The sequence below is a fragment of the Pseudanabaena sp. SR411 genome, from assembly GCF_002251945.1.
In the GTDB taxonomy this organism is placed as follows: domain Bacteria; phylum Cyanobacteriota; class Cyanobacteriia; order Pseudanabaenales; family Pseudanabaenaceae; genus Pseudanabaena.
This window is the reverse complement of record NZ_NDHW01000099.1, coordinates 1-41405: the sequence shown is the minus strand read 5'-3', so window position 1 is coordinate 41405 and position 41405 is coordinate 1. Positions and strand designations below refer to the sequence as shown.

Genomic DNA, 41405 nt, shown 5'->3' with positions numbered 1-41405 from the left:
CCTAATACCTAATCCTAAATATTCTCCTTTTCATTCTCTTGGATTTGCTCAGTTCTCCATTCTCTGGGTTGCTTCTTCCTGCTCTTTTTCTGATTTTCTTAATCAACTTAGTCTAGACTCCAGTAAATTACTTAGGGAGAGGAGATGTCTAGATCCCCCCCAGCCCCCCTTGTAAAGGGGGGAGAATTATCTTCTTCCCCCTTTACAAGGGGGATTGAGGGGGATCTTTGGCAACTTTTGCTTTAGGGTCTTTGCATTTTTCGCGCCCTCCTGAGATCGCCACGTGAAGGTACTTTGACTGAAGCATCTTGGTCGCTTGATGGGGCAATTATTTCCGCAATACTACTAACTGTTGGGGCTTGATAAAGGCTATGGGCGGCAACCTGAGCATTCAGTTCTTTGTTTAAACGGGCAATCAATTGCACACCTAATAGTGAGTCACCTCCTAATTCAAAGAAATTGTCATTGATACCGACCTTATCAATCCTTAATAGCTGTTGCCAAATTGCAGCGATCGCTTTTTCGGTGTCGTTACTAGGCGCGACATAGATACTATTTAGCCGAGGTCTTGGGTAGAGTTGGCTGGTGGTAGGGGATTCATTAGTTAAATCTGAAGATTTAGGATCGGTAAAGGCGGAAGTTTGTTCCCAGAGACTTTCTAGGGACTGCGGGGTAACGATCGCCTGTGATAGCGTGCTGTTTAAAATGCGGGTTAGAGCCTCTAAACCTTCCGATGGAGCGATCGCATATTTGAGACTTTCTTGTTGCAGGGCTTGGAATTTTGCTGATGCTTGGGTGTTTTTTGTATTCACAGCCATACCGACATCTCGCCAAGCATTCCAGTTAATGCTGGTGACAAATTTGGTTTTCTTTAAGCTATGAGCATAGGTATAGGCATCTAGAAAAGCATTTGCCGCACAGTAATCGACCTGACCAAAGGCTCCTAATACTGCGGTTAAGGATGAATAGAGAACAAAAAAGTCAAGGGGTTGATCTTGGAAAATTTGCTCTAACACCAAAGTTCCTTGAATTTTTGGAGCCATCACCTTGGCAGCTTCCGCACTAGATTTTTGTTGGATCACTCTACCTCCAGCCACTCCTGCCGTATGGAAGACTCCCTGAATTTGTCCCCATTGCTGTTCGGCTTTGGCGATCGCTACTTGCATCTGTGACAAGTTAGTAACGTCAGCAGCGATCGCCAGTACCTCAGCCCCAATGGCTTCTAGCTCTTGCAGGTTCAGGATCTGTTGACTAGTGCGATCGTTGATGGCGTGGGTGTCTAGCCAACTTGTCCATTGCGATCGCTCAGGGACTGCACTCCTACCAATAAGCAATAATTTTGCTTGAAATGTCTTGGCTAAATGCTCGGCAAGAACTAACCCTAGTCCACCTAGTCCACCTGTAATCAAATAAATGCCACCTTGTTTAAGCCTTGGAGGATCTTGCTGTTGTGCTAATTGAACTGGCTCATAGGTAGGCAACCATCGGCGATTGCCACGATATGCCACAATCGGATCTTTGATGGGTTCTGCCAATTCAGAGAGGATTTGATCGATCCAGCGATTATGGCTCTGTTCGTTATTGACTGGCAAGACGATATCAATACTCTGACATTGAATTTGGGGATATTCCTTGGGAATCACCTTACAAGTGCCCAATACTGTCGCCTTTGCGGGTTGTAAAGATTCATCCTCAGTGACCGCTTGGATCTGATTGGAAATTACCGATATTTGTAAACCTTCCTCCCAAGTATATTTACCAAGGGCTTGAGCAAGATACAGCAGGCTGTAAAAACCTCTGCTTAAAGTGTCGTCGATAGAAGGATTTTCCTTAACAGCAGTGACATTCCAGAAATGGAGAATTCGGCTAGGTTTGCGATCGCTCTTCATTAAATCATCGAGCAAGGCTCCATAGGCGCTAGCAGAGTTAGGGTTGATGCTATAGGAATTAGTTTCTAAACAAGTAAATTCTGTCGCTCCAGCCGCCACGGTGATCAGATTTGGCTGGGTCTGGCGTAGTTTTTGCAGCAGTAGATCCGACCAAGGGCTTGGATCGAGAAAAACTAGCCAGAAGTCTTTTTCGAGTTTTTGGGGTTTTGCAGGATTGGCGATCGCGCTTTTCCAAACTGGTGCATAGAACCATGCGTCAAGGTTTAATCTTTGGTCAGCAAGAGAATTAGTAAAAGTAGTAATGGTGGCTTTTGCTGGTGGAGAAATCCAGAATCTTTGACGCTCAAAGGGATAGGTGGGTAAGGGCAAGCGATGTCGCCATTGATGACTATAGAAAACTGACCAATCAATGGAGATGCCGCCTAGCCATAATTGACCTAAAGTATTTAACAGATGCGTGAAGTCAGAGGATTGCTCCTGTGGATGGCGCACAGAATTGAGAACCATTTGCGCGGATGGCTTCTGGCTATGGCGACGCACTAAGGTACTTAAAGTCTTCCCTGCCCCAACTTCTAATAAAATCTGTGCGGGATTATTAAATAGTTGCTGGATGCCATCACTAAAGCGCACAGTTTGGCGAATATGCTTAACCCAATAGCTAGAATCGAGCGCTTCGGCAGGAGTAATCCAATTCCCAGAGACATTGGAAATATAGGGGATTTGAGGTGGATGTAGATGAACCTTGGCGAGATGGCTTTGAAATTCAGCAAGCATTGGCTCCATCATCGCCGAATGGAAAGCATGGGAAGTATGCAGACGACGGCAATCTATGCCCCTTGTAGTTAATTCTTGCTCTAAGCGATTGATTGCTGCAAATGTCCCTGATACTACACTAAGATTAGGCGCATTGAGAGCAGCGATCGCTACATCTGGTTCGGCATTTTGTGCAATTAGTGGTTGAATTTCCGCTTCACTTAAAGAAACCGCTAGCATCGCTCCCGCAGGTAATTGCTGCATTAAGCGTCCACGCATGGCAACTAAGTTGAGAGCCTCTTCGAGAGTAAATACTCCCGCCAAACAAGCCGCCACATACTCACCAATGCTATGCCCAATCATGGCGATCGGTTTAATGCCCCAAACTAGCCATAGTTGTGCCAGAGAATAGGCGATCGCAAATATGGCAGGTTGGGCGATCGCTGTTTGCTGTAATCTGTCTTGCATTTCTGAGGTCTGCGCTTGCGGCGGATACAAGATTTTCCGTAAATCTAAGCCTAGCAATGGGTTTAGGAGTTCACAACAGCGATCAAGATGTTCGCGAAAAACAGGGGCATTTTCATAAAGCTCCCGTGCCATACCTACATATTGCGAACCCTGCCCCGAAAACATAAATACCACGGAGGCTTGGCGATCGCTCTTGATGTGGCTGGAGTTTGCGAGAGAAGGCGGATCAGTTAGACTGGCGATCGCTTCATCGACGTTGCGACATACCAACATCCGCCGATGCTCGAAATGATGTCGCCCAAGGCTGAGGGTATAGGCTACATCCGCTAGGTTAAGATTACGATTCTGTTGGAGGTGGATGGCGAGATTTTGGGCGATCGCATTTAACGCTGTCTCTGTTTTCGCTGATATGAGCAATAATTTATCGCCATGATCGGAATCATGGCGATCAGAATTTTTAATTACAGGTGATTCTTCTAAAACCACATGGGCATTTGTGCCACCAATTCCAAAGGAACTTACCCCTGCTCTCAAGGGATGATTACCAGAGCGTTGCCAATCCCTAAGAGTTGTATTCACATAAAAGGGACTATTGGCAAAATCAATATCAGGATTGGGTTGCTCAAAATGGAGGGTGGCAGGAATTTGACGGTGGTGAAGAGATAGAACTGTTTTGATTAATCCTGTTACCCCTGAAGCCGCATCCACATGACCAAAATTTGACTTTACCGAACCGATCGCGCAAAATCTTTTCTTGGCAGTTTGTTCTTGAAAGGCTTGGGTCAAGGCTCGAATTTCAATGGGATCGCCTAAATTTGTCCCCGTACCATGAGCTTCGATATAGGAAATCGTCTCTGGATTGATCCCTGCGATCGCCTGAGCCTCAGCAATCACTTCCGCTTGTCCAGATACACTAGGGGCGGTATATCCGACCTTTAAAGAGCCATCATTATTGATTGCCGAGCCTTTGATCACCGCATAGATATAGTCGCGATCGGCAACGGCTTCTTCTAAACGCTTTAACGCCACAATCCCTACAGCATTACCAAAAATCGTGCCATCGGCTTTAGCATCAAAAGGACGACAATATCCATCGGATGAAAAGATATCTCCCGATTGATAGGCATAGCCAACCTGCTGTGGCGTACGGATACTGACTCCTCCTGCTAAAGCAATATCACACTGATAGCTCAAGAGATCGCGACAGGCTAAATGGATCGATACTAATGAAGTAGAACAAGCAGTACTAATATTAAGGCTTGATCCATTCAAATTTAATTGATAAGAAACTCGCGTTGCCAAGAAATCGCGACTATTACCGATTCCTGCGCCCCAGCCACCTTCTGCAAATAGATTGGGATTCAGGCTGAGATTATATAGCAGGTAAGTACTCCAATTTGCCCCTGCATATACACCGATTTTCTCTTTACTACTATTTGTCGAGTAGCCAGCATTCTCTAGCGCTTGCCAAGCACATTCTAGAAATAATCGCTGTTGGGGGTCGATCAATTCGGCTTCCTTTGGGCTATAGCCAAAAAACTGAGCATCAAACTGATCGATATCCGCTAACACCGCACCAGCCTTGACATAGTTGGGCTGATTAAAAATTTCTGGACTCACTCCTTCAGCGATCAACTCTTCTTCGGAGAAAAAAGTAATTCCATCTACGCCATTACGGAGATTTTGCCAAAACTGAGCAATATCCTTGGCTTTAGGGAATCTCCCTGCCATACCAATGATTGCAATTCCTGTTAAATGATCTTGACTCATCTGCTCATCCATAATGTTATCCATTATCTCTACTCCTGCGCTGGCTTAGACGTTGATTAGCTTCCTGCTCCATTGCTACACGTTGTTTGCTAGCGCGATCGCTAATATTTTTTAGTGGTGTTTTTTCGGGCTTCGTTGAGCTAGAGCTAGCTTGATTAGCTTCGGCTTGACTCAGATAAGTCGAGAGGGAACTAATCGTTGGATATTCAAACAAATCAACGGTCGGAATCGAACGAGAGAGCGCAGTTTGCAATTTTTGCTTGGCTTGAATGAGGAGAAATGAATCTCCTCCGAGACTAAAGAAATTATCATGAATACCAATCTGTTTAATACCTAGTAATTCTTCCCAAATAGTGGAAATTATTTGCTCAACTTGAGTATTAGGCATGGCGTAAGCGGTTGACAGATTTGGTCGAGCATAGAGAACTTTATCACCAGTCTCTTCGGCAGGTTTACTAGCAGAGTCTCTTAGCTTCCAAGCATTAGGCTGTATCCATTGCTCATAGCGTCTGGGCAGATCGGCGACGGCGATCGCAATTTGCGGCGTAAAAGACATCGCTAGGGCTTGCTCGAAGGCTTGTGTGCCTTCTGTCGCGGTCATCGAAAATTCTAATAGACTAGAACCTTTGCTAGATTCTGCATTTTTCGCTTCTTCAATGTTCCAAGTATCCCAGTTTAAACTTTTCCACTTTGGGTCATTTTGGGCAATTACAAAACTATCCATAAACAGATTGGCGGCGGCGTAGGCAGTCATTCCTAAACCTCCCAAAATTGCTGCTAAAGATGACATTAAAATCCAAAAGTCAAGATGGCGATTCCCTTCAGGGTGCGTTCCGCCGCCTAATAGCTCCTCTAAAACCAGCAGTCCACAAACTTTAGGTTGAAATTGTTGTTCGCAGTCTAGAGTTTCTATCGCCGATATCTGCGAAAACTTAGCACTCTGCAAAGCTCCAGCCCCATGAATTACGCCATTGATATTTCCAAGCTTTGATTCTGCTTGAATTAAGGCAGCTTGCATTTGCGACTTGTCGGTAATATCAACACTCATCACCAACACTTCTGACCCTAAGTTCTCTAACTGGCGTAATTTTTCGATTTTTTGGCTAATCGGATCTTCCTGAGCATGGGTAGTCAACCAGAGATCCCATTCTGGGCGTTCAGGAAAAGGCGATCGCCCAATTAAAATCAATTTTGCTTGGAAATTCCGCGCTAGATACTCCGCTAAGACTAGCCCAATTCTGCCTAAGCCGCCTGTGATTAGATAAACACCTTTTTGCCTTATGGGAACTGCTTGCTGAGCTTGGCTAATGGGAATCGGCTCATAGGATTGCGTCCAGCGATGGTAGTTACGATAGGCAACGATCGCGTCATGGTTTGTGCTGGTGATTTCTTGTAACAGTTGAGATAAGAAGCGATCGCTTTGATAAGATGCAGATTCTGTCACCGTGATATCGATATTGCGGCATCGGATATGGGGATATTCTTGGGGAATCGTTTTACAAGGGGCTAACAAAGTCGCTCTAGCTGGACAGATAGTTTCATTGCCTAATACAGAATGCAGATTATTAGAGACAACAGTTATTTCTATAGGATCGAGTATTTGGCATTTATCTAGAGCTTGAGCAATGGAGATTAAGCTATAAAAACCGAGAGATTGTGCTTGTGCAAATTCTGCATTTATAGGGTGATCCCATACATTCCAGAGATGCAAAATTTTAGTCGGTTGCTTACCGATCGCTTGCAAAGTATTGAGCAATGTCCCATAGTCTTGAGGATGTTGGGGATTAAGCACATAGCTATTTTCAGTCACTTTACCAAACTGATTACCAATATTTACGGTAATAATTTCGACGTGATCGCTTTGTTGTAATAGAGCCGCCAATTTTGTAGACAGCCCTAAACTATCAGCAAATATCAACCAACAGGGCTTTGATAGATTGTGCGAATCAGCTTCTGTTCTCATCTCCTCTAGGGCTGGAAATACCGTTTGCTTCCAGAGGGAAATATAGAACCACTGAGTCTGATCGGGATTCTTAGTTAAACTCTGACGAAGATTTTGAATTGGATTGTCTTGGGGTAATACTTTAGCGCCATCAATCCAAAAGCGTTGACGCTCAAAGGGATAGGTAGGCAAGGCAACTCGATAGCGTTCTTCATCCCCATAGAAGTTTTCCCAATCAATAGTTGTCCCCGCTAGCCAAAGCTGCCCAAGGGTCTTAATTACAAAACCAGCATCGGATTGATGATCCTTAAGATGGGGTAAAGATGTCAGAACTAGATGCTCATTTTTGCGCTCAGGGTGACGCATCGCCAAACTACTGAGGGTATTTCCTGCTCCCACCTCTAGGAAAATTGCATGGGGATCTTCCAAAAGTTGCTGCATTCCCTCACTAAACCGCACAGCTTGCCGTAAATGTTGTCCCCAGTAGCTAGCCGAAGTTGCTTCTAGGTCAGTAATCCACTTGCCCGTAACATTCGATAAATAGGGGATTTTGGGAGCCTGTAGACGCACTTGAGCAAAGGCAGTCACTAAGGGACTAACCACAGGTTCCATCATCGCTGAATGGAAAGCATGGGAAGTATGCAGAGGACGATGCTCAATTTCTCGTTCAGTCAGAATCGCGATTAGGGATGCGATCGCCTCCGTTGTTCCCGAAACCACACAATTCGTAGGGCTATTGATCGCCGCCAATGAAATATCCGCATTGAGGAATGATTTGATTTCCTGTGGCGATCGCGATATGGCTACCATTGCGCCTGTGGGCTGTTGCTGCATTAACCGACCACGCTGGGCGACAAGGGTTAGCGCCTCATCTAGCGAAAATACCCCTGCTAAGCAAGCCGCCATATATTCACCAATGCTATGCCCGATCATGGCGTGAGGCTTAATACCCCAATGCATCCATAACTGCGCGATCGCATAGGCAATCGTAAATATGGCTGGCTGGGCGATCGCTGTTTGTTTGAGTTGCTGCTCCGCGATCGCCAGATTTGCCTCAGATGGATATAAAATATCCCGCAAGTCAAGTCCTAAGGGTTTATAGAGATAGGAAGCGCAATAATCAATATGCTGTCGAAACACAGCCTCTTCTTGATAAAGCTCCTTGCCCATATTCACATATTGAGAACCCTGCCCCGAAAACATAAATACAATCGGGCGATCCTGCGAATCTTGAAATTGAGTTAAAGTCGGCGATGTTTCTGGTGCGGCTAAATCCCTTGCCGCCGATGCCGCAGACTGGCAAACTAACATTTTTCTATAACCGAAGGTTCTCCTACCGACTTGGAGCGTAAAGGCAACATCAGCCAGATCTAAACTAGGACAATCTTGAAGATGTTTAACTAAATTTTGGGTCGCCCGATCTAGAGCCGCTAGCGACTTCGCAGAAAGTAATAAAAGTTGATGTGATCGCGAACTTCGCTCCGTCTGATCAATCTTCTCAATCCGATCAATTTGCGGAGATTCTTCTACAATCACATGGGCATTAGTACCACCCACACCTAGCGAACTAACTCCCGCCCGACGAGGCATTCCCTGGGGGGTGATCCAATCTTTTAGCGAAGTATTCACATAAAAAGGCGTATTGGGAAAATCAATTTTAGGGTTGGGAGTTTTGACATGGAGTGTAGGTGGAATCTTGCGGTGTTTCAAAGCTAATACGGTCTTAATTAAACTAGCGACACCTGCTGCTGCATCCAAATGCCCAATATTACTTTTTAATGACCCGATCGCACAGAATCCGCGCTTCTGGGTATAACTCCTAAAAGCTTGAGTAAGCGCCATAATCTCCACAGGATCGCCAATATTTGTCCCCGTCCCATGCGCCTCAACATAGGTAATCGTCTCAGGATTGATATCCGCGATCGCCAGAGCCTCGGCGATCGCCTCCGACTGACCATCCACACTAGGAGCCGCAAAACTTACCTTCAAAGAGCCATCATTATTAATCGCTGAGCCTTTAATCACCGCTTCTATATGATCATGATCGGCGATCGCATCCTCTAAACGCTTAAGAACAACAATTCCGACACCACTACCAAAAATAGTACCTTGAGCATCGGCATCAAACGCCCGACAATGTCCATCAGGAGAAGTAATGCCTCCCTCTCCATAGAGATAACCGATGTGATGGGGTATCCTCACTGACACCCCACCCGCCAAAGCCATGTCACACTCATCATTCAGCAAACTCTGACAGGCTAAGTGAATAGCTACCATGGAAGTAGAACAAAAGGTTTGAATATATAAGCTGGGACCCTTAAGATTTAACTTATAGGAAGTTCCCGTCGCTAAAAAACCTCGACATCCACCATCGGTAATCTGTGCCTTTCCAATTTGAGCAAGATGATTAATTAAATAGGTATTCTCCGAAGAGCCAGCATAAACACCAATCAAGCCCGCATAGCGCTCAGGATCATATCCCGCGATCTCTAGAGACTCCCATGCACATTCTAAAAACAAGCGATTTTGCGGATCCATATATTCCGCTTCCCTTGGATTAATGCCAAAAAAATTAGCATCAAACAAATCAAAATCATCTAAGGTAGAAGCAGCTTTAACGTAGTTAGGATCGCTAAAGAGATTGGATGCTACTCCTGTCAATAAAAGCTCTTGTTCGCTAACTTGACTAATAGACTCCACACCATTTTGCAGATTTTCCCAAAACTCAGCTACTGAATTTGCTTTGGGAAATCGACCATTTATGGCAATAATCGCAATATCTAACCCAGTTGATGGGATTGGTTGATTTGGCATAGAGCTTTTTACAATCTCTTTACAAGAAAATATTGCAGAATTATTTCTCTAGCTACTTCAAGTTGAATTGTCTGCTGAATACAACTAAACGATCTACAAATTTTTAACAACAATAGCATCATAGCGTAGCATTATTAATCCATACTGCCATTAATCAAAAGTAGGTTTCATCGGTAAATCTCCGCCAAATTGCGGATTGATTACGAGAAACTTTATTGTTCCATTTGGCAATAAAGAGCATTAGGGCTTAATGCAAGCGATCGCCTATATCATAGATTCAGAAACCTTTTTGCGAACATCTACACAAGTAAATTTTTATACATGATGCGCCCACATGTGAAGATTTTTATCAATTTTTACAATAATCTAGCGATCGCAACTATGCCCTTAGAAAAACTATTAAATATTCTTTACCAACTTACGCACAACAACATCAAGTAGAGGTTGCGGATTCTCCTTAAATGTCATATGTCCACCAGACAGCATTACCGCTTCAAACTCTCCAGTTGTATATTGCCGCCATTGCTCCAGAAAATCTTGATTAACTAAAGGATCATCATATCCACCCATCGCTAAAATTGGGCAATTTACAGAGAATTCATTGAATACTTGATAGGTTTCGTTAATAGTAAAGTCAGCCCTAACAATAGGCAAAAACAATGACATTAATTCTGGATCATCCAAAATTAGATTAGAAGTCCCTCCAATAAGTCGTAATTCCTCAATCAAAGCTGAATCTGCCTGTAAATGTAAAATTTTATCAAGTGGAATATGTGGAGCGCGACGACCAGAAACTATTAAATATTCGGGAGATGGTAAGTGGTTTTGGTAAAGTTGGCGTACAAACTCAAAGGCAATCAAAGCCCCGACACTATGACCAAATACAGCAAATGGCACATTTTTAACATACGGCAAAAGGCTTATTAGTAATTCAGATATTAATAGTGCCATATTACTAAAAGCAACTTCTTTAAATCGTGTTTCTCGCCCTGGCAATTGAACAGCACTTATCGCTAGACCAGATGGCAAATATTTTGACCAGCTATTAAAGATAGAGGCTCCACAACCTCCCGGAGGAAAACAAATTAAATTTAACGATGTTGAATGACTTAACTTTGGTTGTAGTATCCAAGGATTATTAATTTTTAGATCAGACATAGACAAATATTAGATTTTCTAATTTAGAATTGTAAACTATCATAACTAGCTAGTTTCACTACGTCTAAAAACTAGTACTCTTGATAATTTTAGCGATCGCCTATAGTATTAGCCTAAAATTTCTATTCAATAAACTTCAACCATACAAGGATCTGTCATTTTTTAGCCATTTTACTTATTCCCTAAATTTACTATGCTAGCTAACAACCTAAGCATTCTATCTAGAGATTACAAAGATCTAGAATCTAAGGGTTATGTGGTAATCCCTGCTTTTTTGTCATCAGAAGAATTAGAAGTATTCAGGAAGGATATCTCTACCCAAGACTGCCAAGGACTACCCAAAAATCAGAACTATCGACTAGGGGCAATATCACAGCAAACCTTAGACAAATTTGCCCAAAAGTTTAATGAGGTTAGTAATAGTGTTAGAGAGCAAACCAATATCCAAGCAGATTTGCTAGTAGGTGGTGCTTACTTTTCTACCGAGGGCAATCAATCCTTTGGCTGGCATCAAGATCATGAGAGTTATTACCTTACTCAAAATCATTATCACTATCTAAATCTATACATGCCGATTATTAAGCCCGATGTCAGCAAATCAAACTTGTGCATTGTTCCTTTTGATCGTTTACAGGTAAGAAGTCCAGAAATCTATAAACGGATTTTGAACAGAGGTGCGACCCGTTATCAAGTAGAAAAGCACAAAACCACAATTTACAATGATAACGATGGCGGTAAATTAGGAATACTAGATTACAGTATTGAAGATATAGCGGAAATCCCTTACCTGAATGCTGGAGATCTACTTTTAATTAGAGGAGATGTAATCCACAGGACGCAAGATGCCGAGACATTACGCACTGCTCTTTCTATCCGCATAACTAGTAGTGAGGATAAAATTGTTAAAGCTAAGCTAGTTCGAGGAGGACTGAGCAAATTCACCATGATGTTGAATAATATAGCCAATTATCAAGTTATATTCGCTTACCTTGATCATCATAGACTTAGGCAATTTAATATCAATGGGAAGGATGCTGACCAGTTTATTGAGTTTAGCAAGACATTCCCTAAGGAACAATGGATGACCAAAAGCCAGTTTTTTAGATATCTCATTTTGCAAAAAATTAAAGCTGGATTAGTTTTGAATGCGGGTTTTATAGCTTTGTATTATCTTGCCTCAAAGTTAAAAGCACGGCTATTGAAACTTTTTTAAGTTTTATAAAAAAATGTCACTATAGGAATTCTTGAAAATATGAGCTTTAATCCATTCCCTGTAATATCCAACAAGACTTTTGGCTTCAATGATGTCTCTGATGTCTTCAATGAAGTCTTCAAAGCTAATGATAAATTATTTAAAAGATCCTTTAAAAAACGCAGCTATTCAGATAAACGAGAAGTGAAAGTCCGCCTAGATCTTGATTTAGCTCCTACAAACATTTCAGTTCTTGACCAACCTAAGGTTAAAAGGAATAATCAGTTTGATACTGATACTTTTGCCAATGATACTTCTACCACTGATGCTACTGATATAGTTCTGTCTCCTCAGACCATATTTGCTGCTCCAACAGCAATTTCTAGTCCTGTAGTTGATACCACAGTTTTTCCTACACAAAACCAGTCTAATCTAGGCACTCCTTTTAGCTCTTCTATTTCTCAGGCTAGTAATTCTTTTAGTAAGCTGTATATTTTTGGAGATAGCCTCTCCGATCAAGGCAATATTTTTAATATTACAAAGTTTGCCAATAGTCTGGAGCCACAAATTCCCATCGTTCCTAATTCTCCTTATTTTGAAGGTCGATTTAGTAATGGACCTGTTTGGACTGATTATCTCTCCGCAGGTTTAGGATTGCCGATACAGATATCTACGAAACTGAGTGTACTTTCTCCTTCTATACCGCTTTCTTCGCCATTCGCCTTGGTTAATAGTGAGTTAAGTGTCAGTCCATTTTTTAATGGTGCTACTACCACTCAAAGCGTTAACTTTGCCTTTGGCGGCGCTCAGACTGGCGTTAACAGTGGGCTAGCAGGTACAGTTAGCAGCTTAATTCCTGGTGTATTACAACAAGTAGCATGGTTTATCAACGATCACATTAGTGTTGGAAAGACTGCTGACTCTAACGCTCTATATGTTGTTTTTGCAGGGGGTAATGATTATTTAGATCCTAGTAATGCCTTACAGCCAAATCAATCTGTTAGTAATATTGCATTATCGATCGCAGCGCTCTACAGTCAAGGAGCGCGTAACTTCCTAATACCCAATTTACCTGATTTAGGAATTACGCCACGGGCCTTAAAAGGTGGAGCCGAAGTTGAGACCAGACTCAGTAATTTAACGATCGCCCATAATACATTACTTAATGAGGCGATCGCAGGGCTGGAGAATCTACTACCCCAGAGCAATTTAATTCCTTTAGACTTCTATGGTTTACTTAACAATATCGCAGCAAATCCCAGTCAGTTAGGGCTTACCAATATCACTGAACCCAGCTTTGATGCTACAACAGGTACTATAGTTGGCGATCCTAATACCCATCTTTTCTGGGATGAAATCCATCCCACAGCCATCGGTCATCTTGGGTTAGGTATTAGTGCACTTGTTTCCGTTCTCACTTCCACTCCGCAAGTCAATAATCTTAGTGCGGCTGACCCGATCTTGGTTTCTTTGGGCAATCAATCCAATTTTGCTCAAAATACCTTATTACCCGATATTTTGGCATCGACATTCAATCCAACATCTACTCTTATAGAAGTCTCTTATTAAACTTAAAGACCGCAACGGACAGAGCAAAGTGTTGCATTAAAACCTAATAAAGCAACATATATTGCCTTATTTAGGGCTATCTAAAAATTTTAAAAGTTTCCTCCTGCTCAAATTTAGGTATCTAGCATGTTCGATTTTCAAGGAAAGCAACCATCTACAAGTCTGCCTATAGACCAACTGAGAACTTGTTTAGGAGCAGTTGAAACAGCCTTAATGCTTGAGCCTGCGATTAGATCAGCAATTGTGAGGTTAAAACAAGATCAACTGGTAGCCTATGTGGTGACAGCCTTACAGTTATTCGATATTAAAGAAATTCATAGATATTTACAAAATGTAATACCTTTAGAATGGATTCCCCATGTTTTTATTCCTCTAGTAACCTTGCCATTTAATCCATTGGGAGAACTAGACGAATTAGCATTAGCAAATATTCCTGTAGTTGATCATCACCTTGCTACTCAATGGGAAGCCCTGATCAGTCAACAACCTGACATAGAAAAAGTAGCTGTAGTTGTGAGCGATCGCCCTACCCAAAACTTTCCTCTCCATCTATCAGATCTTTTACCGAACTGGGTTGGCTCTCGAAGTGTTCATGCACCAAATCGAATTGAGCCGATTTCTGATCGGTCTAATGATGGGATAGAGATTAAAAGCGATCGCTTAGCAATTAGTCATGGTGGACTACTTCAATTAGCTCCAGACAATCCTTTAAATCTAGCGGAAGCCCTGAAGCAAGCTGCTAGCAAATCTCCTGATAAGGGGATAACGTATATTACTGATGATGGAACTGAATCTCAACAGACCTATGGGGAATTACTGGCAAAGGCTCAATCGGTAATGGCAGGATTAAGTCAATTAGGCTTACAGCCTCAAGATAAGGTTCTCTTTCAATTAAAAGATAATTCTGATTTCTTAGCTGCTTTTTGGGGCTGTATTTTCGGAGGATTTGTTCCAGTTCCTCTATCCGTTGCAAATAGCTATCAAGAATTAAATAACAATGTTAAAAAACTGCACTATACATGGGAACTTCTCGATCACCCAATTATTTTAACAGATCGGCATTTAGTGGCTGATATCCATTCAGTAACTAGTATCTTAAATATGCGTAATGTCCAAATTGCTGAGATTGAGAATCTTCTCCTAGTGACACCATATTTAGAATATCATCATAGCCAACCAGATGATTTAGCAATTCTCCTGTTAACTTCTGGAAGTACTGGTAATCCTAAAGCAGTTATGCAAACGCATCAAAGTATTTTGAAGCGATCATTTGCCACCATCCAGATGAATCAATTTACTAGTCAGGACATTTCTCTGAATTGGATGCCTCTCGATCACGTTGGTGGAATTGTTATGTTCCATATCCGCGATGTTTGTTTAGCTTGTCAGCAAATTCATATAGTAACAGAATTTATACTAAGTGAGCCTTTGCGCTGGTTGGACTTGATTGATCGCTTTCGTGCAACTATTACATGGGCTCCTAACTTTGCCTATGGCTTGGTGAATAAGAGTCTTGATGGGAATCAATCCAAGTTATGGGATTTATCGTCAATGAGATTTATTTTAAATGCAGGTGAGGCTGTTGTACCCAAAGTAGCTAGGCTTTTTTTGGAGCAACTGCAAGTCTATAGACTCCCAACAACTGCGATGCACCCAGCATGGGGAATGTCAGAAACTTGTTCTGCTGTAACTTACTCAAAACGTTTTAGTTTAGATTTGACTAGTGATCATGATTCTTTTGCTGAGGTAGGCGTAGCTATTCCCGAATTTTCCATGAGAATTGTTGATTCAAAAGGAAATCTTGTAAATGAAGGAACTATTGGAGCTTTGCAAGTACAAGGATTGATGGTTACCAGTGGGTATTATCGGAACTCTACAGCCAATCAAGAAGCTTTTACGACAGATAATTGGTTTAACACTGGCGATTTAGGAATATTGCGTAAAGGTCGCTTAACTATTACAGGTCGCCAAAAAGATGTGATTATCATTAATGGTATTAACTACTATAGCCATGAAATAGAAAGATTTGTCGAAGAAATAAAAGGAATCGCTACTTCTTACACAGCCGCAGTAGGTGTTAGAGATGGTGGAGATACTGATCGCTTAGTGATTTTCTTTAGTCCGATCGCTAAAGATGAGACCGCTATTATCAAGCTGATGCAATCAATTCGTGAACGGATATTACAATCTTCAGGTATTTACCCAGATTATGTAATCCCTGTTGAATCAGCAACAATTCCCAAAACTGCGATTGGCAAAATTCAGCGATCGCTACTCAAAAAACAATTTGAGGATGGTGAATTTAAGCGCGTCATTAAGAAATTTGACATCCTTGAGGCGAATAGTAATACCATCCCTGACTGGTTCTTTCGTAAAGTTTGGCATCGCCAAGAGCTTAGACCTTACGCCATCCCCAAAATCAGTCGGACATTGTTGATTTTCTTAGATCTTCTGGGTCTCGGTGAGTCCATCGCTCAAATTCTCACCTCTGAAGGTCAAACCTGCATCAAGGTCGAGATTGGCAGTGAGTTTACAAAATTTAGCTCTCAGCATTATGCGATCGCGCCTAATAATGCTAGCCACTATTGCCAACTACTAGATAGCTTAGCCAAAGATAATTTAGCCCTGACAGACATTCTCCACCTGTGGAGCTATGGCGAAGCGAGATACGAGATATCTAGCCTAGAAGAATTGGAACAAGCTCAAGAATATGGATTATATAGTTTGCTGTTCTTAGTGCAAGCACTTGTACAAGAGACTAATCAAGCCCCAATTAAACTACAAGTCGTTTCTAGTCATGCTCAAGCAGTAATAGATAATGAGGCGATCGCCTATGCAAAGACCCCATTACTTGGTATTACCAAAGCAATTCCTGCTGAAATACCTTGGCTCAATTGCCAGCACATTGACCTGTCTCATTCGGGCGAAAGCCTATCAAACCATACCGCCTTTATTCTTCAAGAATTTTCGACATTATCCAAAGAACTAGAGATTAGTTACCGAGATGGGCAACGGTTTGTGAGTAGGTTAGCCAGAGTTGATTTTTCACAATCGCCAAAGCAAGAAATTCCTTTTAAACAGGGTGGAACTTATTTACTAACAGGCGGATTAGGTGGTATTGGCTTAGAAATCGCAAAATATCTGCGAAGAGAATATCAAGCCCGTTTACTTATAGTGGGAAGAACGCCTTTACCCCCTAGAAACCTTTGGGCAGAACACATACAACAATCAAGCCATATCTCTAATAAAATCCTTGCTTATCAGACCCTTGAACAAATTGATAATCGAAGCGATCGCCATAGCAAGATTATTTATCAAGCAGCCGATATCACCGATTTCGAGATGCTTCAATCTACAATTGCTCAAGCCCAAAAGCAGTGGCAATCTAATCTGGATGGAATCATTCATTTAGCAGGGCTTTATCATGAAGCGGCTTTAGTTGATGAGACTCCAGACACGATCGCCAAAATCTTAAGCCCTAAAATGGCTGGTACTTGGGTATTAAACCAGCTATTAAAAGATAATCCCAACAGTATTTTTATTAGTTTCTCTTCCATCATTGGCTACTTTAGTGGATCGATGCTCGGAGCCTATGCCGCTGCCAATGCTTTTCTAGAGGGATTTAACAACCACCAGAGACATCACCAGCACTCTAGTTACTGTTTTGCTTGGAGTATGTGGGATGAGGTGGGGATGAGCCAAGGATATGCAATGAAGGAACTCATTCGCACTAAAGGTCGATATACTTTGACTCCACTACAGGGAATTCAATCTTTTATTAGTTGTCTACATCATAGGCAATTTCAAGCCATGATTGGTTTAGAACCAACTAACTCATTCATCCGTAAATATTTACAGGAAGAGCCTTATAACCTATACGGATTAACTGCTTTTTTAGAAAGCCCAATTGAAATCGCTAATCAAGAATTTCCATCTATGCTTAGCGATCGCCTAAATTCTCTGGCTATAGTTGATGCCTTTAATACTTCTAGTAAATGTAGGTTTGTACAGGTTGATCAGATACCACTGACCAGTACAGGAGAAATTGACCGTCAAAAATTACTTGATCAAGATAAATTATTTAATCGTGACCAAGCCGAAAGGATTTTGCCACGCAATGCAGCCGAGCGGCAAATTGCTAAAATCTGGCAGGATATTCTCAAAGTATCGCAACTTAGTATTAATGATAATTTCTTTGAGCTGGGAGGACAGTCTCTATTGGCTACTCAAGTAACTTCACGGATTCGAGAGGTATTTCGACTAGATTTGGAGTTATCTGTTTTTTTTAAAGCGCCAACTATAGCAGGAGTTATCAACTCTCTAACTAGCCAAGCTCCTGCACCAAACTATATTCACAAAGTTGCAGAACTGCGCGAAAAGATCAGCACAATGTCACCTACAGAAATTCAAGCTAGGTTGTATAAGAATAAGAGTCCCATAAATTAAGCGATCACTTTGCTGTATTTAGGATCATCAAAACATTTATAGATGTATGAAAAGCACAAATTTTTGGGAAATGTCTGACTCAAATCTCGATGAGGAAAAACTTTTAGATCTCTTACTGGCCGAGGAAGGAATCACAATGTCTTCTGCGGAAACTATTTCTCTGAGAACACAAGACATTAACAGCCAAGAAAAAAATCCGATCCTGTCATTTGCACAGCAAAGAATGTGGTTCTTTTATCAAATTGAGCCTGACAACCCTTTCTATAACAATTCCATCGCTTTGAGTTTTAGTGGGTTCCTTGATATCACTAATTTGGAACTTAGTCTGAAAGCTTTAGTACAAAGACACGAAACTCTACGCACAAATTTTAATGTAGTCGCTGGACAACCTGTGCAGGTAATTGCACAGACCCAAGCTATTAATTTATCCTTAGTTGATTTACAAGACTTGGCAGCAGATCGCCAGTCCATAGAAGTTAAGCAATTAATTAAAGCTGAAGCTCAAATTCCTTTCAAACTTAGCACTGACACTTTATGGCGTACTAAATTATTAAAGCTCGACAAAGAATCTCATATTTTAATTATTACAATCCATCACATTATTTCTGATGGCTGGTCGATGGGTGTATTAGTTAATGACTTAACCAGCTTTTACCAAGCATTTTGTAATCAAACTGCTCCTGCATTACCTACCTTAACAGTGCAATATGCCGATTTTGCCGGATGGCAGCATCAATGGTTACAAGGCGATCGCTTAGCAGCACAGCTAGATTATTGGAAGCAGCAACTAGATGGGGCTTTGCCGATATTGGAATTGCCTAGCGATCGCCCTCGTCCATCGACCCAGACCTATCGTGGAGCAGTGGCAACATTTCAATGCGATCGCCCCTTGACGCAACAATTAGAAAAATTAAGTCAGCGATCGGGTGTAACCCTATTTATGACATTGCTTACTGCTTTTGCTGTTCTCTTACACCGCTACAGTGGACAGCAGGATCTAGTAATTGGCTCGCCAATCGCTAATCGTAACCGTGTCGAGATCGAGAACTTGATTGGTTTTTTTGCCAACACATTACCCTTGAGAATTAAAGTTGACAATAATCCCACCTTTGAACATTTACTCACTCAAGTTCAAGCAATCACATTAGACGCATATTCCCATCAAGATTTACCCTTCGATCTCCTCGTTGAGGAGTTAAAGACTGAACGACACTTGAGCCATAATCCCATTGTGCAAGTAATGTTTGCTTTGCAAAACTCTCCACTTCCATCAATTAAATTGCCCAATCTAGAAATATCCCAAATCGTTAGTTTTGACAGTGGATCGGTGCGCTTCGATCTGGAAATGCATCTATGGGAATCTCCAGATGGGCTGAGAGGAGATGTAGTTTATAGCACTGATCTATTTAATGCTAGTACAATTCAAGGGCTGATCGGACATTTCAAAACTTTGCTAGGAGGAATAGTAAGTAATCCCCAACAACGAGTGGCAGAATTACCAATTCTCACGACAGCCGAGAGACAAAAAATCTTAATCGAATGGCAACAGACACAGACAGAATATCCTAGAGACAAAACTATTGCTCAATTGTTTGAGATGCAGGTAGAGAAGAATCCTGAAGCGATCGCAGTTATCTATGAAGACCAACAAATCTCCTACAAAGAACTCAACCAAAAGGCAAATCAACTCGCTCACCACTTACATAAACTAGGAGTAGAACCAAACACTTTTGTCGGGATCTGCATAGACCGCTCAATAGAAATGATTATAGGTTTAGTTGCCATCCTTAAAGCAGGCGGAGCTTACGTACCCATTGATGCCAACTATCCACCAGAGCGTATAGATTATATGCTTGCAGACGCGCAAGTAAAATATCTACTAACTCAGCAAAGCTTAGGCAGTAAATTTTCGGATAGTCAAACACAAGTGATTTACTTGGATCGTCAATGGGAAGCGATCACGCAAGGGTCTAAAGATAACCCATTTAGCCAGACCAAAGCTGAGAATACTGCCTATGTGATCTATACATCAGGCTCTACTGGAGAACCTAAAGGCGTTGTTGTGCCAAACCTTGCAGTAAATAGACTAGTTCTCAATACAGACTATATCCAACTAAGTTCGAGCGATTGCATTGCCCAAGCTTCAAATGTTTCTTTTGATGCAGCTACCTTTGAGATTTGGGGAGCGTTGCTTAACGGAGCAAAACTAATTGGTATTAATAAAGAAGTTATACTTTCTCCTCAAAAATTAGCCAATCACATTAAACAACATCAGATTACGACTTTATTTTTGACGACAGCATTATTTAATCAGATTGCCAAGCAGGTTCCAGATGCTTTCAGTCTTCTGCGTAACCTCTTGTTTGGGGGTGAGGCATCTGATCCAAAAGTAGTAAGGGAAGTACTTGCACAAGGCTGTCCTACTCGCTTGCTTCATGTTTATGGACCTACAGAAAATACAACATTTTCCTCTTGGTACTTAGTAGAGTCTGTTGACGAAGGCACAACTACTATTCCTATAGGTAGATCTATTGCCAATTCGCAAATGTATATTTTAGATCCTCATATACAAGCAGTTCCTGTGGGTATTTTAGGAGAAATCTATGTTGCAGGTGCTGGTCTTGCCAGTGGCTATCTTAACCGTCCAGAATTAACGACTGAAAAATTTATTAATCATAGTTTTACTGAATCACAAAGTATAAGACTCTATAAAACTGGTGACTTAGGCAAATATTTACCTGATGGCAATATTGAGATTTTAGGGAGAAGTGATTTTCAAGTAAAGATAAGAGGATTTAGGATCGAATTAGGAGAGATAGAAACAGCCTTAAGACTGCAAGAGGATGTAAGAGAGACAATAGTTATAGCTTTGGATGCTGAGAGAGGTAGCAAACAATTAGTTGCCTATGTTGTTCCGAAGACAGAATCATTGACAAGTAAATATCTTCGGAACTTTTTGAAAGAGAAATTGCCTGATTACATGGTTCCTGCTTTCTTTGTGTTCTTGGATAATTTACCACTAACTCCTAATGGCAAAGTCGATCGCCGTGCCTTACCTACTCCTCAAGCCGATACTGGTGCTGATATTTTAGGAGAAAATTGGGAATCTGCTGTACCCACTAATGCTGACGAAACTTTAATTGCGAATATTTGGATGCAAGTCCTTGGGTTAGAAAGAGTTGGTATCCACGATAATTTCTTTGATATTGGTGGCAATTCTCTCTTAGTGATCCAAGTACATGATCAATTACAACAAATGTTGAATAGGGATATTTCGATAGTTGACCTATTCAGGTATACGACGATTAAAGCTCTTGCCGAATATCTTGCCATCGATAGGGCTAATCACGATCGCGATCAAAAATTGACTGATCAATCTCGCGATCGCATGATTAACCGCACAGATAAACAAAAACAGGCTCTAAAGCTACAACAACAGCGTCAGCAGCAATCAAAGGAGAAAAGGTAATGGATAATCTGGAAAAAGATTTAGAAGCTTATTTAGAGCCTTATGGTGATGGGGTTGAGCCAATCGCGATCATCGGAATGTCAGGGAAGTTCCCTAAAGCCAAGAATATTGACCAGTTCTGGCAAAACTTGCGGGATGGAGTGGAATCTATCTCTTTTTTTAACGAACAAGATTTGCTTTCTGTTGATCCAAATCTATTAGCCAATCCTGATTATGTAAAAGCTTTTGGGGCGCTAGCCGACATTGAGTGGTTTGATGCAAATTTCTTTGGGTTTAATGCGCGTGAAGCTGAAGTAATGGACCCTCAGCATCGGCTTTTTTTGGAGACTGCTTGGGAAGCGATCGAAAGTGCTGGGTACAATCCTGAAATATATAATGGTCAAATAGGTGTTTACTCTGGAGCTAGTCTCAATAGCTATTGGTTAAACAATCTTGCACTCAATCAAGAATTACCCCAATTAGTGAGTGATTACCAAATACTCTTAGGAAATGATAAAGACTTTGTGTCAACGAGGGTTTCTTATAAGCTCAATCTCAAAGGTCCAAGCATTAATGTTAGTACGGCTTGTTCGACTTCCTTAGTCACGGTACAAATGGCTTGTCAGAGTTTACTAAATTATCAATGTGATATGGCTTTAGCGGGTGGGGTGGCAATTCGGACTCCCCAAAAACAAGGCTATTTATATCAAGAGGGAATGATTCTTTCTCCTGATGGACATTGCCGTACCTTTGATGCTCAGGCGAAAGGAACTGTCGGTGGTAGTGGTGTTGGTATTGTAGTTCTCAAACGATTGAGTGATGCGATCGCGGATCGAGACTTTATCTATGCACTGATTCGTGGTGCAGCAATTAATAATGATGGAGCCGCGAAAATTGGTTATACAGCTCCTAGTATTGATGGGCAAGCAGCAGTAATTACCGAGGCTCAATCCTTAGCTGGCATAGATCCTGCCACGATTAGCTATATAGAAGCGCATGGCACTGGTACGGAATTGGGTGATCCGATCGAAATTGCGGCTCTCAATCAAGCTTTTCGCGCTAATAATGAACAATCTCAGGGACAACCAAAGCAAGGAAATTTTTGTGCGATCGGATCTTTAAAAACCAATGTCGGACATTTAGATACTGCCGCAGGGGTCGCAGGATTAATCAAAACCGTCCTAGCACTACATCATCAACAGATCCCCCCTAGTTTGCACTTTGAGAAACCCAATCCCAAGATTGATTTTGGTAATAGTCCTTTCTTTGTAAACACAACTTTGCGGGATTGGGAAAGTAATCATAGTCCAAGAAGGGCTGGAGTTAGTTCCTTTGGGATAGGAGGCACTAATGCGCATGTAGTTTTAGAAGAAGCACCTCAAATACCTGAACTAGAACTATCTAGTGAGTCGCGCCGCTTTCAACTATTACTCATATCAGCTAAGACAAGTACGGCTCTAGATACAGCAACCGTAAATTTAGCTCACCATTTACAGACATATCCACAGCAACAACTTGCGGATATTGCCTATACTCTACAGGTGGGACGACAAAGCTTTCAATATCGACGGATGTTAGTTTGTGAGAATACCATAGAGGCGATCGCTAACTTACAAGATTCTCTCAAGCTATTAAGTCAAAGTACAGAATCCACAAACACACCTATTGTATTCATGTTTTCGGGACAGGGAACGCAATATGTCAATATGGGTAAGGATTTGTATGAGAACGAAGCAGTTTTTCGCGAATATCTCGATCACTGTTGTGAGATCCTCATCCCCATCTTAGGAACCGATCTCAGGCAAATTATTTACCCTAAAGCCGATCGCTTAGAGTCATCAACTCATCAACTGCAACAGACCGCGATCGCCCAACCAGCAATTTTTGCGATCGCCTATGCACTAGCACAGCAATGGATTTCATGGGGAATCAAACCTAAAGCGATGATCGGACATAGCATTGGGGAGTATGTCGCAGCTTGTCTATCAGGTGTGATGACCTTAGAAGAAGCACTTGCCCTAGTAGCAATACGCGGAAAATTGATGCAGCAACTTCCCGCAGGTGCGATGTTAGCTATCCCTTTAACAGAGCAAGAGATAGAGCCTTTGCTAGGTTCAGATTTATCCATCGCCGCCATCAATAGCAGTAATCTTTGCGTTGTGTCAGGCACAATCGAAGCGATCGAGCGGTTAGAACAAAAATTGAGATCCCAAGAAGTAGATTGTCGTCGCTTACATACCTCACATGCTTTCCATTCAATCATGATGGAACCCATGCTGGCGGAGTTTCGATCTCATATCGCCAAAGTGCGCTTAAATCCCCCTCAAATTCCCTATATATCTAATGTGTCTGGGAACTGGATCACCGCTAGAGAAGCCACCGATCCCGATTACTGGGTGAGACATATCCGCCAGCCCGTTAATTTTGCAGCAGGTCTGCAAATCCTATTCAAAGAACCACAACAGGTTTTATTAGAAATTGGTGCAGGTAGAACCTTAAGTACCCTCGCAAAAAGACATTCAGATAAAAAGTTAGAACAAGTCATCCTCACATCATTGCGGCATCCCCAAGAGAAGCAGTCAGATTTAGCCTTTCTGCTTTCGGCTTTAGGTCAACTATGGATGTCTGGGGTTAGTATTGACTGGAATGCTTTTTATGAAAGAGAAAAGCGCCGCCGTTTGCCATTACCAACCTATCCCTTTGAGCGTCAATATTATTGGATTGAGCCATCAAATTCTCAGATTACTCAGCAATTACCCAATGCTAAAGTCTCTCACAAAAAAGATTTGGCCGATTGGTTTTATATCCCCTCATGGAAGCGATCGCCGATTACTGTTTATTCAGCAACTAAGAGCTTAGCTAATAAGCATTGTTTGATCTTTGGCGATCGCAAGGGATTCACTACCAAATTAGTTACGCATTTACAGACGCTATACCAAAATGTAATATGCGTGGAAGCAGGAGGGGAATTTAGTAAGGTCGATGATTTTAACTATGTTTTAAATCCACATGATTCTAAAGATTACGATCTTTTGATTACGGATCTACTTGATTTGCATACTATGTCCTATGACATTCTCCATTTATGGATGCTTGATCATAGTGACAGGGATAACTATCTAGGCGATCGCTCAAATAATTTGGAGCAGGTTGAACAATGCCAGATCAAAGGATTTTATAGTCTTATCTTTTTGGCACAAGCCATTGGCAAGCGAAATCTAAATCATCAATTACGCTTGTTTACTATTTCTAATAATATGCAGAATGTTGCTGATGAAGAGCAACAATGCCCAGAAAAAGCAACGATTTTAGGAGCCTTAAAAGTTATTCCCAAAGAGTATCCTCAAATTGCTTGTCGCAGCATTGATATTTTATTACCTCCACCAGAAACTAGACAAGAACAGAAGCTAATTGCTCAATTAGTTGAGGAACTAGTTGATATATCTAGCGACAAATCAAATAATGCTTCTCACCCACAAGTAATCGCCTATCGAGGTAACCATCGCTGGCAGCAAACCTATGAACCAATTCACGTTGAAGCAAATAATTCTGGCAAGTCCAAATTACGCCCCGAAGGAGTTTATCTAATTACAGGTGGACTAGGCGGGATTGGTTTAACATTGGCGGAACATATCAGCAAAGTTGTGAAGCCTAAGTTAATTTTGACTAGTCGTTCAGCATTTCCTAGTCGCGATCGCTGGTCAAGTTGGTTAACAGAACATCCTGAAAGTGATCGCACCAGTCAAACAATTCAAAAACTTCAATCTCTGGAGCAACTAGGTGCAGAAATCTTGGTAGTTCAAGTAGATGTAGCTGACTTAAATAATATGCAAACTTTAGTTGCAGAGGCGATCGCCAAATTTGGAAAAATCGATGGCTTAATCCACTGTGCTGGTGTCCCTAGTGGTAGCATCATGCAGCAAAAAACAAAATCAGAGTTGGCACAGGTCTTATCTCCAAAAGTAGCAGGAACCTTAGTCATCTATCAAATTTTTAGAGAAACAGCGTTAGATTTTGTAGTTCTCTGTTCATCCTTATCAGCAATTGTAGGAGTGTTTGCCCAAGTAGATTACTGTGGGGCAAATACTTATTTAGATGCTTTTGCTCAGGCTACTGCTTTAGAATGGCATAGCCCCGTAATTAGTATTAATTGGGATACATGGCAGGAAGTAGGAATGGCAGTGGATATACAGATGCCACAGGATTTGCAAGATAGCTATCAATCAGCATTGGGCTATGGTATTCTGCCCGAGGAAGGAATGGAAGTGTTTAATCGTCTCCTTGGGACTAATTTATCTCAAGTTTTAGTATCAACGCGCGATTTGTATAGCCGCCTCACCCAACTTTCTCCCTTGGAGAGCGACTCACAAACTTCTACATCTCTACGCTCAGATCTGGCAAAATCTAGCCATGCTCGACCTCATCTGAATACAGCCTATGTCGCTCCCACCAATGAAATAGAAAAAAGTCTAGCAGAAATTTGGCAACAGCTACTAGGCATAGAGTCCGTTGGTATATATGACAACTTTTTTGAGTTAGGAGGACATTCCTTATTAGGAACTCAATTAATATCGCGAATCCGTCAATCTTTACAAATAGAGATGCCCCTCAGCTATTTATTTGCCGAACCAACAGTAGCTAGATTGGCTGATTATGTAAACGATAGTCACTTAAAGTCACAAGGTTTAGTATCAGATTCTCACTTATCTACCAGCGATCGCGAGGAGGGCGAAATATGAGAAGTACCAATGAGCTTTTAGCATATTTACGAGCATTAGATATTCAGCTTTGGGTCGATCAAGGTCGATTGCGGTTTAACGCGCCTCAGGATGTTATGAATCCAGAACTAAAGGCAGAAATTGCCTCCCACAAAGCTGAGATTATTGAATTACTGAGTCGTCTTAGCCCAGCTTCTGCACCAATTCCTCTTGTTTCGCGTCAACAAAATTTGGAGCTATCCTTTACACAAAGAAGACTATGGTTTCTCTATCAGCTCGATCGCGATGTTGCTGCTTATCAATTAAGGTATAACCTAAAACTGACAGGTATTCTGTACATAGACATTCTAGAACGAAGCCTAACAGAAATTGTTAGCCGTCATGAAATCTTACGGACAAACTTTCTAGAGATAGAGGGTAATCCATTTCAAATAATTCATCCACCTCAACCAGTCAAATTGTCAGTAATTGATTTACAAGAATTTGCATCGACAGATCGAGAAACTAAGTTACATCGATTGGCAAATCAAGAGGCTCAAACTCCCTTCAAATTAGAAAAAGATGCTCTCTTACGTGTAACATTACTGCGCTTAGCTCCTCAAGAACACATATTATTAATTACATTCCATCACATCATTGCTGATGCTTGGTCAATTGGCATATTTTTGCGAGAACTATCCTCACTATATAAATCTTTTGTAGAGGCAAAACCTGTCACTCTTCCTAATCTTCCTATTCAATATGCTGATTTTGCTCAATGGCAGAATCAACACTTAACTAAAGATACTTTAGTAGATCAAATAACCTATTGGGAAAAGCAATTAGCAGGTATTCCACCAGTTCTAGAATTACCAACTGATCGACCTCGACCACCTGTACAAACCTTTAATGGAGGTGCAGAATTCTTTGAGATTAGTGCAGGCTTGACCGATCGCTTAAAGAACCTCAGTCAAAGATCTGGGGTGACATTGTTCATGACAATCATCACAGCCTTTTTCATCTTACTGGCTCGATATACTGGCGAAGAAGATATTGTTGTCGGTATCCCGATCGCTAATCGAATGCGTGTGGAATTTGAATCCTTGATGGGATGCTTTGTCAACTCCTTAGTATTGCGATCGCAATTTCATGGTGATCCAACTTTTCTAGAGCTATTGCAACAAATACGTCAAACGTCTCTAAATGCTTATGCTAATCAGGATTTGCCTTTTGAGCAATTAGTAGAAGCTTTACAACCAGAGCGATCACTCAGTCATAGTCCTCTATTTCAGGTCGTGTTTGCTTGGGAAAATGTACAAATCGAGGCTTTAGATTTACCAAATTTGCAGATTGAGGCTTTTAAAACCGATCATTTTGCAGCAAGAGCTGACCTCAATATAGAAATGATGGAAACTGATCAAGGTTTACAGGGACTATTTGAATATAATACTGATTTGTTTGAACGCTCGACAATTGAGCGCATGATTGGGCATTTCCAAAATCTCTTAGAAGCGATTGCCACCAACCCTCAACAAAAAATTAGCCAAATACCTTTACTAAGTGCATCTGAACAGCAACAAATTCTGATTGATTGGAATGATACAGCAGTTAGCTATCCTGAAAATATTTGCTTCCATAAGCTAATTGAATTGCAAATCCAACGTACTCCTGATGCGATCGCTGTTACTTATAAAAACCAAAAACTCACCTATCAAGAACTAAACCAAAAAGCCAATCAACTAGCCCATCACCTCTTAGCCATCGGCATCCAACCAGAGCAGCTAATTGGTATTTGTCTAGAACGCTCTCTCAATATGCTAGTGGGATTACTTGGTATTCTTAAAGCAGGGGCTGCCTATGTGCCAATTGACCCTAGCTATCCTCGCGATCGCATTGAATATATGCTCAGCGATTCTCAAGCTCAGATACTAGTTACTCAAGATAGCCTTATACCCCAAGATTATTCAGGACTAATCATTAGCTTAGATGGAAACAGAAACAAACTAACTCAGGAAGCAATACATAATCCCGATGTTCTTATAAACTCTAATCAATTAGCCTATGTAATTTACACTTCAGGTTCCACTGGTAAACCCAAAGGTGTGCAAGTCTTGCATAAGGGGGTCACAAACTTTTTGCTAAGTATGCAAACAATTCCGATCCTTTCTTCAGATGATGTTTTAGTTGCGGTAACAACGATCTGTTTTGATATTGCGGTGTTGGAGCTTTATCTGCCTCTGTTAGTGGGTGCGAAATTAGCGATCGCTAGTCGTGATGTTGCGCGGGATGCGATGCAGTTACGGCAATTAATTGACTCTGAACAGGCAACTTGTATGCAGGCTACTCCTTCGACTTGGCGAATGCTCTTAGAGGTGGGTTGGCAAGGTGGTAAGAATTTTAAAGTGTTTTGTGGTGGTGAAAATCTGCCATTACCTTTGGCTACATCTCTAGCTAGTCACAATGGTTTTGTCTGGAATCTCTATGGACCTACTGAGGCGACGGTCTGGGCGACGATCTCTCAGGTGAAGTCTGGCGATCGCAGCGTCTCGATTGGTAGACCTTTGGCGAATACTCAGTTGTATGTCCTTGATGAGCAACTGCAACCTGTGCCGATTGGTGTGGCAGGTGAATTGCATATTGGTGGTGTGCAGGTGGCGCGTGGCTATCTCAATCGTCCTGACCTCACTGCTGAAAGGTTTATTCCTGATCCTTTTTGTAAACATCCTGAGGCAAGACTTTATAAAACTGGCGATCGCGTTCGTTATTTGGCTGATGGTGCGATCGAGTATTTGGGGCGTATTGATTTTCAAGTCAAGTTACGGGGCTTTCGTATTGAATTAGGTGAAATTGAATCGGTTCTGCTCCAGCAACCTTATATTCGAGAAGCTGTTGTACTTTTACATGAAGAAAGCTTAGATGATAACTATCTAGTGGCTTACATCGTTCCCGACCAAGTTGATATAGACATTTTAGAACTGCGTCGTGTTTTAAGACAACAGTTGCCAGAATATATGGTTCCAGCGCTTTTTATAGAGTTAGAGTCTCTTCCGTTAACCCCGAATGGAAAAGTAGATCGCCGCTCGCTACCTACTCCGACATCTTTCCAGAGCCAATCCGAGGCTGTTATTGAAGATACTCGCACACCGATTGAAGATCTGCTGGTAAGTATCTGGAGTAATGTTCTAGGAATAAAATCTGTTAGTATTCACGATAATTTCTTTGTAATGGGTGGGCATTCGCTCAAGGTTATGCAAGTTATGGCAAGAGTGCGTGACTCTTTTTCGATTGATTTGCCATTACAGACTTTGTTTAGAGAACCAACGATCGCAGGCTTAAGTAGAGAGATCGAATCAGCTTACCAAAATCAGCAAGGATACCAAATTTCGCCAATTGTTCCTACAGAGCGTTCTACCTATGAGCCAGTTTCTTTTGCCCAACAACGGATGTGGTTTCTACAACAGTTTGAACCCAATAGCGCAACTTATAACATTCCTATTGTCTATCGGATATCTGGCTTACTAGAGATCACCATTCTAGAAGAGAGCTTGATGGCACTATTAAAGCGACATGAAATCTTGAGAACTAGCTTTGTCTCTGTGAATGAACAGATTGTCTGTGCGATCGCGGAAACTATTTCGCTAGCTTTTACAGTAGTCAAGATCGACTCAGAAACCACACCAGAAAGTCTACAGCAGCTAATAGACACAGAAATTCGTCAGCCCTTTAACTTAGCTAAACCTCCACTATTTCGCATCAAAATTTTAGAGCTAACCAATTGCGATCGCGTATTGATCATTAATTTCCATCACATAATTACTGATGGCTGGTCGCTCAATATATTCATGCAAGAATTAGCAGAACTTTATCAAAGTTATCTCCACAACAAACCTATATCACTCAAAGATTTACCAATTCGCTATGTAGATTTTGCAGTTTGGCAAAGGCAATGGTTACAAGGTGAAATGTTGCGATCGCTCACAAACTATTGGCAACAACAGCTAGCAGAACCATTACCAATCCTCAGCTTACCCACAGATCGTCCCCGACCTTTAATCCAAACATTTCGAGGTGTAACTCAACCCATATCTTTATCGGCTGCTTTAACAGCACAAATTAAAAATCTTGCCCAGAGAACAGAAACCACTATTTTTATGATCCTGTTAGCAGCTTTCCAGATTCTGCTAGCTCGGTATTCTGGTCAGACAGATATCATCGTCGGTACGCCGATCGCAGGTCGCCATCAAGTTGAAACTGAGAGCTTAATTGGCTTGCTGGTTAACTCCTTAGCAATTCGCATAGACTTATCAGGCAATCCCGCCGTGGATGAACTATTAGGCAAAGTGAGAGCAGTTACTCTTGCTGCTTATACACATCAAGATTTGCCTCTAGAGCAACTAATCGAAGCTTTGCAAATAAAAAGAGAACTTAGCTATGCACCTCTATTCCAAGCTATGTTTAGTCTTCTCAATACACCATCTCAGACTGCTAAATTCTCCGAAGATCTGGAGCTAATACCTATATGGAGCCATACAGGTACAACCAAGGTAGATCTAACGCTAGGGCTACAAGAGACAGGTTCAGAAATTACAGGGGTCTTTGAATATAATAGTGACCTATTTAATGTTAGTACAATTCAACGTCTGATCGGACATTTTCAAACTCTACTAGAAGCAATTGTAAGAAATCCCCAACAACGAATTGCAGAATTACCAATCCTCACAGAAACAGAAAGACAAACAATCTTAGTCGAATGGCAGCAGACTCAGTCAGAATATCCTAGAGATAAAACTATTACTCAATTATTTGAGGCACAGGTTGAGAAAAATCCAGATGCGATCGCTGTTGTTTATGAAGACCAGCAAATTAGTTATCGAGAGCTAAACCAAAGAGCCAATCAATTAGCCCGCTATTTACATAAATTAGGTGTGGGTAATAATCAACCAATTGGAATTTGTGTAGAACTCTCTATTGATACAATTATCGGACTCGTTGGCATCTTAAAAGCGGGAGGGGCATATTTACCAATTGATTCCAACTATCCAAGTGATCGCATTGATTACATGTTAGCTGATGCTCAAGTACAGATATTAGTTACACAGCAAAACCTAAGAAACAACTTTCTCGATAGTCAATTATTAGTTATTGAGTTAGATCGTGAATGGGAGATGATCGCCAAAGAGAGCAAAGAAGATCTATCTAGCAATACTACAGCCGAGAGCATTGCTTATATAATCTATACCTCAGGCTCTACAGGCGAACCTAAAGGAGTTGTAGTTCCACATCGAGCTGTTAATCGACTAGTCATTAATACAAACTATATCCAGTTAAGCCCTAGAGATCGCGTTGCCCAAGCTTCAAATATTGCTTTTGATGCAGCTACCTTTGAGATTTGGGGAGCATTACTAAATGGAGCAAAACTAATAGGTATTACTAAAGAAGTTTTGCTTTCTCCCCAAAAATTGGCTAAGCAGATTAGACAACATCAGATTACAACTTTATTCTTGACAACAGCATTATTTAATCAAGTTTCAAAACAGATTCCAGATGCTTTTAGTCCTCTAAGCAACCTTTTATTTGGCGGTGAGGCATCTGATCCAAAAGCAGTAAGAGAAATACTTGAACAAGGTTCACCTGATCGCTTGCTCCATGTTTATGGCCCAACAGAAAACACGACTTTTTCATCTTGGTACTTAGTGGAGTCTATTGACGAAGAAGCGGTTACAATCCCCATAGGTAAGCCTATTGCTAACTCGCAGATGTATATTTTAGATAGCGATCTAAATCCTATTCCTATCGGTGTAGTTGGAGAAATCTATGTATCGGGTGATGGGCTAGCCAAAGGTTATCTCGAACGACCAGAATTAACGGCTGAAAAATTTATTCATCATAGGTTTACTGAATCAGACAGTATAAGACTCTATAAAACTGGTGATTTAGGCAGGTATTTACCTGATGGCAATATTGAGATTTTAGGGAGAAGTGATTTTCAAGTAAAGATAAGAGGATTTAGGATCGAATTAGGAGAGATAGAAACAGCCTTAAGACTGCAAGAGAATGTAAGAGAGACAATAGTTATAGCTTGTGATGACGAAAGAGGTAGTAAACAATTAGTTGCCTATGTTGTCCCGAAGATAGAATCATTGACGGGCAAAGAGATTAGGAGCTTTTTAAAAGAGAAATTGCCTGACTATATGATTCCTGCATTTTTTGTGTTCTTGGATGAGCTGCCTCTAAACCCCAATGGCAAAGTCGATCGCCGATCCTTACCTACACCAGATTTAGCTAGCCCTAGTTTAGAAAGTAGCTTTGTAGCACCTAGTACAGCCACAGAAAAGGCGATCGCTAAAGTTTGGCAGGAAATCCTCAAAATAGAACAAATTGGCATCCATGATAATTTCTTTGAATTAGGAGGACATTCATTAATTGCCACTCAAGTCATGTCACGCTTACCACAGCTCTTTTCATTGGATTTACCCCTCAGCTTACTGTTTGAATTACCAACTATTGCTGAGATAGGCGATCGCATAGATACGGTCCTTTGGGCTTCAGGAGATGCTTTAAGTACTAGTTTTGATGGGGATGTTGATGAAGAGGATGAATATACAGAAGGTCTTCTATAGCCAACACATGAGTGAAATATATTGGTAATAATATGAGCAATAATACGAGCAAGATTGAAGATTTTTTGGCAGAACTGCGGCGGCAGAATATAGAACTATGGCTTGAAGGGACAGATTTACGGTACAAGGCGGCGAAAAATGCCTTTACTCCAGCTTTGATGGCTCAACTTAAGGAACGTAAAGCTGAAGTTGTACAATTTTTTCAACAGATTCAGCAGGCTAAAAATTCTACACGCTCTAATTTAACTTCGATTAAGCCAGTACCTAGAGATCAGCATTTACCATTGTCTTTTGCTCAACAGAGACTTTGGCTCATCGATCAGATTACGGCTAATAAGTCAGTCTATAACGTACCATTAGCCTATCGGATGACAGGCAATCTAGATATAGAGATATTTTCACAAAGTTTACAGGCGATCGCCCAACGCCATGAAAGTCTACGAACGGCTTTTAGCGTGATCGATCAACAGCCTGTCCAAAATTTCGCGAACCATCTAGAAATTGATTTGCCGATGATTGATCTGCAATCCTTGACAGCAAGTGACCAGAAACAAGAATTAAATAGATTAGCTGAAATTGAAACTAAAACACCCTTCGATCTATCCCAAAGTCCATTACTCCGCGCCAAGCTATTACGTCTAGCCTCAGATGATCATATATTCTTGCTGACAATGCACCACATTATTTGTGATGGCTGGTCGTTAGATATTTTCTTTCGAGAATTAGGTCTGATTTACGAAGCTTTAGCCCAAGGTAAACCCTCACCATTACCGCCCTTATCGATTCAGTATGCTGATTTTGCGGTATGGCAAAGAGAATGGCTACAGGGTGAAGTTTTAGATACTCAACTATCCTATTGGAAAGAACGGCTTCGTGATGTTAATCCTTTGCTGCAACTAGCTACAGATCGCCCCCGTCCAACCGTGCAATCCAATGCAGGCGATCGCCAAATCTTCTATCTATCAAAATCTCTATCAGATGCACTCAAAGCCTTAAGCAATGGTGAAGGCGTAACTCTGTTTATGACCTTACTAGCGGCATTTCAAACTCTGCTTTATCGCTATACAAGTCAAACCGACATTTTAGTGGGCTGTCCGATCGCGAATCGGAACCGCAGCGAAATTGAGAACCTTATTGGCTTTTTTGTGAATACCTTAGCCCTAAGAGCCAATTTCAGCGATCATCTCACTTTTAAAGAACTTCTCCATCAAACCAAAAAAGTTACCCTTGAAGCATACGCCCATCAAGACTTACCCTTTGAAAAATTAGTAGAAGAATTGCAGCTAGAGCGAGACTTGAGCTTTAATCCGATTGTGCAAGTGACCTTTGCGCTTCAGAGTGCGCCTTTGCTAGCGATTGAGTTATCAAATCTCCAGTTAGCCCCTCTCAAGGATATTAAAAATAAAGTCATCAAATTTGACTTAGAAATAAATGCTTGGGAAACGAGTGCAGGTTTAGTCTTAGACTGGGGTTATAACAGCGATCTATTTGATAGCGCCACGATGCTACGCATGAGCCAGCATTACCAAAATTTGCTAGAGCAGATCGTTGGCGATCGCGACACCCCGATCCATACAATTCCCATCTTAACTGTCGCTGAACAGCAGCAAATCCTAGAGATATGGAATGCTAATGCAACCACTTATCCACAAGAAAAAAGTATCGCTGCCATCTTTGAAGAACAGGTAAAGGTAAGGGGAGAAGCGATCGCCGCAAGATTTGGACAAACCGAGATTAGTTACGCGGAACTAAATAGCAGAGCCAATCAGCTAGCCCATTATTTGCAAAACAAGGGAATCAGAGAACAGGAATTAGTAGGTATCTGTGTTAACCAAAGCATCGAGATGCTGATAGGTCTTTTGGGGATCTTGAAAGCAGGAGCAGCCTATGTGCCTTTAGATCAAGATTATCCTGACGATCGCTTAGAACTAATGTTGACCGATGCAGGGGTGAGATTCGTCATCACTCAGCAACAGCAAGCAGAGCGCTTTGCCAAGCATGGACATGAGATTATTTGTCTAGATAGTGAATGGGAGGAAATTAGCCAAATTCCTAACTCTTGCAATAACCCGCAGAATCAAGCTACAGGCAACAGTCTCGCCTATGTAATTTATACTTCAGGCTCGACAGGTAAACCCAAAGGCGTAGAAGTCGAACAGAAGGCAATTTCGCGTTTAGTAATCAACACTAATTACATTAATATTGGGATCGAAGATCGGATCGCACAGGCTTCTAACGCATCCTTTGATGCTGTAACCTTTGAAATATGGGGAGCATTACTCAATGGCGTGATGGTAATTGGGATTAGTAAAGAAACAGTCCTTACACCTGAAAGCTTAGCAGCAACTATTCTAGAGCAGAAGATCACGACTCTCTTCTTGACTACCGCCCTATTCAATCAAATTGCCCGACAGAAACCCGAAACCTTTGCTCCCTTAACAAATCTTCTCTTCGGTGGCGAAGCTGTCGATGCGGAGTCAGTACGCATAATCATGGCGAAGGGCAAGCCTACTAGACTCCTCCATGTATATGGACCAACTGAGAACACGACCTTTTCCACATGGTACTTAATCGACCAGATTGCACCTAACGCGATCAGTATTCCTATTGGTCAGGCGATCGCTAATACCCAAACTTATATCCTCGATCGCCACCAACAGATAGTCCCCGTTGGTGTAGTCGGTGAACTATATGTTGGAGGAGATGGCTTAGCGAGAGGCTATCTAAATCGCCCTGAACTCAATGCAGAGAAGTTTATTTTCAATCCCTATGGGCGATCGCCTTTGGAGCGATTGTATCGCACTGGCGATCTTGCCAAATATACTGCCGATGGCAATATTGAATTTATGGGACGCATTGATTTCCAAGTCAAGATTCGTGGATTTCGCATTGAAATTGGGGAGGTTGAATCTGCGATCGCCCGCCATGAACTTGTACAGGATGTAATTGTGATTGCCAAAGACGATCCCCTTGGCAATAAATCCCTCATTGCCTATGTGGTTGCTAAGCCAGAAACAGAGCTAACTACTAGTCAATTACGCAACTTTCTCAAAGAGAACTTGCCCGACTACATGATTCCTGCTGCTTTTGTGGTAATGGACAAGTTACCTTTGACTCCCAATGGCAAAGTGGACAAAAAGGCTCTACCTTCACCTGAAGAGATGCGATCGCAAGCAGTCGATGATTATGTCATGCCCCAAACGGCAGCAGAACGCTTAATCGCTTCAGTATGGCAAGAAGTTTTGCAAATAAACAATGTCGGCATCTATGACAACTTCTTTGAAATTGGCGGTAATTCCTTGCTGTTAGTCCAAGCCTATAGCAAATTACAAAATCTGTTTGGTTCCCAAGTATCAATGGTAATCCTGTTTCGCTATCCCAATATCCATGCCTTAGCTGAGCATCTCAGCCAAGGCTTACCAGAAGCACCTGAGCCTAACCGTGCCGAAAATCGGAAAAGTCGTCAAGATTTGATGAAGCAACAGCGTCAAAACCGATTGAAGTCACGTTTACCCAATAGCCATGACTCGTAAGAAACTGTCCAGATCTCCCCCAGCCCCCCTTGTAAAGGGGGGAGAATTTTCTTCTTCCCCCTTTACAAGGGGGATTGAGGGGGATTTCTTAGCATCTTTGACCGCAGAAAGTAATTCTTAAATGGTTTCTAAGGTTGGTGTGCAGCATCAGCAAGCATTTAACAACAGAATTGAAAAGGATAGATTAATATGGCTTTACATGAAGATAATATTCGCGATTCCGATATTGCCATCATTGGCATTGTGGGACGCTTCCCCAAAGCGAATAATGTTGAGGCATTATGGAACAATCTTCGTGATGGTGTAGAGTCGATTTCCCAATTTTCTGATGCAGAGCTAATCGCCGCAGGTATCGATCCAGAGCTACTAAGTCAACCTAATTATGTCAAAGCGAATGGACTCTTAGAAAATGTTGATCTGTTTGATGCGAATTTCTTCGGCTTTAGTGCTAAAGAAGCAGAAATAGTCGATCCTCAACATCGCTTATTTCTAGAATGTGCATGGGAAGCCTTAGAAAATGCAGGCTACGACCCTGAAACCTATCAAGGGGCAATCGGGGTCTATGCGGGGACTGGTACGAATAGCTATCTCTACAACAATCTCGTACCGATGATGCAGAACCTTGATGCAACCGTCGCTTTTCAAGTTTTTCTAGGTAATGATAAGGACTTCGTAGCAACGCGAACTTCCTATAAACTCAATCTCAAAGGACCAAGCATCAACGTCAGTACCGCTTGTTCCACTTCTCTCGTAGTTGTGCATTTAGCCAGTCAGAGCCTACTGAGCGGTGAATGTGACATGGTGCTAGTTGGCGGCGTATCCGTCAGAGTTCCTCAAAAGACAGGTTATCTCTATCAACAGGGAATGATTTATTCGCCCGATGGTCATTGTCGCGCCTTTGATGCCCAATCTCAGGGAACGATCGGCGGGAATGGCGTAGGTGTGATCGTACTGAAGCGCTTGACCGAGGCGATCGCAGATGGTGATTACATTCATGCGGTGATTAAAGGGTCGGCAATTAACAATGATGGTGCGATGAAGGTGGGCTATACCGCGCCTAGTGTCGAAGGACAGGCGGCGGTAATTGCCGAAGCTCAGGCGATCGCTGAAGTTGATGCCGACACAATTACCTATATCGAAGCCCACGGTACGGCGACAGATCTGGGCGATCCCATCGAAATTGCGGCGCTCACCAAAGCTTTTCAACAAAGCACCGATCAAAAGGGCTTCTGTGCGATCGGTTCTCTCAAAACTAATGTCGGGCATCTAGACGCAGCCGCAGGGATTGCAGGGGTAATCAAAACCGTCCAAGCCCTCAAGCATAAACAAATCCCCCCCAGCTTGCATTTTGAAACTCCAAATCCCAAGATTGATTTTGCTAATAGTCCTTTCTATGTCAATGCCAAACTTAGAGAATGGGAAGCGATCGCCCCAAGAAGGGCTGGAGTAAGTTCCTTTGGCATTGGTGGTACTAATGCCCATGTGATTTTGGAAGAAGCGCCAGCACTTTCTCCTTCTGGCGAATCACGTCCCTATCAATTGCTACTGCTTTCGGCAAAAACTGCCACGGCATTAAATCAAGCCCAAGCCAATTTAGCGAGCTATCTTCGGGCAACCGCCGACGCACTCAATCTTGCAGATATTGCCTTCACCCTAAAAGTAGGACGGCAAGCCTTCGAGCATCGACGGATGCTAATTTGTGAGAATAATAGCGCCAAAATTCAAGAGGCGATCGCTGCCTTAGAGAGTAACGATCTGCAAAAGGTTTTGAGCCAGTTTACGGATTTAAAAACTCGCCCAGTAACGATGATGTTTTCGGGGCAAGGTTCTCAATATGTGGGCATGGGGCAAGAGCTTTATCGACATGAACCAGTTTTTCAGGAACATCTCGATCGCTGTTGTGATTTATTAATTCCCCACTTGGGACTAGATTTGCGCCAGATTTTATATCCTGTAGCAGGTCGGACAGAGGAAGCACAGCAACAGTTACAACAAACAGCGATCGCTCAACCCGCAATTTTTGCGATCGAGTATGCCTTGGCACAACTATGGATATCTTGGGGCGTAAAACCTCAAGCGATGATCGGGCATAGCATTGGCGAATATGTGGCGGCTTGCCTCGCCCAAGTTTTTGATCTAGAAGATGCCATCAAGCTTGTGGCGGCAAGGGGCAGATTAATGCAACAGTTGCCCGCAGGGGCGATGTTAGCCGTCTCTTTATCAGCAACCGAAATCGCTCCCTTCCTCACCCCCGATCTAGCCATCGCCGCCATTAATACCCCATCATCAACGGTATTAGCTGGTTCTTTAGAAGCGATCGCCAATCTCGAAAAACAACTCGCAGCCAAGGAATTAAATTATCGCCGCCTTCATACCTCCCATGCTTTCCATTCAGCGATGATGGAACCGATGCTACCTGATTTTCTGACTCTATTAGCCAAAGTTAATCTTCATCCTCCCCAAATTCCCTATGTCTCTAACGTCACAGGTACATGGATTACCAAAACCGAAGCCACTGATCCACAATATTGGCTGAGACATATTCGCCAAACCGTAAAATTTGCGGAAGGTTTACAACAAATTCTTAAAGAGCCACAAAACTTACTGTTAGAAGTTGGCGCAGGGAAAACTTTAAGCACTTTGGCGCGTCAACAGGTAGCGCGATCACCTCTGAATATTTTATCTTCTCTGCCTCATCCTCAAGATACCCAATCAGATTTAGCTTTTCTATTTACTACCCTCGGTCAGCTATGGCTCGCAGGTGTTCCCATCGACTGGACAAGCTTTTACATCGATGAAGATCGCCATCGTATTCCCTTACCCACCTATCCCTTTGAGCGTCAAAGCTACTGGATTGAACCCAAGCAAACGGCGATCGCCTTAGCTAATCTAAATCAATCAACAGCCGAGGAAATTAGAAAACCTGATATTTCGGATTGGTTCTATATTCCTGCATGGAAACAATCAGTTTCACCCATTGCCGAACTGAGTTTATTGCCTCGCGATCTAGGCTGGTTAATCTTTGTCGATGACTGTCAACTCAGCGATCTCCTGATCGAGTGCCTCAAGGCTGAGCAGCAAGATATAACTACAGTCACGATTGGTAGCGAATTTGCAAAATTAGGCGATCGCAGTTACAGCATTAATCCCAGTCAATCATCTAACTATGAAAACTTAATTCGAGAATTAAGGGATAATCTCCAAAGTCGCGGCAAAAGATTAAGTCACATTATCCATTTATGGAATGTGAATAGAAAGCAACTTACTGTCGATGATGTCTTGAAAGATGAGCATCAAGTTTTAGATCTGGGACTGCATAGTCTGATTTTTACCACTCAAGCCTTAGGTAATCACTTCTCATCTGAGAATTTAGATATCGTCGTGATTTCCAATGATCTACAAGAAGTCACAGGCACAGAAAATCTCTGTCCCGAAAAAGCGACTCTACTGGGGGCAGTGCAGATCGTGCCACAGGAATATCCAAATATTCGTTGCCGCAGTGTGGATATTACGCTAGGAGCCGAAAATCAACCCAATGCGAAATTGGCTGAGCAATTACTACGCGAAATTATTACGCCCACCTCGGATGTGGCGATCGCCTATCGCGGCAACTATCGATGGGTACAGCAATTTGAGCCACGCCAATTTCCTGCAAATCCCTTAACTGCATCGAATTACCAAACTCCCAATTGTCGGATTAGGGAGTCAGGAGTCTATCTGATCACAGGCGGCATGGGCGGTATGGGGCTTGCCTTTGCTAAATATCTAGCCGAAACAGCTAAAGCCAAGTTGATCTTAATTGGGCGATCGCCTTTTCCCGACCATCAAGACTGGTCAAATTGGTTAGATACCCGCGATGAGGAAGATGAGACTTCTCAAAAAATTAAGCAACTGCAAAGTATGGAAGCTTTGGGTGCAGAAGTATGGGCAATTAGCGCTGATGTATCCAATCTTGAACAGATGCAAGCAGTAATTACCCAAGCAGAGCAGCGCTTTGGCAAGATTAATGGCGTACTCCATGCCGCAGGTGTCCCCGACTATGGCGGCGTAATTGCTCGGCGCGATCGTACCACCATCGCTCCAGCCTTAGCGCCAAAATTCAGAGGGACTCTGGTATTAGATCGACTATTGCAGGATACGCAACTGGATTTTCTCTTACTCTGCTCTTCCCTCAGTTCTCTATTGCATGGCATTAAATTTGGAGAAGTCAGTTATTGTGCGGCAAATGACTTTCTCGATGCCTATGCCTATGCGAAAACTGCGCGAGACAGTACTTTTACAGTGGCAATTAATTGGACTGACTGGAAAGAGGTGGGAATGTCCGTAAATGCTGCCAAGCGATCACCTAAATCAACAAGCCAAAATGAGGCTGAGACAATGATCCTTGATGGACCATCTCCAGCAGAAGGCGTAGAAATTTTTAAACGAGTTTTACAAAGCCCTAGTCCTCGCGTTGCTATTTCAACTCAAGACCTACTGCAATTAATTGAGCGTTATCAGTCCCTATCCATAGCCTCATTCCAAGAAGCCTCAGAGGAAAATACTAGCTCTCAAAGCTATCATCCCCGACCTGAACTAGCTAATGCCTATGTCTCCCCCCGTAACCAAACTGAACAGGCGATCGCCAAGATTTGGCAACAGATTATCGGTGTTGATCGCGTAGGAATTTACGATAATTTCTTTGAATTAGGAGGCGATTCTTTAATTGGCTTACAAGTCATTGCTAAATTGAATCAAGAGTTCAAGTCAAATATTCCCGTCGCCACCCTCTATAAAGCACCAACCGTCGGTACCATCGCGGAAGTTGTTAATCCCACAACCACCGAGAGCGATCCCACTAAGCAAAGACGAGATCGTGGCGAAAGGCGACGCGAAAAGAGACTACAGAAATAATACCAAAAACTAACCCCTTACTGGGGTAATACCAAATCACAAAAGAGAGGCTACAGATAGAGCATCAAGAATGGAAGCCCAACCGACAATAGAGGCAATGACAGATTTAGTCATCTCAGAGAGACGATTCTTGACTAAAAGCCGCAACTCATCCATATTTTTGGGCAAAGCAAATCGTAACCCTTGCTTCAGGTGCAGMGGGTGGGACAAATA

General features: G+C 42.1%; 11 protein-coding genes. 8 read left to right on the top strand and 3 right to left on the bottom strand.

Annotated elements, in window-relative coordinates; genetic code table 11:
- Positions 1 to 242: 242 nt before the first annotated feature.
- The 3 genes from B9G53_RS09825 to B9G53_RS09815 all read right to left on the bottom strand — a co-directional run bounded on the left by B9G53_RS09825 (position 243) and on the right by B9G53_RS09815 (position 10794).
- Positions 243 to 4904, bottom strand: a complete 4662-nt coding sequence (locus B9G53_RS09825) for a type I polyketide synthase (RefSeq protein WP_094531666.1) — start codon at positions 4902 to 4904, stop codon at positions 243 to 245.
- Positions 4897 to 9636 carry a type I polyketide synthase gene (locus B9G53_RS09820; protein ID WP_094531664.1) on the bottom strand — a complete coding sequence of 1580 codons (4740 nt, stop codon included), beginning with the start codon at positions 9634 to 9636 and terminating at the stop codon, positions 4897 to 4899. Before B9G53_RS09820 ends, B9G53_RS09825 begins: the two co-directional genes overlap by 8 nt.
- A gap of 399 nt (positions 9637 to 10035) precedes the next feature.
- Entirely contained in the window at positions 10036 to 10794 is a 759-nt protein-coding gene (locus tag B9G53_RS09815; RefSeq protein WP_094531662.1) for a thioesterase II family protein, read from the bottom strand.
- Between the two features lie 193 nt (positions 10795 to 10987).
- Here B9G53_RS09815 and B9G53_RS09810 point away from each other — a divergent pair, with 193 nt between their 5' ends.
- From B9G53_RS09810 to B9G53_RS09775, 8 genes are all read left to right on the top strand, one after another.
- Positions 10988 to 12007 carry a hypothetical protein gene (locus tag B9G53_RS09810; RefSeq protein ID WP_094531660.1) on the top strand — a complete coding sequence of 340 codons (1020 nt, stop codon included), beginning with the start codon at positions 10988 to 10990 and terminating at the stop codon, positions 12005 to 12007.
- 39 nt (positions 12008 to 12046) lie between these two features.
- Positions 12047 to 13555 (top strand): SGNH/GDSL hydrolase family protein, encoded by a 1509-nt coding sequence (locus tag B9G53_RS09805; protein WP_094531658.1) that lies wholly within the window; start codon positions 12047 to 12049, stop codon positions 13553 to 13555.
- A 126-nt stretch (positions 13556 to 13681) separates the two neighbouring features.
- Complete coding sequence (locus tag B9G53_RS09800) at positions 13682 to 18001, top strand: SDR family NAD(P)-dependent oxidoreductase (protein ID WP_094531656.1); 4320 nt, start codon at positions 13682 to 13684, stop codon at positions 17999 to 18001.
- Positions 18002 to 18047: 46 nt separating this feature from the next.
- Positions 18048 to 21470, top strand: coding sequence for a non-ribosomal peptide synthetase (locus tag B9G53_RS09795; RefSeq protein ID WP_094531654.1), 3423 nt, complete (start codon positions 18048 to 18050; stop codon positions 21468 to 21470).
- Positions 21470 to 26188 (top strand): type I polyketide synthase, encoded by a 4719-nt coding sequence (locus tag B9G53_RS09790; RefSeq protein WP_094531652.1) that lies wholly within the window; start codon positions 21470 to 21472, stop codon positions 26186 to 26188. Before B9G53_RS09795 ends, B9G53_RS09790 begins: the two co-directional genes overlap by 1 nt.
- A complete protein-coding gene (locus tag B9G53_RS09785; protein WP_094531650.1) occupies positions 26185 to 32766 on the top strand; it encodes a non-ribosomal peptide synthetase in 6582 nt (2193 codons plus the stop codon). The genes B9G53_RS09790 and B9G53_RS09785 overlap by 4 nt, the downstream gene beginning before the upstream one ends.
- A gap of 32 nt (positions 32767 to 32798) precedes the next feature.
- Positions 32799 to 36299, top strand: coding sequence for a non-ribosomal peptide synthetase (locus B9G53_RS09780; protein WP_094531648.1), 3501 nt, complete (start codon positions 32799 to 32801; stop codon positions 36297 to 36299).
- Positions 36300 to 36488: 189 nt separating this feature from the next.
- Positions 36489 to 41192 carry a type I polyketide synthase gene (locus B9G53_RS09775; RefSeq protein ID WP_094531646.1) on the top strand — a complete coding sequence of 1568 codons (4704 nt, stop codon included), beginning with the start codon at positions 36489 to 36491 and terminating at the stop codon, positions 41190 to 41192.
- The last annotated feature ends 213 nt before the right edge of the window (positions 41193 to 41405 follow it).

Excerpts from the sequence above, each read along its gene's own strand:
- B9G53_RS09825 (WP_094531666.1), bottom strand. The coding sequence starts at position 4,904 with ATGGATAACATTATGGATGAGCAGATGAGTCAAGATCATTTAACAGGA.
- B9G53_RS09820 (WP_094531664.1), bottom strand. The coding sequence starts at position 9,636 with ATGCCAAATCAACCAATCCCATCAACTGGGTTAGATATTGCGATTATT.
- B9G53_RS09815 (WP_094531662.1), bottom strand. The coding sequence starts at position 10,794 with ATGTCTGATCTAAAAATTAATAATCCTTGGATACTACAACCAAAGTTA.
- B9G53_RS09810 (WP_094531660.1), top strand. The coding sequence starts at position 10,988 with ATGCTAGCTAACAACCTAAGCATTCTATCTAGAGATTACAAAGATCTA.
- B9G53_RS09805 (WP_094531658.1), top strand. The coding sequence starts at position 12,047 with ATGAGCTTTAATCCATTCCCTGTAATATCCAACAAGACTTTTGGCTTC.
- B9G53_RS09800 (WP_094531656.1), top strand. The coding sequence starts at position 13,682 with ATGTTCGATTTTCAAGGAAAGCAACCATCTACAAGTCTGCCTATAGAC.
- B9G53_RS09795 (WP_094531654.1), top strand. The coding sequence starts at position 18,048 with ATGAAAAGCACAAATTTTTGGGAAATGTCTGACTCAAATCTCGATGAG.
- B9G53_RS09790 (WP_094531652.1), top strand. The coding sequence starts at position 21,470 with ATGGATAATCTGGAAAAAGATTTAGAAGCTTATTTAGAGCCTTATGGT.
- B9G53_RS09785 (WP_094531650.1), top strand. The coding sequence starts at position 26,185 with ATGAGAAGTACCAATGAGCTTTTAGCATATTTACGAGCATTAGATATT.
- B9G53_RS09780 (WP_094531648.1), top strand. The coding sequence starts at position 32,799 with ATGAGCAATAATACGAGCAAGATTGAAGATTTTTTGGCAGAACTGCGG.
- B9G53_RS09775 (WP_094531646.1), top strand. The coding sequence starts at position 36,489 with ATGGCTTTACATGAAGATAATATTCGCGATTCCGATATTGCCATCATT.